The organism is Micromonospora arida (assembly GCF_042873195.1).
GTDB classification, from domain to species: Bacteria; Actinomycetota; Actinomycetes; order Mycobacteriales; family Micromonosporaceae; genus Micromonospora; species Micromonospora arida.
The window spans coordinates 111539-169209 of sequence record NZ_JBIALC010000002.1 but is presented as its reverse complement, the minus strand read 5'-3'; the positions used below and the strand labels follow the sequence as shown (position 1 = coordinate 169209).

The window sequence follows — 57671 nt, the reverse complement described above, 5'->3', positions numbered from 1 at the left end:
CGGCCATCGACGCCACCCCGGAAGACAGCGCCGACGCCTGCTTCACCGCCGCGCCGACGATCGGCGGCACCGCCCGTCGGCACCGGCAGATCATGGTGGACGCCCTCGGCGGCGCGGGGATGGTGAACTACCCGACCGAGTGGTGGCACTGGTCGTACGGCGACCGTTACTGGGCGCTGAGCACCGGGGCCCCACGCACCCGGTACGGGCCGGTGGACCTGGCCGCCGCACGATCGATACCCGTTCCGGCTGAACGGTAGGACGCTTCGATCCGTACCGGTGAGTGAAGGACACCACCGAGGACGGGAGTGACGGCGATGAAGGTGCAGCGCAGGCACGTGCTGGCAGCGAGCGTGGCGGTGCTCGCCGCGGTGGGCGTGTCGGTGGGGACCAGCTTCGGGTTCGCCGACACGGCCCCGGCACGGTCGTCGGTCTGCTCCGGCTCGGTCACCTTCTCCGCGGAGGGCGGGGCGCCGGCGGCGACCAGCGACCGGTTCCCGGTGGGTACCCGGCTGCGGGTGACGAACCTGGACAACAACCGGGCGGCCACAGTGACGGTGACCGGCCCGTCGGGCAGTTGCGTGCTGCTCAACGCGGCGGCCATGGAGCTGGTCCGCGAGCCGGGGAAGAACGTGATCCGCCGCAACGTGGTGGAACGCGTCGACGGCGCGGCCCCGCCCGCCGGCGCTCCGGCCCCCGGCACCGTCCGCCCCGGCGCCGCGTCTCCCGGCGTACCCGGCCCGGCGCCCCGATCGGCGTGCTCCGGGGCGATCACCTTCTTCGAGGAGGCGGCCGGACCGGCGGCGACCAGTGGGCAGTTCCCGGTCGGGACCCGGCTGCGGGTGACCAACCTGGACAACAACCGGGCGACCACTGTGACGGTGACCGGCCCGTCGGGCAGTTGCGTGCTGCTCAACTCCGCCGCCATGGAGCAGATCCGCGAGCCGGGCAAGAACCTGGTGCGCCGTAACACTGTCGAGGTGCTTCGCTGACATCGCCGGACGGGCCCGGCACACCGGGCCCGTCGCCGGAGGGGCCCGTGCACCGGGCCCCTCCGCCGCTCACCCGAAGGCGGCGTCGAGGAGGTCGGCACCCCGACCGAGGTGCCCGTCGGAGATCACCAGCGGGGGCAGGAAGCGCAGCACGTTTCCGTACGTGCCGCAGGTCAGGGTGAGCAGGCCGGCGGCGTGACAGGCCGCCGAGATCGCCGCGGTGGCGACCGGGTCGGGGGTCAGGGTGCCCGGCAGCACCAGCTCCACGGCGAGCATCGCCCCCCGGCCGCGTACCTCGGCGACCCGGGGATCCCGCTCGGCGATGGCCCGTAGCCGGGGGACCAGCACCGACTCGATCCGTCGGGCCGCACCGGCCAGGTCCAGCTCGTGCATGGTCTCGATGGTGGCCAGCGCGGCGGCGCAGGCGATCGGGTTGCCGCCGTACGTGCCGCCGAGCCCACCGACGTGCACCGCGTCCATCAGCTCGGCCCGACCGGTCACCGCGGCCAGCGGCAGGCCACCGGCGATGCCCTTGGCCAGGGTCACCAGGTCGGGTTCGACGCCCTCGTGCTGACAGGCGAACCAGTCGCCGGTACGGCAGAAACCGGTCTGGATCTCGTCGGCGACGAAGACCACGCCGGCCGCCGTCGCCCAGGCACGCAGCGCGGGCAGGAAACCCGGCGCGGGTACGACGAAGCCACCCTCGCCCTGGATCGGCTCGATGAGCAGCGCGGCGACGTTCTCCGCGCCGACCTGCTTCTCGATCATCTCGACGGCCCGGGCCGCCCCCTCCGCGCCGGAGAGCCCACCATCGCGCAGCGGGTACGACATCGGCACCCGGTAGATCTCCCCGGCGAACGGCCCGAACCGGTGCTTGTACGGCATGTTCTTCGCGGTCAGCGCCATGGTCAGGTTGGTCCGGCCGTGGTACGCGTGGTCGAACACCACGACCGCCGGCCGCCCGGTGGCGTGCCGGGCGACCTTGACGGCGTTCTCCACCGCTTCCGCGCCGGAGTTGAACAACGCCGAGCGTTTCGCGAACCCACCGGGCGTCAACGCGTTGAGCTGCTCGCACACCGCCACGTACGACTCGTACGGCGCGACCATGAAACAGGTGTGGGTGAACCGTTCCACCTGCGCCCGGACCGCCTCGACCACCCTCGGGGCCGAGTTGCCCACGCTGGTCACGGCGATGCCGGCGGCGAAGTCGATCCACTCCCGGCCGTCCACGTCGGTGATCGTCCCGCCGGACGCGCGGTCCACATAGGACGGAATCACACTGCCGACACCCCGGGCCACGGCATCGCCGCGCCGCTTGTGCAGCTCCTCGCTCGACGGCATGGGTCAGCTCCCCAGGTTGTGCATGACGTGCTTGATCCGGGTGTAGTCCTCCAGGCTGTAGACCGAGAGGTCCTTGCCGTGCCCGGAGTGCTTGAAGCCACCGTGCGGCATCTCCGAGACGAACGGGATGTGCGTGTTGACCCAGACGCAGCCGAAGTCCAGTCGACGGGTCATCCGCATGGCCCGGCCGTGGTCCCGCGTCCAGACCGATGCGGACAGGCCGTAGTCGACGCCGTTGGCCCAGCGCACCGCCTCGTCCTCGTCGGAGAAGCGCTGCACGGTGATGACCGGCCCGAACACCTCGTCCTGGATGATCTCGTCGGCCTGACGCAGCCCGGAGACCACTGTCGGCGCGTAGAAGTAGCCGCGTTCGCCCTGCCGGGACCCGCCGGTCTGGATCGCCGCGTGGTCCGGCAGGCGGTCCACGAAACCGCTGACCCGGGTGAGCTGGTTGGCGTTGTTCAGGGGGCCGTAGAGCACGTCGGCGTCGTCCGGGGCGCCGGTCTTCGTGTTGCGGGCCTGCTCGGCGAGCGCCGCCACGAAGTCGTCGTGGACGCCGGGGCCGGCCAGCACCCGGGTGGCCGCCGTGCAGTCCTGCCCGGCGTTGAAGTAGCCGCCCAGCGCGATGGCCTCGGCGGCCGCCGCCACGTCCGCGTCGTCGAAGATCACCACCGGGGCCTTGCCGCCCAGCTCCAGGTGGGTGCGCTTCAGGTCGGGGGCCGCCGCGGCGGCGACCTCCATGCCCGCGCGGGTCGAGCCGGTGATCGACACCAGCTGGGGGGTCGGGTGCGACACGAGGGTACGACCGGTGTCCCGGTCGCCGCAGACCACGTTGAACACCCCCGGTGGGAAGAACTCGGCGGCGATCTCGGCGAGCAGCAGCGTCGACAGCGGGGTGGTGTCCGACGGCTTGAGCACCACCGTGTTGCCGGCGGCGAGCGCGGGGGCGATCTTCCAGACCGCCATCATCAGCGGGTAGTTCCAGGGGGTGACCTGCGCGCAGACGCCGATCGGCTCACGCCGCACGTAGGAGGTGTGCCCGGCCAGGTACTCCCCGGCGGACCGCCCCTCCAACATCCGGGCGGCACCGGCGAAGAACCGGAACTGGTCGACCGCCGGCGGAAGCTCCTCCTCGGCGGTGAGCTGGCGGGGCTTGCCGGTGTTGCGGACCTCGGCGTCGACCAGCTCGGCGGCGCGCGCCTCCACGGCGTCGGCGAGCTTGAGCAGCGCTCGCTGCCGCTCGGCGGGGGTGACCTCCCGCCAGCTCTCGAACGCGGTGGCGGCGGCGCTCATCGCCGCGTCCACGTCGGCGGCCCCGGAGACCGGGGCCTGGGCGAACACCTCACCCGTGCAGGGGTCGACCAGGTCGGCGTAACCGCCATCGGACGGGTCGACGTAGGAGCCGTTGACGAAGTTGCGCAGCTGCTGCTGGTCACTCATGAGGGATCACTCCGAGGGGGCCGGGGGCGCTGTTCTGCGGCGGTTATCGCAATCTCTCTGCCATCTTCGCTACTGAATTCGCGGCAGACAAGGGTTATCGCGACTGTTTCCGTCGGCTGGTCGCTCGGCTACTCTGCTCGGCGTGGAGCCCGCAGCCTTCTTCGTCGCCTCCCGCCCCGCCACCGGCGAGGGTGAGTTGACCGTCCACCACCCGTACGACGGCCGCCCGGTGGGGCGTACCACAGTCGCCACGCCCGACCAGGTCGACGCTGCCGTCGCCGCGGCGGCCGGGGTGGCCGCGCAGGCCGCGGCCCTGCCCGCGCACGCCCGCGCGGCGGCCCTCGACCACGTGTCCCGGCGGCTCGCCGAGCGCGCGGGCGAGATCGCCGCCCTGATCACCGCGGAGAACGGCAAGCCGCTCAAGTGGGCCCGCGCCGAGGTCGGGCGTGCGGTGTCGACCTTCCGCTGGGCCGCCGAGGAGGCCCGCCGCTTCTCCGGCGAGTTGCAACGACTCGACACCGACCCCGCCGCCGGCGGGCGGATCGCCCTGGTCCGCAGGGTGCCGCGCGGGCCGGTGCTGGGCATCACGCCGTTCAACTTTCCGCTCAACCTCGTCGCCCACAAGGTGGCGCCGGCCATCGCCGTCGGCGCGCCGATCATCGTCAAGCCCGCTCCCGCGACGCCCCTGACCGCGCTGCTGCTCGGCGAACTGCTGGCCGAGACCGACCTCCCCGCCGGAATGTTCTCGGTGCTGCCGCTGCCCAACGACCGCGCCGCCGAACTGGTCACCGAACCCCGGCTACCGGTGGTGTCGTTCACCGGCTCCGGGCCGGTCGGAACTGCCATCCGCCGCGCCGCCCCGGAGAAGCACGTGACGCTGGAGTTGGGCGGCAACGCCGCCGCGGTGCTCTGTGCGGACTGGACCGCCGACGAGGACCTGGACTTCGCCGCGCAGCGCATCGCCACGTTCGCCAACTACCAGGCCGGCCAGTCGTGCATCGCCGTCCAGCGGGTGTACGTGCACCACGCTCTGCACGCCGACTTCCTGCCCCGGCTGGTGGCGGCGGTGCGGGGGCTGCGGACCGGGGACCCCGCGTCCGAGCTGACCGACGTCGGGCCGATGGTGTCCGAGGACGCGGCCCGCCGGGTCGAGACGTGGGTGGCCGAGGCCGTCGCCGCCGGCGGCACCGTCGAGGTGGGCGGCCTCCGCGACGGCGCGACCTACCCCCCGACCGTGCTCACCGGCGTGCCGGCGAACGCCAAGGTCGTGGCCGAGGAGGTGTTCGGACCGGTGCTGGTGGTCACCCCGGTCGCCGACGACCAGGCCGCGTTCACGGCGGTCAACGACTCGGCGTACGGCTTGCAGGCCGGCGTCTTCACCCGGCGCCTGGACGTGGCCTTCGCCGCCGCCCGCGCGCTGGAGGTGGGCGGGGTGATCGTCGGCGACGTGCCGTCGTACCGCGCCGACCAGATGCCCTACGGCGGGGTGAAGGGCAGCGGCGTCGGCCGGGAGGGGCTGCGCAGCGCGATGGACGACTACACCGAGCCGCGGGTCATGGTGCTGACCGGCCTCACGCTCTAACTGGGGTCGGCCTGCCAGGTGCCGTCGTCGCGGACCCGGGCGGGGGCGCGGCCGAGCAGCAGGGTGGTCAGCGCGGCGTCGATGGTGTCGCCGAGGAACCATTCGCCGGCCTGGTCGAGTGCGAAGACCCGGCCGCGTTCGTCCACCGCCAGGATGCTGTCCTGCTGTTCGGTGCCGATCGGAAAGAGGCGTACGCCGAGCACCGCGCCGAAGTCCGCGAGGGTGTCGGCGGTGTGCGCGATGGTGTGCGGGCGGATGTCGAAACGGGAGATCCACACCTGCTCGCCCCTGCCGCGCCGCGCACCGACCAGGCTGGGGAACGCGGTCAGCGCCTCCACGGCGGCGGGAAAGACCTCGTGCCGATGGTTGCGCCCCGGCACCGACGTGACGTCCCGTACGGCGGCGGCGGCCATGATCTGATCCCCGATGTGCGGCCGCCAACCGGCCGCGACCAGCGCGTTTGCGACCTCCGCCGGGAACCGCCCAGGATCGGGGTCGGTTGCCTCCGGCGCGTTCCAGGTCTCGGTGTAGGCGCGAGCCGACTGCGGCAGGACGTTCGCCCGCACCAGGAAGGCGATGCACGAGTCGCAGGGCCGCTCGGCGGGCCCACCAGCGGGATCGCCCGGCTCACGGATTCGGAAGATCTCGAAGCGGGCGCCCTCCAGCAGCGCCGCCGCCTCGGCCCGCCCCATCGGCGCTATGCCCTCGGCGGCGCGGCGGTGGTCGTACTCGTGCAGGACGTCGGAGACCACGATCAGCTCGGCGTGAGCCTCCCCGCCGCGAACCAGCTCGCCGGGAGGCAATTGGCGCAGATAGTCACTTACCAGCGGATGGTGGTTGAGCGGCACGTCGGCCTTCGTGCCCTGGGCCGTCCAGATCCGTCCGTCGATGGTCAGGTGCGCGGCGGTGTTCGGGGTGGCGCCTCGATGGATTTCCCGGACCAGCAGGCTCGACGGGTCGAGAGTGCGGGGAGCTGTCGGCCCCGCGGGCTGGCTGCGCCGGTACAGCTCCGCCACCACGGTGCTCGGCACCCGAGGCCAGGTCGTGACCTTGCCGGTCTGCTTGTCGATGACTGTCGTCGGCAGGTCACCCGGCACCGTGCGCACCTCGGTGGGCACGACGGACGTGATGACGTAACCCAGGTCGAACTCGTCGACCATCGGGGTGCACTCGTGGCCGAGGCGCTGTGAGTCACGGCGGGCCCAGGTGGCTGCGAGCTGCTCGGCCTGTTGTCGGTCGATCACGCATTGAAACTACCGGACTACACGGATCGATGGCGGCCGGTATTGTCTCGCTCTACCGACGGTGACGGGAGGGCGGCGGTGGACGAACAGGCGGACCGGGGTGTCAATCGCGAGCTACGGGCCCGATTCGACGACGTCTATGGGCAGTACCAGCAGCTCAGATCCGGTTTGGACACCCTACAGACGCGACTCGCCGCGCTGCGGGTGACCCGCCGGTCGGCCGACGGGCAGGTGTCGGCGACCGTGGGCGCGCAGGGCCAGTTGATCGAGGTCGAGCTGACGGCGGCCATCTACCGGGACCGCGACGCTGATGCGCTCGGCCGAAAGGTCACCGAAACGATCCGGGCCGCCGCGACCGCCGCCGCCGACGCCACCCGCGACCTCGTCGCCGAGAGCATGCCGGCCGGCTCCGGTGCGACGGACTTCCTCAAGACCGGCGATTACGCCACGCTGCTCGGTCGGGCCGACGCCGTACTCGGCAAGGGTGAGGCGAAGCCATGACCGACGGACAGCTCTGGCTTGATCCCTCCCGGGCCCGCCGGGGCGGCGCCGACCTGGCGCTCGCCGGCGAGGCGGTGACGGCCCGTCGTGCGGCGGAGGGGGGCGCGATCGAGGCCGCCAGCGGTGCCCGGCCCTGGGGTCGCGACGACATCGGCGCCGCCTTCGAGCGCAACTACCGCGGGTTCGAGCAGACCGTGCTGCGGGCCTGGGCCGGCGTCGGGCACCGGCTCACCGAGCTGGGCAGCGACGTGGCCGAGGCGGTCGACGCGAGCGTGCAGACCGACGGGGCCAGCGCCGCCCGGGTCGGTCGGGCCGCCGAGCGGCGCTGACGGCCGACGATTCCGATGAGCGTGCTGCCGAGCCCCATCCCGCACCCCCTGGACTACGCGCCGTGGGACGTGCCCGGCTGGATCTACGAGGCCCTCGACTGGGTGGTCGGCGTGCAGTGGCCGGAGGGCGACGAGCGGGCCGTCTGGGATGTCGCCGACCAGTGGTACGCGGTCGCCTCCGTGCTCGCCGGGCCGCACGCCGACGCCGCCGCGGCCGCCGTCGAGGTGCACAACGGGTACGGCGGCGTAGGGGCTGTCGACGCGGCGTTCGAGGCGGCCTGGCGGGGGATCGCCGAGGGCGCCGACGCCCCGCTGCCCGTGCTGCTCGCGGTCACGGCCGACCTGGGCCGACTGGTCGAGGAGTGCGGTTGCGACATTGAGGGCGCCAAGCTGGAAGTCTGGATCGAGCTGGGCATCCTGGTCATCGAGTTGCTGACCGTGGCGGTGGCGGCGGTGTTGACCGCCGGCGCGGCAACCCCGGCCGCCGGCGCGGCGATCACCGCGACGCGGCTGCTGGTCCAACAGATCTTCAAGCGGCTGATGGGCCAACTGGCCAGCAAGTCCCTCAAGCACGGGCTCAAGGAGGCCGGCGAGCGGGCCGCCAAGGAGGTCGCTCGAGGTGGTGCGCGCGGTCTCGCCAAGCGGGCCGCCCGGGGAGGGCTGGAGGAGGCCACCGAGGAGGCCGGTGTCACCCTGGCCACCCAGGCGTACCAGAACTCCACCGGGCGGGCACACGGCCTGGACCTGACCGATCTCGGTGCTTCTGCCGTCGGCGGGCTGGCCGGCGGGGCGGTGGCACCGTTGGCCGGCCTGGGCCGGCACGCGACCGGGCGAGCGGCGAAGGTCGGGGAGCACCTGGGGCGGGAGATGACCGGCGAGGTGCTCGCCGACAGCGCGGCGAGCCTGGCCACCGGTCAGGGCCTGACCTCGATGGAGGACGTGGCGCGCGCCGCCGCGTCCGGGGCCACCGGTTCGGCGACCGGGCAGACCGACCACGCGCTACGCGCCCGGCTCGATGCCCAGGCCAACGCCCTCGCCGGAGCATCGTTCACGGGTCCATCCCTGCCGTCTGTGCCGCCTGTCACGGGGGATGCGGCCTCCGCGGGGGCGTCTCCCTCCCTCGGAGTCTCGTCTGCTGCGGCCTCGGCCTCGGCGGGGGCTGTTTCTGCGGGGGCTGTCGGTGGTGTGGCCTCGGGCGGTCTGGTTACGGCTGCGGGCATTCCGGCGCAGGCGACAGAGAGCGTCGCCACCACGGCGCCGAACCAGTCGGCTGCGCCGACGTCACCGGTTGTCGAGCAGTCACGGGGAGCCGGGCTGGCGTCTCCGGTCGCGCCCGACGTGCAGACGTCGTCCCCGATGCTGGTTGGCGCGTTGTCCGACATGGACGTGGTGGACCGTTCGGTGCGCGCGTCCGAGGTGACACCCTCGACGGGCGGGTCGTTCGGCGACAGAGCGGGCGTTCCGCACCCGGCCGACCCCACGCTCTCGGCGGCGACCGTCAACCCGGCCACATCGGCGGTGGCTGTCGGTCCGGTCGCGTCGGCGTCGGCTGCCGATCCGGCCACCTCGGCGGTGGCTGATCCGAGTCAATCTGTGGTGGGTGCCGATCCGAGGCTTTCGTCGGCGTCCGCGCCCGTGGTCGGTCCCCTCGAATCGAGCAGCGGGCCGGCTGCCACCGGTGTGCCGCCGGTCCAGCCCGGCAACTCGCCGCACCCCAGCACCGCCGGGCCGACCACCTGGTCTCCGACGACCGGACCCTCCGCACCGACGATCACCCCCGGCCCGGCGGCACCGGTCACCTTCGGCGTCCCGACCACCACCAACGGGCCCCTGCCGGTCGCCTCCACCCCACCGGCGGTGGGTCGGTTCGCCGTGCCGTCGCGTGTCCCGACCCGGGAGACGCCCGCACCGGTGCGAGCGGCCGACCATCCCGCCCGGGGACGGGCGTCGATCCCCGTCGACGTGGCCGCGTTCGGCGCCCCGTCGGTGCGCGAGCCCGAGACCAACGACGCGTACGCGGCGCAGTGGGCCGCAGCGGCGGAAGCCGCCGAGCGGCGGCGCTACCAGGACCACTACGAATCGCTGCGGATCGGGTTCGAGAACAACCGCCGGCAGGCCGAGGCCGCCCGACTGCGCACCCGTGCCGTGGAGCACGATCGCCGAGCCGTCGAGTACGCCACCTACGCCCGACAACTGCACCAGGCCGGCAACCGGCAGTGGGCCGACGGCTGGCAGCGCGCCGCGAACGAGGAAGCTCGCGCGTACGCCGAATGGCGTGACGTGGCAGACGCGGTGCTGGCCGGCACCACGGCCCCGCCGGTGGTGGACATCAGCGCCACCTTCGAGCATGCCAACCGGGACGTGGGTGCTCTCGCGCTCGGCGCGGTGGAGACCTCCGGCCCGTCCAGGCTCACCGGCGACGACGATCCGCCGCCGATCGACGACTCCCGGCCGTACGGGCAGCCCGGAGGACTCCGGCCACCGCTCGCCCTGCACCAGGTCGACGTCGAACGACAGATGCCCCGTGAGCCGGACGGCACCGTCACCCGCACCGCCGACCCCCGACACGGCGGCTGGTTCGGGCTGCTCAACGACGGCGGCCCCGCGGCCGACGCCACCCGGGGCATCAACTGCCTGGACTGCACGCTGTCCCTGTTCGAGACGTGGGTGCACGGGCGACCCCGCGTGTCGGCGCCCCGAACCTTCGACGGCTACCTCGACGGTGACATCCGGCGCCCCATCCGTGGCGAGGCCGGCGGCCCAGGTCGGGTGGAGGACGTGACCGGCGGGCGCTTCCAGCAACTCCTCGCCCCGGCGTCCGGTCAACGTACGGACTCCGCGCAGGCGCGGCAGGCCGCCGACCGGGGCTACCGCAACCTGCACGACCAACTGCTGCTGGGCGGCCACGGCAGCTACTCGTTCCTGGTCACCGAGTGGGCGCACGGCGGTTCGCACGCCTGGGTGGCGCTCAACCAGAACGGCACAGTGCTCTACGTGGACCCGCAGAACGGCGTGGTCCGGGACCGGCCGCTCTACCCCAACGTGGTCGGCATCGACGCGCTGGTGCTGAGCGGAGACGGCCGACCGATGCCGCTCGGCGGACTACCCCGGGGCCGGTTCAGCGAACGGCCCGACCTGCCGCATCACCCGCCGACGCACGACGACGGCGGCCACGGCGACCCGTACATCAACCGGATGTACCTGCTCCTCGACGGCCCGGGCTCGGCGCAACACCCGGTCAGGCCAACCGGTGATCCGACCACAGCACATGACCTGGGTGATCCAGCCGATGAGTTGGCGCAACTTACCGCAGGGGAGTTGGCCGCTCTGACCGAGCTTCGGCAGCGAGCCCTCGCGGTCGCCGATCGAGTCGAAGAGGCTCTAGATCAGGTCGGGCGTAACGTGACGGAGGCCCTGGGTCTTGAAGAGCCGGTGCAGTTGCGCGACCGCGCCACGCGCGTCAAAGGGCTCGGTTCGCTGGCACGTAAGTTCGTCGATGAGACGCGGGGCCTGAACATTGGGGTCGAGGAGTTCTCGCAGACGGTGAACGACGTCCTCCGGTTCCTGTTTGAGATGCCAACCGGGGTGAACTACCTGCGGGGCGTTCAGTTGGTGCTTGCGGGCCTCACGGAAGCCGGGTTCTCCGTTCCACAGTCGGACCTCAAGAACTTCTGGCGGGCGGGTAACAGGTTCTACGGATTCAACTGCACCCTACGAACTCCCTACGGGTTCCTCGTCGAACTACAGATGCACACGCGTGACTCACGGGAAGCGTGGATGCAGACTCACGGCGACTACGAGATCCTGCGCCGGGCCTCGTGCCGGCCGGAGGAGCATGTGCACGCCTTCCTGCGGATGCTTGCGGCGAACCGTGATCACCAGATGCCGGAGTCCGTCCCGGACGGCTTGGAGGAATATTTCCCGACGAAGGACGCGAGCTTTGCCAAGTGGTTGAGCAAGAGCGGAGATGCCTGGCCGAAGTATCGGTCGTGGCTCGACCGTCAAGGGATCAGCTTCTCCCAGGTAGTGCACGAGTTGGGTTTGAAGTCTTCCGATTTTCCCATTGCAGGGGACGTCGCCATCAAGTTGGAGAAAGAAATTGTTGACGTACTACGTGATCTACCGGAATGACGAGAGGGTCGGGGGTCCTGCTGGGCTCTTCGTAATGGACGTAGGCGCAGGTAATGCCATTCTCTGGGATCACCGCAGCGGGCGCTGGGCCTTCGACCCAGCACTGGTCGTGCGCTTCGTCAACGACTATCGAAACGTCGACCGCTTCGAAACCGTTGATCGGGCGACGGCCGAGAGAGTGGCCGAGACTGTCAGCGGGGGCCGTGCGCTGCCCGACGAGGACGACATCCGAGCCATGTTCGCGCCCGACGCCAGCGCGGGCGGCCCGCAGCCATCCGGTCGGCAGTGATTGGGTGTGCCGGCGTTGCGCTCATTCGTGGGGACTGAGGGAGACGCCGCGAAATCTGATCGGTCTGGCGGTTCTGGCCGTGACCGATGGCGATCGGGAAGCTGCCCGTCAGTTGCTCGACGAGGCGGCCGAGCTCGCGGTCACAGCGGCGCGCAGGGGGTTGGCCGGTGGGTCGAGGGGGCCCGCGACGAGTTGAGGGTCGCCCTGTCGTGAACGGCTATCCGTAGGGCCTTGGCGGCGCCGAATAAGATCGACGCATGGTGAGATCTGGCACGAAGGGCATCAGGTCGACTGTCTGGGCCTGGCCGGTTGGCATCCTGGTTGGCCTGGCGATCGGCCTTGCGGTGTTCGGGGCGAAGGGTGGCGTCGCCTTCGGTGTCGCCCTCGGCATTGCCTTCGTGTTCGGCCTGGGTGCGATCAGGGGCCGGGCCGACGGCGATCCTGTCCGGGGTGGCCAGGATGGCGGGGCCGCCGGGAATGGCGCCGGTGCCTCAGGGCGAGGGTGATCGACTCCGGTTCATTGATGTCGGGGCATCCAGGGCTGCGTGACCACCCGACTTCCGTGAAGCCGAGTGGATCATGGCGCGCGTCGCGCGCGCCGCACGCGCCGGGCACGAGGGGCGCGCCGGGCACGGCGGCCACGGGGACACAAGGGCCGGGCAGTGTCGCCGAGGCGGTGGCCGTACAGGAGGAGTTGCGACCGTTGGTGGACCTGGTCGGGCCGGGGCCGAGCGCGCCCGCGACGGTGGCCGGCCTGGACGTCGCGTACGCCGAGGGTGGTGACCTGCTGGCTGCGGCCGTGACGGTCCTGGACGCCCGGACCCTGGCGGTGGTGGACTCGGCAGTCGATGTGGGGCGACCCGCGTTCGGCTATGTGCCGGGGTTGTTCGCCTTCCGTGAGTTACCCGCGTTGCTCGCTGCGCTCGACCGTCTTACCACCATCCCGGACCTGCTGGTCTGCGACGGGCACGGGCTGGCCCATCCGCGCCGGTTCGGGCTCGCCTGCCACCTGGGGGTGGTCACCGGGTTGCCCGCTATCGGGGTGGCGAAGACGCCACTGGTCGGGGTGTGGGATCAGCCGTCCGCCGAGCGGGGTTCCTGGTCGTCGTTGCGCGACGGTGGTGAGGTCCTCGGTCGGGTGCTGCGGACCCGTGACGGGGTGAAGCCGGTCTTCGTCAGCGTCGGCCATCGGGTGAGCCTGGAGAACGCGACTGCGCAGGTGCTCGCGTTGACTCCGCGCTACCGGCTGCCGGAGACCACCCGCACCGCCGACCGGCTGTGCCGTGATGCCCTCGCCGAGGCGGAGCAGGCCCGCTGATTGGCTGGTCAGTCCGCCCACCAGGAGGCCGGCGGGAGGGGCCGTAAACCGTAACGCCGCACACATGCGGGGCGCTCTATGACCGGTGGGATGGGTGGGCCGGTAGTAGCCTGACCCGCGGACCCCACCCGGGGAGAACGGCGAGGTAATCATGACAGTGCGTCGACGCGTGGCACGGCTCGCGGCGGTCTGCGGTCTTGCGGGCGGCCTGGTGATGCTCGGTGCGTCACCGGCGCTGGCCGATCAGGACTCGGTCCGGGTGGGCGCGGCCAGTAGCTTCGCCGCCGGTGGTTCCGCGCAGGGGGTGAACGTCGCGGTGCGCAAGCGCACCGACGGGTGCGTCCTGCTGCGTACCGCGCTGGGCTTCAGCCTGGAGGGTCTTCAGCCGAACCAGGTGGCGGTCGAGGTCAACGCGGGTGGGCGCTGGTTCCCGGTGGCTGTCACCGGCGGCACCGGCACCGTGTCGACCGCGCAGACGTCACCCTTGAAGCCGACGCTGTGCAAGGGCAAGGGCATCACGGTGCGGTACCGGGTGGCGTTCGCGGCGGGTTCGCCGGGCGGCCGTCTGGTGGTCACCGGCGCGGGCATCAGCGCCGCAGGCCAGACGCTGGGTCGCGCCACCGACGCGGCGCGGCTGACCGGAGCCCGGGTCACTCCGTCGCCGACTCCGTCACAGTCGAAGAAGCCGACGCCGACCCCGAGCCCGACCGAGGTCGCGACCGTCGACGAGGCGGTGAACCCGGCGGCGCAGGGTGGCGTCTCCGCGGCGCCGAACAGCACGGCGGCCGCCGCCGAGTCGTCCTTGGGAGGATCACCGGTGATGTACTTCGGCATTGTGCTGGTGGCGGTCGGACTGCTGCTCATCGTGCTGCTGTTCCGCCGCTCGCGGCAGGACCGGAAGCCGTCCGACGACGCGCCCGGCACCCTGCCGGGCAACCCCGGCGGCACCACCTACCGCGCCGGGGGTGGGTTGCCGGCCGCGCCCGGTCGCCCCGGTCAGGTGTACGGCCAGCAGCCGCCGCCCGCCGCCTGGGGTGGTGCGGTGCCGTCACCGCGTCCCGCCACCGGCGGGGTTTACGGTGCCCGGCCGGACGCCCCGGCGCCGGAGGCCACCCAGCCGATGCCGGGTCGGCCCGACGGTCGCCCGAACCCTGGTGACCCGCCCACCGACGGCGGCGGCCACACCGTGTTCATTCCCCGGCTCCCCGGCTGAGCGGAGTACGGGCCGGCCCTCCGTTAGGCTCAGGATCGGTGTCTAACCTGCGGCCAAGGAGTGGAACACGTGTCTGATCTGTCCCAGATTGTGAAGGCGTACGACGTCCGCGGGACGGTGCCGGACCAGTGGGACGAACGGGTCGCCGAGGCACTGGGCGCCGCCTTCACCCAACTGCTCAACTCCACGGACGAGCCGGGCGACTCCGTCGTCGTCGGGTACGACATGCGGGCCACCTCGCCCGGCCTGGCCGCGGCGTTCGCCGCCGGCGTACGCGCCGAGGGGCGCTCGGTGATCGAGATCGGCCTCGCCTCCACCGACCTGCTCTACTACGCGTCCGGTTCGCTCGACCTGCCCGGCGCGATGTTCACCGCCAGCCACAACCCCGCGCAGTACAACGGCATCAAGATGTGCCGCTCCGGTGCCCGCCCGATCGGCCAGGAGAGCGGCCTGGCCGAGATCCGGGAGCGGGCCCAGGCCCTCCTGGACTCGGGCGACGCTCGTCCCGCCGGTGCCCCGACCCGGCCGGCCGAGCGGCGCGACCTGCTCCCCGACTACGCCGGCTACCTGCGCAAGCTGGTCGACCTGTCGGGCATTCGGCCGTTGAAGGTGGTCGTCGACGCCGGCAACGGCATGGGTGGCTTCACCGTTCCGACCGTGCTGGGCGACGCGGCCCTGTCGCCGCTGCCGCTGGAGATCGTGCCGCTCTACTTCGAGTTGGACGGCAGTTTCCCCAACCACGAGGCCAACCCCCTTGACCCGGCGAACCTGGTCGACCTCCAGCGCGCGGTGGTCGAGCACGGGGCAGACATCGGGTTGGCCTTCGACGGTGACGCCGACCGGTGCTTCGTGGTGGACGAGCGCGGTGAACCGGTCTCACCGTCGGCGATCACCGCACTCGTGGCCGCCCGTGAGTTGGCCAAGCACCCGGGTTCCACGGTGATCCACGGCCTGATCACCTCCAGCGCCGTGGCGGAGATCATCCGGGAGCACGGTGGGCAGCCCGTCGTCGCCCGGGTCGGGCACTCCTTCATCAAGGCGGAGATGGCCCGTACCAACGCCGTCTTCGGTGGCGAGCACTCCGCGCACTACTACTTCCGGGACTTCTGGTTCGCCGACACCGGGATGCTCGCGGCGATGCACACGTTGGCCGCGTTGGGCGAGCAGTCGCTGCCGCTGTCCGTGTTGGCCGGTGAGTACGAGCGCTACATCGCCTCCGGCGAGATCAACTCGACGGTGGTCGACCAGGCGGCAGCGGTGGCCGAGGTGCGTGCCGCGTACCCCGACGCGGTGGCCGACGAGATGGACGGGCTCACCCTGCGTTTCCCCGATGGCGCCTGGTTCAACCTGCGCGCCTCCAACACCGAGCCGCTGCTACGACTCAACGTCGAGGCGCCCACCCGGGATCGGATGGTCTCGCTCCGGGACGACGTGCTCGACCGCGTTCGCCGATAAGATCGCCTGCGCCGGTCGGCACCGCCGTCGGTCAAGCCGTACACGTGGAAGGAGCCGCGCCATGGCCCTGGATCCGCAGTTGCTCGAGATCCTCGCCTGTCCGGACACGCACCACGCCCCGCTCACCTACGACGCCGAGGCGCAGACGTTGACCTGTACGGAGTGCGGCCGGATCTTCGAGGTCCGCGACGACGTGCCGGTGCTGCTGCTCGACGAGGCGCGCGGCGGCCCCGGGCAGTCCTCATGATCGACGGTACGGCCGGGGTCAGCGGGCGCCGTGACGCCGACGAGGCCCTGCTCGACAACCCGCAGGCGTTGGCCGAGGCCGACCCGGGCGGCATGCTCCGGCACACGGCGTCGGCCGGTGCGCAGGTTCGCGAGAGCGCCGCGCTGGCAGCCGAGGCGAACCTCGCGGTGCTCGCCGACGACGGGCGGCCCCGAGCCGTCGTGATCGCCGGCATCGGCACCGCCGGGCGTACCGGGGACGTGCTGGCCACGGTCGCCGGGCCACGCTGCCCGGTCCCGATCATCGGGCACCGCTCCGCCGGCGTACCCGGTTGGGTGGGCGCGGCCGACGTGGTGATCGCGGTGAGCGCGTCCGGACGTAGCCCGGAGGCGCTCGGCGCGGCCGAGGCGGCCCACCGCCGTGGTGCCCGACTCGTCGCGGTGGGTGCCCCGGACTCGCAGTTGCAGTCGATCGCCGAGCAGGCCCGGGCGCCGTTCATCCCGGTGCCCCGGCGTGCCCCGGCCCGGGCCAGCCTCTGGGCGCTCACCGTGCCGGTCCTGCTCGCCGCCCGTTCCCTCGGGCTCGTGAAGGTCAACGAGGCGGACCTCGCGGAGACCGCTGCCCGGCTCGACGCGGACGCCGACCGCTGCCGGTCCGCCGGCGAGTCCTTCGTCAACCCGGCGAAGTCACTGGCGCTGGGCCTGGCCGGCTCGATCCCGATCGTCTGGGGTTCGTCCCCGCTGGCCACGGTGGCGGCCCGCCGGTTCGGCGACACCCTGTCGGCCAATGCCCGCTACCCGGTGGTCACCGGAGCGCTGGGTGAGGCCGGGCGGGGTCGGGTCGGGCTGCTCGACGGCGTCTTCGGCGGCCTGGCCGAGGGGGAGCGGGACATCTTCGCCGACCCGGCCGAGGACGACGGCGAGGGCACCCGGCTGAGGCTGGTGCTGCTGCGCGACGGCGGGCTCAACGCCGAGGACGACACCGACGAGCCGCTCGCCGTCGAGGAGCGCCGTGCTGACGCGGTGCAGACCCTCGCGGAGCGCCGCGGCGTGCGGTGCGACGTGGTGACCGCCGAGGGCGGCTCCGCCCTGGAACGGCTGGCGTCGCTGATCGCCGTTCCGGATTTCGCCTCGATCTACCTGGCTCTGGCACACGGGTTGGACCCGATGGCCGTTCCGGCCATCACCGAGATGAAGGAGCTGTCGAACCAGTGAACGAACGTAGGGGGCGGCGCGTCATGCGCGGACCGGGCGGCTTCGTGTGGCGAAGCGGAGCGGTGGCATGAGCGCCAACGGTGGGACGAAGGCGATTGTCGCCGCCCTGCTGGCCAACATCGGCATCGCCGTCACCAAGTTCGTCGCGTTCCTGCTCTCCGGCTCGTCGTCGATGCTGGCCGAGGCGGTCCACTCGGTTGCCGACTCCGGTAACCAGGGCCTCCTGCTGCTCGGTGGCAAGCGGGCGAAGCGCGCGGCCACCCCGGAACACCCTTTCGGGTACGGCCGGGAGCGCTACATCTACGCGTTCATCGTGTCCATCGTGCTGTTCAGCATCGGTGGTCTGTTCGCGCTCTACGAGGCGTACCACAAGTGGCATCACAAGGGCGGCATCGAGTCCTGGCAATGGCTGCCGGTGGTCGTGCTGGTGTCGGCGATCATCATGGAGTCGTTCTCCTTCCGGACCGCCATCAAGGAGTCCAACCACATCCGGGGCAACCAGTCCTGGGTGCGTTTCATCCGCCGGGCCAAGGCGCCGGAGCTGCCGGTGGTGCTCCTGGAGGACTTCGGCGCGCTGGTCGGTCTGGTGTTCGCCCTGTTCGGCGTCACCATGACGCTGATCACCGGCAACGGCGAGTGGGACGCCGCCGGCACCGCGATGATCGGCATCCTGCTGGTCGTCATCGCCGTCGTGCTGGCCATCGAGACGAAGAGCCTGCTGCTCGGTGAGGGCGCCGAGGCGTCCGAGTTGGCTGCCATCGAGCGGGCCGTCACCGACGGCCCCGAGGTGGAGCGGATCATCCACATGAAGACGCTCTACCTGGGCCCGGAAGAGCTGATGGTGGCCGCCAAGATCGCCGTGCCGGAGTGGGAGAGCGCCCACGACCTGGCCCGTGGCATCAACGCCGTCGAGGCGCGGATCCGCGCCGCGGTGCCGACCGCCCGGGTGATCTATCTGGAGCCGGACGTCTACAGCGCCGCCGCCGCCGCGGCCGGCACCGGTGCCGCGGCCGACACCGCCGTGCCGCAGCCGCAGGACACGTCGGGCGAGGCGGCCGGGCGGCCCGGGGGCTGACGGGTGGAGCCACTGTACGGGCCGATCCGGGACTACGCCTGGGGCTCGCGCTCGGCCATCGCCCTCCTTCAGGGGCGATCGGTGCCGAGCGCGGGTCCGGAGGCGGAGCTGTGGTTGGGGGCCCATCCGGGTGCTCCAGCCCACGTGGATCGCGCCGGTCTGCGGGTGAGCCTCTGTGACCTGGTGCGGGACGAACCAGGTCAGTGGCTCGGCCAGCGGGTGTCCGAGCGGTTCGGCAGCCGGCTGCCGTTCCTGCTCAAGGTGCTCGCGGCCGACGCTCCGCTGAGCCTGCAGGCCCACCCGGACGCCGAGCAGGCACAGGCCGGCTACGCGGCGGAGGCGGGGCGCCCCGAGGGGCAGCGCAACTACTCCGACCCGCACCACAAGCCGGAGTTGCTGGTCGCACTCACCCCGTTCGAGGCGCTGTGCGGTTTCCGGGATCCGGCGGAGTCGGCCGAGGCGCTCGCCGCGTTCGGCGTACCGGCGTTGGCGCCGGTGGTCGCCGCGTTGCGGGCCGGGCCGGCGGGGTTGCGGACGGCGGTGCGGACGCTGCTCGGCTGGCCGGTCGCCAGGCGTCACGACCTGCTGGCCGCGGTGGTGGCAGCGCCGGCCGACGGCCCGGACGCGGAGCTGACCCGCCGGCTGGCCAGGGCGTACCCGGGGGATCCGGGTGCGCTGGTCGCGCTGCTGTTGCACCACCTGCGGCTGGAGGCGGGGGAGGCGATCTGGATGCCCGCCGGCAACCTGCACGCCTACCTGAGCGGCTGCGGCGTGGAGATCATGGCGGCCAGCGACAACGTGCTACGCGGCGGCCTGACCCCGAAGCGGGTGGACGTCGACGAGTTGCTGCGGGTGCTGCGCTTCGAGGTGCTCGACGATCCGGTGCGGGCCGCGCAGCCGGTCGGCCCGGGCGTGGACTGGTGGCCTGTGCCGGTGGACGATTTCGCGCTGCACCGGGTGCGGGTCGACGCGGCGGTGCCGTCGGTGACGCTGCCTCTGCCCGGCCCCCGGGTGGTGCTCTGCGCTGGCGGTTCGATCACCGTGGACGACGGTGCTGGCGCGTTGACGCTGGTCTCGGGCGAGGCGGCGATCGGTACGGCGTTGGGAGCGCCGCTGCGGATCGACGGCACCGGTGTGGCGTACGTGGCGACGTCCGGGCTGCGCTGACCTCTACTCGGGCAACGACACAAGTCCGACTTTCCCGGAATAGCTTGACGTCACCCTGGCCGAGTGTGACTCTATGAGTACGCAGCGTTATCGCGACGACGGTCCGAGAACGTGCGGGGGAACCAAACCGGGGGGATGCACGGGGCGGGCGGGACGTGGGCGGGTATCCGTCCATCACCGACCGCCCCGTGCGCTGTCCGCCGACCATGCCTGATGCCCGTCGGCGACGCGCGTAAGGTGGAGGGTCGGCGCAGACATCGTTCGACAGGAGCTTTCATGACCAGCACCCTCCCGGCGTCCGCCAGCGGCACGCCGTCCGAGGCCCGGCCGAGCACGCTCGCCGAAGGCGACTTCAAGGTGGCGGATCTGTCGCTCGCCGAGTTCGGGCGTAAGGAGATCCAGCTCGCCGAGCACGAGATGCCCGGCCTGATGGCGATCCGGCGCGAGTTCGCCGAGGCGCAGCCGCTCGCCGGCGCGCGGATCACCGGCTCCCTGCACATGACCATCCAGACCGCCGTCCTGATCGAGACGTTGGTCGCGCTCGGCGCGCAGGTGCGCTGGGCGTCCTGCAACATCTTCTCCACCCAGGACCACGCCGCCGCGGCGATCGTCGTCGGCCCGGACGGCACCCCCGAGGCTCCGGCCGGGGTTCCGGTGTACGCCTGGAAGGGCGAGACCCTGCCCGAGTACTGGTGGTGCACCGAGCAGGTGCTCGCCTGGCCGGACGGGCAGGGCCCCAACATGATCCTCGACGACGGCGGCGACGCCACCCTGCTCGTTCACAAGGGTGCCGAGTTCGAGCGGGCCGGGGCGGTCCCGCCGGTCGAGTCCGCCGACTCCGAGGAGTACGCGGTCATCCTCGAGCTGCTGCACCGCTCGCTCGGCGAGGACGGCCAGCGCTGGACCCGGATCTCCGCCGGCATCAAGGGCGTGACCGAGGAGACCACCACCGGCGTGCACCGGCTCTACGAGATGCACCGGGCTGGCACCCTCCTCTTCCCGGCCATCAACGTCAACGACTCGGTGACCAAGAGCAAGTTCGACAACAAGTACGGCTGCCGGCACTCGCTCATCGACGGCATCAACCGCGCCACCGACGTGCTGATCGGCGGCAAGATGGCGGTCGTCATGGGCTACGGCGACGTGGGCAAGGGTTGCGCCGAGTCGCTGCGCGGCCAGGGCGCCCGGGTCGTGGTGACCGAGGTGGACCCGATCTGCGCGTTGCAGGCCGCGATGGACGGCTACCAGGTCGCCACCCTGGACGACGTGGTCGAGCAGGCCGACATCTTCATCACCGCCACCGGCTGCTTCGACGTCATCACCAACGAGCACATGGCCCGGATGAAGCACCAGGCCATCGTCGGCAACATCGGCCACTTCGACAACGAGATCGACATGGCCGGGCTGGCCAAGCGGTCCGACGTCGAGCGGATCAACATCAAGCCGCAGGTCGACCTGTGGCGTTTCGCCGACGGGCACGCCATCATCGTGCTCTCCGAGGGTCGCCTGCTGAACCTGGGCAACGCGACCGGGCACCCGAGCTTCGTCATGTCGAACTCGTTCGCCAACCAGACGATCGCCCAGATCGAGCTCTTCACCAAGACCGAGGAGTACCCGATCGGCGTCTACGTGCTGCCCAAGCACCTGGACGAGAAGGTGGCCCGGCTGCACCTCGGCGCGCTCGGCGCCAAACTGAGCACGCTGACCAAGGAGCAGGCCGCCTACCTCGGCGTCTCCACGGAGGGTCCGTTCAAGCCGGACCACTACCGCTACTGATCGACATCTCCGGACCGGGTCGGCTGTTCGCAGCCGGCCCGGTTCGTCGTCTCCGCCCTGCCCCCTGCGCTCCCGCGATCTGCCCTGCGCTCCCGCGATCTGCCCTGCGCTCCCGCGATCTGCCCTGCGCTCCCGCGATCTGCCCTGCGCTCCCGCGATCTTGCAGTTTCGGTTGGAGATTCACGGCTTTAGGTGCGATATGTCGCAGCAGAAAGTGCAAGATCGCGGGGCGCCGGGCCGGGGCGCCAGGGTCGGGGCTTGGTTAGCTGCGGCGGGTGGGGCGGAACCAGGTCCAGATGCACCAGGCCAGCCAGCCGAGCGAGACGAGGGTGGCCAGCGCCCGTAGGCGTAGTGCGCTGAGCAGCAGCACCACGGCCAGCACCGTCAACCACGGCAGGAATCCCCTCACGGCGCGATCTTCGCACGGTGGGGTTCGCCGCAGACAGGGTGAGCTTGTCGTGAACGACTTGACGGCGGCGCTGACCAGGAGGAAGGTATGCCTGCCCTAAGTCAGCCAAGGCGTGCCTAACCTACTCGGAGCCCGGATGTTCGCCACCTACCTGATCGGCCTGCGGGAAGGGCTCGAAGCCACCCTGGTGGTCAGCATCCTGGTCGCCTTCCTGGTGAAGTCGCAGCGCCGGGACCGACTGCCGCAGGTCTGGGCTGGCGTCGGCCTGGCCGTGGCGCTCTCGGTGCTCTTCGGCTGGCTGATCGAGTACACGTCGACCTCGCTGCTGTCCCGTTCCGAGGATCGTGAGTTGTTCGAGGCGATCACTTCGGTCGCCGCCGTGGTCTTCGTGACCTGGATGATCTTCTGGATGCGCCGGGCCGCCCGGACCATCGCCGGCGAGCTGCGGGGCAGGCTCACCGAGGCGCTGGCCGTCGGGTCCCTCGCCGTCGCTGGCATGGCCTTCCTCGCGGTGATCCGCGAGGGCCTGGAGACCGCGCTGATCTTCTACTCGGCCGCCCAGGGCGCGGCCGGCGACAGTGGTCCGCTGCTCGCGTTGATCGGCGGCATCGTCACCGCCGTGGTCCTCGGCGTGCTGCTCTACGCCAGCGCCCTGCGGATCAACCTCAGCAAGTTCTTCACCTGGACCGGCGCGCTGCTGATCCTGGTCGCCGCCGGCATCCTCAAGTACGGCGTGCACGACTTCCAGGAGGCCGGCGTCCTGCCCGGCCTGAACGACCTGGCCTTCGACATCACCGGCGCGCTCGACCCGAGCACCTGGTACGCGGCCCTGCTCGCCGGCATGTTCAACGTGACTCCGGCGCCCACCGTGCTGGAGACGATCGCCTGGGTCGCGTACGCCGTACCGGTGCTCCTGCTCTTCCTGCGACCGGCCCGGCGCAAGCCGGCACCCACCGCGACCACCACCACCGTCACCGAGCGCGGGGCCGACACCGATACCGGCGCCGAGGCCGAGGCGGCGTCCACGCCGCAGCGTGCCTGACCCACGAGGAGAGACAGCCCAGATGCGTACCACCCAGTTCTTCGCGCTGGCCGCCGCCGGCGTGCTGGCGACGGCCGGTCTGGCCGCCTGCTCCGACTCCGACAAGGGTGACTCGGCCGCGTCCGGCGGACCGATCGTGGTCAAGGCCAGCGACACCGCCTGTGAGGTCGGTTCGACCGACCTGGGTGCCGGCACCGCCACCTTCAAGATCACCAATTCGGGTGCGAAGGTGACCGAGTTCTACGTGTACGCCGACGGCGACCGCGTCATGGGCGAGGTGGAGAACATCGCCCCAGGGCTGAGCCGCGAGCTGCACGTGGAGCTGCCGGCCGGCACGTACCAGACGGCCTGCAAGCCAGGGATGAGTGGCAAGGGCATCCGGGGCGCGCTCAAGGTCAGCGGGTCGGCGCAGCCTCTCACCGCGGACGCCGCGCTGGGTGACGCCACCGACAACTACCAGCGCTACGTCAAGAGCCAGACCGCCGCGCTGCTGGACAAGACCGAGGAGTTCGTCAGCGCGGTCAAGGCCGGCGATGTGGCGAAGTCCAAGGCGCTCTACCCGGTCGCCCGCACGTACTGGGAGCGGATCGAGCCGGTCGCCGAGATCTTCGGTGACCTCGACCCCAAGATCGACGGCCGCGAGGAGGTCATCGAGGAGGGGATGGAGTTCACCGGCTTCCACCGGATCGAGAAGGACCTCTGGCAGTCCGGTGACATCAGCAAGGACGGCCCGATCGCCGACCGGCTGCTGGTCGACGTCAAGGAGATCGTGGCCAAGGCGAACGCCGAGAAGCTCTCGCCGCTCCAGCTCGCCAACGGCGCGAAGGAACTGCTCGACGAGGTCGCCAGCGGCAAGATCACCGGCGAGGAGGACCGCTACTCGCACACCGACCTGTGGGACTTCGCCGCCAACCTCGACGGTTCCAAGGCCGCCGTGTCCGCCCTGCGCCCTGCGTTGCAGCAGCGCTCGCCGGAGCTGGTCACGCAGTTGGACACCGAGTTCGCCAACGTCGAGGGACTGCTCGGCAAGCACCGCGACGGCGACGGATGGAAGCTGCACACCGCGCTGAGCAAGGCCGAGCTCAAGGAGCTCTCCGACGGGATCAACGCGCTCGCCGAGCCGATCAGCAAGGTCGCCGCGGCCGTCGCGAAGTGACCACCTGGCAGAAAGAGTCGAGTCGATGAGCGGGAGCAGGTTCACCCGGCGCCGGGCCATCACCCTGGCCGGCGCCGGGGTGGCCGGGGTCGCCGGAGTGGCGGCCGGCGCGGGGGCGCTGCTGAACGGCTCCCATGGCCCGGCCGCGGCGAACGACCACCCGGCCGGGGCCGTGCCGTTCCACGGTGAGCACCAGGCCGGCATCGTCACCCCGGCGCAGGACCGGCTGCACTTCGTGGCCTTCGACGTGATCACCAAGGACCGGGCCCGACTCGTCGAACTGCTGGAGGAGTGGACGGCCGCCGCCGCCCGGATGACCGCGGGGCGCGACGCCGGGGTGCTGGGTGCGGTCGGCGGTATGCCGGAGGCCCCGCCGGACGACACCGGTGAGGCACTCGGCCTGCCTCCCTCGCAGCTCACCCTCACCATCGGCTTCGGGCCGACGCTGTTCCGCGACGCCGACGGGCGGGACCGCTTCGGCCTCGCCGACCGTCGGCCCGCCGCTCTCGCCGAGCTGCCGAAGTTCCCCGGCGACGCGTTGCAGCCGCAGCTCTCCGGCGGCGACCTCTGCGTCCAGGCCTGCTCCAACGACCCGCAGGTGGCGGTGCACGCGATCCGCAACCTGGCCCGGCTCGGCATGGGCGTGGTGAGCGTCCGCTGGTCGCAGTTGGGCTTCGGCCGCACCTCGTCGACCTCCCGGGAGCAGGCCACCGCGCGCAACCTCTTCGGGTTCAAGGACGGCACGGCCAACCTCAAGGCCGAGGACACCGACCTGCTGCGCGACCAGTTGTGGGTGCAGCCGGGCGACGGACCGGACTGGATGGCCGGAGGCTCGTACCTGGTCACCCGCAAGATCCGGATGCTCGTGGAGACCTGGGACCGGACCTCCCTCGCTGAGCAGGAGGAGATCGTCGGCCGGACCAAGGGCAGCGGCGCGCCGCTGGGTCGCAGCGACGAGTTCGACGAGCCCGACTTCGCCGCCCGTGGCGCGGACGGGAAGCCGGTGATCGCCGAGCACGCGCATGTCACGCTGGCCCACCCGAGTCGGAACGGCGGCGCTCAGCTGCTGCGCCGGGGTTACAACTTCGTCGACGGCTCGGACGGCCTCGGCCGACTCGACGCGGGCCTCTTCTTCATCGCCTACCAGCGCGATCCACGCCGTCAGTTCGTGCCGATCCAGACGCAGTTGGCCCGGCACGACGTGATGAACGAGTACCTGCGACACGTCTCCAGTGGGGTGTTCGCCTGTCCTCCCGGGGTACGCGACGGCGGGGATCACTGGGGGCGTGGGCTGTTCGGCTGACCGTCGTCCGGATGGCGACAACCGGCTCGGCTCAGCCTGCGGTGGCGCCAGGCGGCGCCAAAGGGGGATCATGGTGGCAGCCTGGCGACGGCCCGTTCGCGCGCGCCAGGCACCGCAGCCGTGGCGCCGCCGCCGCGGACCGCGGTCACCGGTTTGACGGCGGCGCGAAGCGTTACCGGCGGACGCCGGTCCCACCGAACTGAATGAGGATGCAATATTAATCCCATGAGAGCCCGCGTACTGGTGGTCGACGACGACCCCGCGCTCGCCGAGATGCTCGGCATCGTGCTGCGCAGTGAGGGTTTCCTGCCCTCGTTTGTGGCGGACGGCGAGCGGGCGTTGGCCGCCTTTCGCGACAGTCGTCCCGATATCGTGCTGCTTGACCTGATGCTTCCCGGTATGAGCGGTATCGACGTGGCCCGGTCGATCCGGGCGGAGTCCGGCGTGCCCATCGTCATGCTGACCGCAAAGAGCGACACCGTGGACGTCGTGCTCGGCCTGGAGTCCGGCGCCGACGACTACGTGGTCAAGCCGTTCAAGCCCAAGGAGCTGGTGGCCCGGATGCGGGCCCGACTGCGGCGAGGTGAGGACGTGGCCCCGGAGATGCTCACCATCGGGCCTCCGGACAACCAGATCACCATCGACGTGCCCGCGCACACCGTGAGCCGCAACGACGAGGAGGTGAAGCTGACGCCGCTGGAGTTCGACCTGCTGGTCGCGCTCGCCCGCAAGCCACGTCAGGTCTTCACCCGCGAGGTGCTGCTCGAACAGGTCTGGGGCTACCGGCACGCTGCCGACACCCGTCTGGTCAACGTGCACGTCCAGCGGTTGCGGGCCAAGATCGAGCCGGACCCGGAGCGACCGGAAATCATCCTCACCGTGCGGGGCGTGGGCTACAAGGCAGGGACCGGATAGCCTGGTCGCACTGTGTCGACCACGCCGCCCCCACCCTCCCCGAGTACGGCTGCCCGCCGGCCCAGCGCCGGCGGGGAGCTCTGGCGTGCGGTGAGCGGTCGGGTCGCCCGTGCCGTGGGTCGGGCGCACCAGACCTGGCGCCGCTCGCTCCAGGTCCGGGTCGTGACCATCACGCTGGTCGCGTCCAGCCTGCTGGTCGGCGGGTTCGCGTTCCTGATCGCTGACAAGATCACCACAATCCTGCTCGACAGCGCGCGCAGCGACGTCCGGCAGCGGGTGACCAGCGGTGCCAGCTACGCGGCCAAGCAGGTCTCCTTCTACGGGCAGCCGCAGGAGGCGCAGCTTCAGGAGACCATCGACGGCACTGTCAACTACCTGGCCGGCGGCGACCCCCAGCAGACCAGCGGGGTGGTGGTCGCGATCACCGCCGACGGCTATCCCAACGACATCCAGACGCGCACCTCCCCGTCGGCGAACGTGCAGTCGCTGATCAGCCCCGAGCTGCGGGCCGCGATCGCCGACGGCAAGGTGGCCAGCCAGATCCGCACCGGGCGACTCACCGACAAGACCACCAAATACCTGGTCTACGGCTCGCCGGTGCCCACCCGCTTCGGCCAGATCGAGCTCTACTATCTGGTCCCGCTGGGCCGGCAGGACGTCACCGCCGCCGACGCCCGCGCCACAGTGGTGGCCACCGGGGTAGCGCTGGTGATCCTGCTCGGGTTGCTTGCGGCGCTGGTCACCCGGCTGGTGGTCAACCCGGTCCGGGTCGCCGCACGAACCGCCCAGCGGCTCTCCGCGGGCCTGCTCGATCAGCGGATGGTGGTCAACGGCGAGGACGACCTGGCCCTGCTCGCCGCGTCGTTCAACCAGATGGCCACCAACCTGCAACGGCAGATCCTGCGCCTGGAAGAGATGTCCCGGTTGCAGCGCCGCTTCACCTCAGACGTCTCCCACGAACTGCGTACCCCGCTGACCACGGTCCGGATGGCCGCCGACCTGATCTTCGCTGAGCGAGACGAGTTCGACCCGGCGGTCGCCCGTAGCGCCGAGCTGCTCCAGGCCGAGCTGGATCGATTCGAGGAGCTGCTCACCGACCTGCTGGAGATCAGTCGGTTCGACGCGGGCTTCGCCATGCTGGATTCCGAGCCGACCGACCTGGTGCCGGTGGTGCACCGGGTGGTCGACCGGCTGGCTGGCCTGGCCGAGCGGGTGGGCGTACCGATCGAACTCGACCTGCCGGGCACGCCGGTGATCGCCGAGGTCGACCCGCGCCGGGTCGAGCGGGTGTTGCGCAACCTGGTCGGCAACGCCGTCGAGCACGGTGAGGCCCGCCCGGTGCTGATCACCCTCGGCATCGACGAGACCGCCGTGGCGATCACCGTCCGCGACCACGGTGTGGGGCTGAAGGTGGGCGAGGAGAAGCTGGTGTTCAACCGGTTCTGGCGGGCGGACCCGTCCCGGGCCCGGCAGACCGGGGGCACCGGGCTGGGGCTGTCGATCAGCCTGGAGGACGCACGGCTGCACGGCGGCTGGCTGGAGGCGTGGGGTGCGCCCGGGCAGGGCGCGCAGTTCCGGCTCACCCTGCCGGCCCGTGCGGGCGATCGGCTGACCACCTCACCGCTGCGGCTGGTGCCGGCCGACGCCGCCCTGCCGTTCGGCGGCCCCCGCGACGGTGGGCCACTGGCCATCGGTCCCGGCACCGGCGGTGCATTGGCGATCGGCCCGGCTCCGGCCGGAGACGGGCAGCGGACGGAGGTGCGCTCGTGAGACGGCCAACTGTGCTCGGGGCCCTCGGCGTGATGGTGCTGCTGGGCGCCGGCTGTGGCATCCCGGCGGCATCCGACGTGCGGGTGGACGGCAAGGGCGGCGCGGCGACCGAGGCCGGTGTGATCAGTCGGGGCAGTGAGCCACCGACGCGGACGGCCGGCGGCAGCGACAACGGGGCGTTCGTCCGCAACTTCCTGTCCGCCGCCGCAGGCGAGCCGGATCGAGCGTACGAGCGGGTCAAGGCGTTCATCGCCCCGGAGGACAAGACCCGGCTACAGGACAAGAAGGGCAGCGAGGTCGCGCTTAACGTGGTCCGGCTGCGCGAGGCGGTCTACACCCCCAACAGGGACCGGACCACGACCGTGAAGATCGCCGTGCAGCAGCTCGGTGTTCTGCGGACCAACGGCACCCTGGCTCCACCGGTGGCGACCGAGACGGAGTACGAGTTCGGCCTGCGCAGCGCGTCGTTCGACGGCGGCGTCGACGGTGATCGCGCCGGCCTGTACATCATCAACCCGCCCAACGTGCTGCTGCTCAGCGACACCGCCCTCCGCCAGTATTACCAGGACGAAACGATCTACTTCTGGAGCTCCGACCGCGCCCGCCTGGTGCCTGACCAGCGGTACCGACCGCTGGCGGTGCCGGTCGAGCGGCAGGTCAACGAGGTGGTGAAGTGGCTGGTCGGCGGCCCCTCCGACTGGTTGCGCCCGGGGGTCGTCGGGCTGCCGGACCGCACCGAGCTGATCAACAACGCCACCGGCGGGAACGGTCGGTGGGAGGTCAACCTGGACATGTCCGGTGACGACCAGAACGGGATCGATCAGTTGATCACGCAGATCGCCTGGTCGTTGGGCGACCTTACCGGTCAGCTGGAGTTGAAGATCCGCAACAACGCGCAGCCCGTGGTGGACCTGGGCGAGCGACGAGACTCCCGGGTGCTCTACCCGTATGTCGCCGGCCCGCAGCGGTTCGGCGTGTACGACGGCGCGATCCACCCACTCGACTTCGACGGCGAGCCCAGTGGCACCGTGCCGTTGACACCCGAGGCCAACCGTAACGTCGTCTCCGCCAGCCTCGGGCTGGCCAAGGACCGCCGGATCCTCGCCGCGATGGTGGTCACCGGCAGCGGCAAGAACCGGTACCGACTCGCGGTGGGCACGGGCGCCGACCCGGTCTCCGTGCTCAGCCGCAGCGGCGGCACCGGGTACTCCTCGATCAGCCGACCGGTCTGGCTGCGTACGGTCGACAACCGCCCCAGCCGCGGCCTGGTGGTGGCCGACGGGCAGCTCTACCGGTTCGACGAGGCGGCCCGGATGTATCCGGTGCCGCTCAACCTGCCCTCCGCCGCGGTCACCGCGGTGGCCGCCGCGTTGGACGGCCAGCGGGTGGCGCTGATTGCCGGCGGCCGTCTCTACGTCGCCGCGGTCAACCTCGACGGCGGCGGGGTCTCCATCGGCCCGCCCCGAGAGTTGGTCACCTCGCTGACCAACCCGACGGCGGTCGACTGGGGCAGGGAGGACCAGCTCGTGGTGGCGGGGTCGGTCGGCCAGCCGGCGATCTACGAGATCAGTGTCGACGGCGCCCTGGAGACGCCGCTGCGGACCGACCTCGGCGCCAAGGTCACCCACCTGACGGCGTACCCGACCAACCGCGGCGTGCGGGCGGCCAGCGGGGCCTACATGTACGAGGCGAACGGAGTGGCCTACCGCAGCAGCCCGTTCGAACGGATCGAGCCCGGCCGGGTACGCGACATCGCCCCCGTGCCGACCGGCGTCCGGCCGAGCAACCCGTCGGCGCCGTTCTTCCTCTACTGACACGGTGAGCGGGCTCTGGGCGGACCTCGCCGACCTGGTGCTGCCCGCAGACTGCGCCGGTTGTCGGGAGCGCCGACCCGGCCTGCGGCGCGGGGTCTGCCCAGCCTGTGTCGTGGCGCTGGGTGCGTTGCGACCACGGGCGGTCCGCCCTACCCCCGCCCCGCCGGGCCTGCCGTCCTGCGTCGCCCTCGGCCCGTACGCGGGTCCGCTGCGCGAGGCCCTGCTGGCGTACAAGGAACGCGGCCGACACGGCCTTGCTCGCCCGCTCGGCGCGCTGCTCGCCGAGGTCGTCGCGGCGGCCGTCGGTGGGGCCCGCCCGGTGGCGTTGGTTCCGGTCCCGGACACCGCGGCGGCGGCCCGGTCCCGTTACGGGGACCACCTCGACCGGCTTGCCCGGCACTGCGCGGCCCGGCTCAACCGGAGCGGTTGGGCGGTGCGGGTGCACCGTCCGCTGCGGGCGTCGCCCCGGCCCGACTCGGTCACCCTGGACAGCGCCGGACGCGCGGCGGCGGCCGAGGCGGCCTTCCAGCCCCGCTCGAGCGGGCCGGGCCGGGGTCGTGCCGAGGGCGCGGCGCCGGTCGTGGTGCTGCTCGACGACATCGTCACCACCGGCGTGACCCTCGCGGCCGCGAGCCGGGTGCTGACCGCGACAGGGTGGGCACCGAGTGTTGCGGCGGTGCTCGCGGCGACCGAGAAAAGACACCAGTCGTAACCGACCGTGTTTCCGTTTCACCCGTTGGTGTATGAGCTGCGAAAAATCCTTGGCCGTCTCGGCAACATGGGGTGACTGCCGGGCGAACAGGAGTTAGCGTTTCGCTGTCGGGGGTAGGAGGTCGTTCCAACCGCCCCTGGCGGTGAGAGGAGGGCGTAGCCGTACCAACCGGTCGACGCCAGCGGGTCTCCCCACGGCGCGCGGCCGGGTAACCGGATCGAAGACCGTCCGAACAAGGGAGGTCACGTGGACATCGTGGTCAAGGGCCGAAACGTCGAAGTGCCGGACCATTACCGGGTACACGTAGCCGAGAAACTCGCGAAGATCGAACGCTACGACCACAAACTTATTCGCGTCGATGTCGAGCTGTTTCACGAGCGCAATCCGCGCCAGGCCGACCACTGCCAGCGGGTGGAGATCACCTGCGTTTCCCGGGGCCCGGTGATTCGGGCCGAAGCCTGCACGAACGACTTCTACAGCGCGCTCGACGCGGCCATCGCGAAGCTCGACACCCGGCTGCGCCGCGCGGCCGACCGCCGCCGCGTACACCGGGGCCGCCACGCGCCGATCTCCGTCGCCGAGGCCACAGCGGGCCTTCCGGTCGCGGACCTGGTGCCCAACGAGCTGAGCGCGCCCAGCGACGGCGCCCGCGCCGGCACCGCGGTCGCGGAGCGGGTCGAAGAGGAGCACGACGACCAGCCGTGGCACATCGCCCGGGAGAAGGTCCACCCGGCCGAGCCGATGACCATCGACGACGCGCTGTTCGAGATGGAACTGGTCGGCCACGACTTCTACCTTTTCCAGGACAAGGAGTCCGGCCGCCCCAGCGTCGTCTACCGGCGCCACGCGTACGACTACGGCATCATTTCCCTCGCCACCTGACCGGTAGCCGATCCGCGCCGATCATGGAGTTGTGGTGGGGAAACGCCCACCACAACTCCACGATCTGTCAGCGGAGGTCGGCGGGGAGCAGCGCGAAGGTCAGGTCGTCCAGGCGGGCGCCGGCCAACCCGGGCAGCCGGCCGCGCTGAACGGACTCGCGCCGAAAACCGACCCGCTCCAGCACCCGGTGCGACGCGGTGTTGTCCGGTACCGTGCCGGCCGACAGCCGGGCGATACCGGCCGAGCCGAACGCCCAGCCCGCGAGCAACCGGACCGCCCGCGTCGCGTACCCCCGGCCGCGCCAGTCCGGCAGCAACGCGTAGCCGACCGACGCCTCACCGGCGGCCACGTCGGTGTACGACAAGCCGCAACTGCCCGCCGGCTCGCCGCTGGCCACGTCCGTGATCATCAGCCGGGCGATCTCGCCGGTCAGCCAGCCGCTCTGCGCGAGACGACAACGTCGCTCCATCGCCTCGTGCGTCGGCGGCACCGGCGGCGCCTGGTTCGCCACCACCTCGGGTCGGCTGTGCAGCCGGTACATCAGCGCCGCGTCGTCCGGCGCGAGTGGCCGCAGCGCCACCACCTCGTCGGTGAGCACCCCGCCGGGCAGGTCGGGCAGCAGCCGGGCGGCCGGGCCGGGCGGATCACCGGCGACGCGTACCCAGGCCAGCAGGTCGTGCCGGCCCGCGTCGCGGGAAGCGCCTGCCGAACGGCGCAAACCCTCGTAGCGGAAGCCGGCGGCCAGCGCGACCCGCTGGCTCGGGCCGTTCTCCGGCTCGGTGAGCAGCTCCAGTCGGGCCGCCCCGGCGGCGAACGCGTGCTCGCTCAGCGCGCGGGTCGCCGCGGTGGCCAGCCCGCGACCGCGCGCCGCCGGTCGCATCCAGTAGCCGATCTCCAGCTGACCCCGGGCGGGCACCGGGTTGTTCAACCCCACCGCGCCGAGCAGACGATCGGTCGCGGGGTCCGCGACGGCGTACGCCGTGCCGCCGCCGGTCCAGGCCGCCGGGGCGCCGACGTCGATCCACCAGCGGGCGTCGGTCTCGGTGTACGGCGTCGGCAGGTTCGACACGAACCGTTGACTCAGCGGGTCCGCGCAGCCGTCCACCACGTTGGCGCTGTCCTGCGCGCGAAACGGGCGCAGCCGCACCCCGTGCGCCTCGACGACCGGCCGCAGCTTCATCCCAGATCCTTCGCGAGAAGCGCCCCGACCCACACGTCCACCCGCTCGCCCCGGTGCTGCACGCCGCCCCGGGCGATCCCCTCGACCAGGAAGCCCGCCTTCTCCGCCGCCCGGCGGGAGGAGGTGTTGCCCACGTTCGCCTTCCACTCGATCCGCGCCAGGCCCAACGTGCTGAAGCCCCAGGCGCTGAGCGCGACCAGCGCGGCGGGCAGGTAGCCCCGGCCCCGGGCCGCCGGCGCGGTCATGAAGCCGGCGTCGGCCACCAACGGGTCGGCGGGGGAGAGCCGCAGGTCGAGCGTGCCCGCGTACCGGTCGTCGGAGTCGGCGATCACGAAGCAGGCGGCGTCCCCCCGAGCCCAGGCGTCCCGGCCGTAAGCCTGGTAGCCCTGCGCGTCGGCGCGCTCGTACGGGTCCGGCACTGTCGTCCAGCGGATGCTTTCCGGGTCCCGGCAGGTCTGCACCACGGCGTCCAGGTCCTTCTCCTCCATGGGCCGCAGACGCAGCTCGCCGGCCCCGGTCTCGGCGAACAGAACGGGCTGCGGGCGGCCGAAGACGGCGGCCCGCCGGGCGGCGAGGGTGCCCGGTCCGGCCGGCCCGGTCGACCCGACGGCCGGTACCTCGCCGGGCAGCAGCGAGCCGATCCAGCCGTCCGCGTTGCCGGGCAGCGCCGGATGGGCCAGCCGCAACCTGCCGTCGATCCGGAAACCGGCCCGGAGTGCCACCAGCCGGGAGGCGTGGTTGCCCACCTCGGCCTGCCAGATGAGCCGGCGGAGCCCGAGGGTGTCGAAGGACCAGCGGGCCACCGCCCGGGTGGCCCGGACCATCACGCCCCGACCACGCGCCCAGGGTGCCGTCCAGTAGCCGATCTCACCGGTGCCGTCCTTGTCGATCGAGATCAGCCCGCTGGAACCCAGCAGCTCCCCGGTGTCCGGGTCGCAGACCGCGAACGGTGCCCCGGTGCCCTCGGCCCAGGCCTTCCGGCTCATCTCGGTGACAAATCCGTGCGCGTGTTCCGGCCGGTACGGGCGCGGTACGGTGGTCCAACGCTGAATGTCCGGGTCCTGGCAGGCTCGGTGCACGGCCTCGGCATCCGTCTCTCGCCAGGGCCGCAGCAGCACGCCGTCCTCGATGATCTCCACGAGCTCCACTCGTGCATCCTGCCGTAGCGTTCGCCGACGGCGTAACCGGATAACGTTTGGGGCGTGTGCAGGACGCGAATTATGTCGGGTTCGGCGGGGTCGAGCACCGCCACCAGTGACCATCGCGCCGATGGAGCGCCTACGATGGTTCGAGACTGTCTAGGGGAGCGTTGATCCGTGTCGATTCTGGAAAAGGTCCTTAACGCGGGCGAGGGCCGCATGGTGCGCCGCCTCAAGGCGATCGCCAATGCCGTCAGCTCGATCGAGGACGACTACGTCAACCTCACCGACGAGGAACTGGCCGGCATGACCGAACAGTTCCGGGAGCGGCTCGACGAGGGTGAGACGCTCGACGACCTGCTGCCGGAGGCGTTCGCGGTGGCCCGCGAGGCGGCCGCCAGGGTGCTCGGCCAGCGCCCGTACGACGTCCAGGTGATGGGCGGCGCGGCGCTGCACTTCGGCAACATCGCCGAGATGAAGACCGGTGAGGGCAAGACGCTGACCTCGGTCATGGCCGTCTACCTCAACGCGCTCTCCGGCAAGGGCGTCCACGTGATCACGGTCAACGACTACCTCGCCCAGCGTGACGCGGCGTGGATGGGCCGGGTGCACGAGTTCCTCGGGCTGACCGTCGGCGTGGTGCTGCCCAACCGGCCGGCAAGTGAGCACAAGGCCGCCTACGAGTGCGACATCACCTACGGCACCAACAACGAGTTCGGCTTCGACTACCTGCGCGACAACATGGCCTGGTCGAAGGAAGAGCTGGTGCAGCGCGGGCACAACTTCGCGGTGGTGGACGAGGTCGACTCCATCCTGATCGACGAGGCCCGCACCCCGTTGATCATCTCGGGTCCGGCCGAGCACTCCGCCCGCTGGTACGGCGAATTCGCCGGCGTGGTGGCCCGGCTCCAGCCCGGCACCGACGGCGAGGGCGACTACGAGGTCGACCACTCCAAGCGCACCATCGCCGTGACCGAGCGGGGTGTCGCCAAGGTCGAGGACCGGCTCGGCATCGACAACCTGTACGAGTCGGTGAACACCCCGCTGGTCGGCTACCTCAACAACGCCATCAAGGCCAAGGAGCTCTACAAGCGCGACAAGGACTACATCGTCAGCGACGGTGAGGTCCTGATCGTCGACGAGTTCACCGGTCGCATCCTGCACGGCCGTCGCTACAACGAGGGCATGCACCAGGCGATCGAGGCCAAGGAGGGGGTGGAGATCAAGCAGGAGAACCAGACCCTGGCCACCATCACCCTCCAGAACTACTTCCGCCTCTACGAGAAGCTGTCCGGGATGACCGGTACGGCGCAGACCGAGGCGAGCGAGTTCAACAAGGTCTACAAGGTCGGCGTCGTGACCATTCCGACCCACCGCCCGATGGTTCGCGAGGACCGGCCGGACGTCATCTACAAGACGGAAAAGGCCAAGTTCAACGCCGTCATCGAGGACATCGCCGAGCGGCACCAGATGGGTCAGCCGGTGCTGGTGGGCACCGTCTCGGTGGAAAACTCCGAGATCCTCTCCCAGCTGCTGCGCCGCCGCGGCATCCCGCACAACGTGCTGAACGCCAAGTTCCACGCCCGGGAGGCCGAGATCGTCGCCCAGGCCGGGCGTAAGGGCGCGGTCACCGTCGCGACCAACATGGCCGGCCGCGGCACCGACATCCTGCTCGGTGGCAACGCCGAGTTCCTCGCCGCGAACGAGCTGCGCCAGCGCGGCCTCGACCCGCTGGAAAACGAGGAAGAGTACGCCAAGGCGATGGAGGAGGTCCTTCCCACCTGGAAGCAGGCCTGCGACGCCGAGGCGGAAGAGGTCTCGGCCGCCGGCGGCCTCTACGTGCTGGGCACCGAGCGGCACGAGTCCCGGCGGATCGACAACCAGCTGCGTGGTCGCGCCGGCCGGCAGGGCGACCCGGGCGAGTCCCGTTTCTACCTGTCCCTTCAGGACGAGCTGATGCGGCGCTTCCGGGCCGGAGCGGTCGAGGCGGTGATGGAGCGCTTCAACATCCCGGAGGACGTGCCCATCGAGTCGAAGATGGTCACCCGGCAGATCAAGAGCGCCCAGGCCCAGATCGAGGGCCAGAACGCCGAGATCCGCAAGAACGTGCTCAAGTACGACGAGGTGCTCAACAAGCAGCGCCAGGTCGTCTACGCCGAGCGGCTCCGGGTGCTCAACGGTGAAGACCTCTCTGACCAGGTCCGCAACATGATCGACGACACCGTCGAGGCGTACGTGCGGGGCGCCACCTCCGACGGCTACGGCGAAGACTGGGACCTTGAGCAGCTCTGGTCCAGCCTCAAGCAGCTCTACCCGGTCGGCGTGACGATCGAGGAGCTGGAAGAGGAGGCCGGCGGTTCCCGGGCCGGTATGGACGCCGACTTCCTGGTCGCCCGCCTCAAGGAGGACGCCAACGCCGCGTACGACCGGCGTGAGGAGCAGCTCGGCACCGAGGGGGTGCGCCAGCTCGAGCGGATGGTGCTGCTCCAGGTCATCGACCGCAAGTGGCGCGAGCACCTCTACGAGATGGACTACCTCCAGGAGGGCATCAACCTCCGGGCGTACGCCCAGCGCGACCCGGTGGTGGAATACCAGCGCGAGGGCTTCGACATGTTCGCCACCATGATGGACGGCATCAAGGAGGAGACAGTCGGTTTCCTCTACAACGTCGACGTCCAGGTGACCGAACCGGAGCCGGAGGAGGGGGCCGACGAGGTCACCCTGCTCGACAAGCCGGTGGAGATCCGGGCCAAGGGCCTCAACCAGGCACCGCGGCGGCAGGGCCTGCAATACTCCGCGCCGACCATCGACGGCGAGGCCAGCCCGGGCGCGGTCGCCGTGGAGCAGGCTGAGCAGCAGGCTCCGGCGCTCGGTGTGGGCCGACCGGCTCCGGGTGCTCCGGCGGCACCGGGGCGGAGCGCACCGTCCGCGCCGCAGCGGCCGGCATCCGGGCTGCGTGGCCCGGCAGTTCCGTCGGCCGCCGCCCGTCGGCCGGCACCGAACCAGGCCGAGGCGAGCAACGGCCCGTCCCGCAACGCGCCGTGCCCGTGTGGCTCGGGCCGTAAGTACAAGCGCTGCCACGGCGCCCCCAACGGCGGCAACTGACCAACAGCAGCTGCACCGACAGCGTCTGACCGACGGGTCCCGGCCGACCAGGCCGGGGCCCGTCGGTGTCTCTGGGCCTCGCCGACGTCCGGGGCAGGTGCGGTCAGACCACGTGTAGGGCAACGCAGAGCCAGCGACCCCGGCGATGTTCGAGGCGCAGCGCCATCGCCCAACTTCGGCCGCCCGCCCCGGTGAGGACGGCTGCCGCCTCCACCGCGGCGTCCCGGGGCTCGCAGACTCGCAGGCGTAGCAGCCGAACCAGTGGCCGGCCGCCGCGGCGTCGGGATGCCCCGGCCCGCCCGGATGCGCGGGCGAGTTCGGTCAACAGGTCGCCCGCTCGGGCCGGGTCGAGCAGCGCTCGCACCTGGGCCGGCGAGCGGTAGCCGTTGACCACCTCAAGGCAGGTGCCGACGAAGCGGTGCGCGGCTCGGGTGGTTTCCGGTGCGGTCGACGTCGGCAACGACGCGACCGGGTGGGTGGTGGTGGACCGGCTGGGCACCGGGCGCAGGGCTGCTCGCCGCTCCGGCGGCCGGACCGGGTTGGGCCGGGTGGAGGCGAACAGGTCGAGGGCGAGTTGACCGTCGGTCATCGGGGGCCAGCACGACCCGTCGGCCTCGTCAACGTACGGCGGGTCGAAGGGCGGGACGGGGCGCAACCGCACGGGTGGTCGGGAAGGACCGGGTCGCACTCCGCTCATCATGGCCCCCTCGACCTTGCGTTTGCTTTCGTTTGCCTTCGACAAGCTCGATTCTGAGCGACAGAACGGCCACGGTCAATGCCCTCGTGGCCTCCGTTGCCGACGCGGCGCATGATCCACTCGGGTTCCTTGAAATCGCGCGGTCCCAGCGACCCCGACACCCCGACTTCCGTAAAGCCGAGTGGATCATCCCCCGGACGGACGGGCGGACGGGCGGACGGGCGGACGGGCGGACGGGCGGACGGGCGGACGGACGGGCGGGCGGACGGACGAAGGGGCCAGGCCAGGCCAGGCCAGGCCAGGGCGGGGCGGGTCGGGCTGAGCGGGTCGGGCTGAGCGGGTCGGGCTGAGCGGCGCGGGCGGGTCAGGCTGGGGAACGAGTCGGGGCTTCTACTACTCGGGGTCGCGGTCGACCAGCGGGTTGCTCTGCACCCAGTCTGCTGTCTCGTCGTATTTGCGCGCGATGTACTCTTCCAGCCGGGCGCGTTCGACGCGCCACTGGCCGCGCCCGCCGATCTTGATCGCCGGCAGTTCGCCGCTGCGCACCATGTGGTAGACCTGCGAGTCCGACACGTTGAGCTCGGCGGCCACGTCGGTGAGCAGCAGGAACCTCGGCTCCACAGAAACTCCCCGGGATTGATGTCGTTTGGCTCAGTTTGCCACCGACAGCCCTCGCCGCCCAGCACGGGACCGGGTCGGGGGCGGGACCAATCACGCGGGACACACCGGCGGGGAACTTCCTCCGGCCGGAGGCGGGGTGTATGACGGTCACGGCGTGCGGCATGATCTGCGCCCGTGCCGGCGGCCGCCGGTGGAGGACGACGCGGGGAGACGACCGGTGACCGACGAGCTTGTCCGGGTTTACGTTCCGGCGACCGTACCGATGCTGGCCCGGCTGCGTGCGGAGGGCCTGGCCGCAGACCAGGCGCACGCCGTGACCCCGGCGCTGCGCGAGTGGTACGCCGAGGGTGACGAGGAGGAGTTGGAGTACGTCGCCTTCACCCGGGCCGCCCAGGACGCCCTGCACCTGCTCCGGGCCGACCCGACCGCTCCCCGCCGTCGCGTCGTCATCTCGGTCGACCTGCCGTCGGCAGCGATCGGGCGCGGCGACGGCGAGCTGGGCTCCAGCGCGGTGACGTTGACCGACGCCGTGCCGGTGGGCTCCGTCGCGGCGATCCACGTGGACGGCACGGACGCGGCCGAGGAGGTCGGCGCGGCGGCCGACGTCGTGGCCGAGGCGGCGGCTGGTGACCCGGACGCCCAGTTCACCGTGGACGGCGCCGAGGACCACGAGCTGGAGTGGTACGACGTGACGGAGCTGGACCAGCTGCTGACCGCGACCGACTGAGCCGAACACCGCCCCAACAGCAGCCGGACACCGGCACCGGCGCCGAACGCCGGCCCCGGCCGCATGCGCCGAACGCCGGCCCCGTTCGCCGGCGCCGAACGCCGGCCTCGGTGAGGCGTCAGCGAGCCGGATCCGCCTTCGCCGGGTCCGCGTCGGGCGTCTCAGCTGGGTCGCCGTCGAATGTCTCGGCCGGGTCCGCGTCGAACGCCTTGGCGTAGCCCGGCTTGTCGTCCGCCGGATCGACCTGGTCCGGGACCGGGTTCGGGCTGTGGGCCGGTTCGTCGTCGTCGCTGTGGGCCGGGCTGAGCGTGCGGCCGAATGCGATGAGCGCGGTCAGCGCCCCCACGAAGAGCACCCAGATGCCGTTGTCCACCCGCGAGGTGCCCAGCGAGGTCTGCGCCACCGCGTCCGCCTCACTCAGCGCGCTGGCCAGGTCGAGCAGCGACCGGCCACCAACCCTGATGATCACTTCGGCGAGCAGCAGGAGGAGCCCCGGCCCGGCGCCGGCGAGCAGGTACGCCGGCCAGCGCAGCGCCGGGGCCTCGGGATCGCGGCGGACGGCTCGACGCCGTGCCCAGGTCAGGTAGCCGAAGGCCAGAAGCCCGGCGAGCAGCCCGGCGACGAGCGATTCGGTACGGGACACCCACTTGGCCGCGTTGATCAACGATTCCTGGCTGTCGCCGGAGCCGAAGAGGTCGAACAGCGGGTCCCGGGCGCGGCTGAACGCGACCACGAAGATCAGCGTGCCCAGCGCGGCGGTGACCACAGCGCCGATCGCCGGGGCGGTCCGCGCGCCGGCCAGCGCGCCCCCGATGATCGCCGCGGCCGCGGTGGTGCCGGCGATCACGTTGGTGGTGGACGTGTCGAAGTAGGTGAGGTTGATGGCCACCGCGGCAGCGAGCCCGACCAGCATTCCGCCGCCGATCGCCCCGGCGAAGCGCAGCGTGGCCCAGTCCCCGTACCGGCGGGCCAGCAGGTTGCCGGCGGCCAGCGCGACGGCCGCCCCGGCCACCAGTGCGGCCGAGATCACGCCGGGCAGGGCGAACGCGGAGAGGCTGATCGCGGTGACCCCGGCCGCCGCCGAGGTGATGGCCTCCCGGGTGGACCAGAGCATGGCGGCCAGCCAACCGAGCGCCAGCAGCGCGAGCACTGCGGCGCCGGGGGCGGGCAGCGGCCGACTGCCGGCGCTGGCCGCGTCGACCGCCGGCTCGTCCGACTCAGCGGCCGGGACGCGGCCGGGCTGCTTGGTCATCGTCTCCCCTTCGAGGCGGCAGGTCACCGACCATTCAGGGTACGCGGGCCCGCTGGGCTGCCTGTCGCCCCGGGACGGCGGGACGGATCGAGACCGGTCGGTAAGGAGAGGAGGGGTGGGGCGGTCCTTGGTGCAGGGCGGTGGCGGAAGTGGGTCGCGTGGCCCGTCGTGGGAGAATCAGGGGAGGTCCCGCCGCTGCTCGGCCTCTCGTGGTGGCGTCCGGTGTCCGGCCATCCGGTCGGTCCCCGCGGGTCCGGTTTCGCCACTGCTGTCGAGATCGCCAGGAGCCTTGATGGATGCCGTGTTCTCCGTTCCCGAGCCGCGCAACGAGCCGGTTCGCAACTACGAGCCGGGCAGCCCCGACCGGGACCGGCTCCAGCGGCGGCTGACCGAGCTCGCCGCCGAGCGCATCGACCTGCCGATGACCATCGGCGGTGAGCAGCGGATGGCCAGCGGTGACCCGATCAACGTGGTGCAGCCGCACAAGCACGCCCACGTGCTGGGGGTGACCGCGCACGCCACCCACGACGACGCGCGCGCCGCGACCAAGGCGGCCAAGGACGCCGCGCCGATGTGGCGGGCTCTGCCCTTCGAGGAACGCGCCGCGATCTTCCTGCGCGCCGCCGAGCTGCTCGCCGGCCCCTGGCGGGACACGCTCAACGCCGCCACCATGCTCGGCCAGTCGAAGACCGCGATCCAGGCGGAGATCGACGCGGCGTGCGAGTTCATCGACTTCCTGCGGTTCAACGTGCACTTCGCGCGTCGCCTGCTCGAGGAGCAGCCGGCGTCCTCGCCCGGCGTCTGGAACCGCTTCGACCACCGCCCGCTGGAGGGCTTCGTCTACGCGGTCACCCCGTTCAACTTCACCGCCATCGCCGGCAACCTGCCGTCGGCGCCGGCCCTGCTGGGCAACACGGTGGTCTGGAAGCCGGGCCCGACCCAGCAGTTCGCCGCGCACTTCACCATGCGGCTGTTCGAGGCCGCCGGCCTGCCGCCCGGCGTGATCAACATGGTCACCGGCCGGGGCGATGAGGTCTCCGACGTCGTGCTCGCCGACCCGGATCTGGCCGGCATCCACTTCACCGGTTCGACAAAGGTCTTCCAGCAGTTGTGGCGGACCGTGGGCGACAACATCTCCCGTTACCGGGGCTACCCGCGCCTGGTCGGTGAGACCGGCGGCAAGGACTTCGTCGTCGCGCACACCAGCGCCGACGTGGACGCGCTGCACACCGCGCTGATCCGTGGCGCGTACGAGTACCAGGGCCAGAAGTGCTCGGCCGCCTCGCGGGCGTACGTGCCGCGCTCGATCTGGGAGGGTGGGCTGCGGGACCGGCTGGCCGCCACCACCGACTCGCTGACCTACGGTGACGTGGCCGACTTCGGCAACTTCGGCGGTGCGGTGATCGACGACAAGGCGTTCGCCCGGCACACCGCCGCGCTGGAGCTGATCGCCGGTGACGACAGCTGCCGGGTGCTGGCCGGTGGCACCGCCGACGACTCGGTCGGCTACTTCGTGCGACCGACGCTCTTCGAGTGCGGCGACGCCGCCCACGAGACCTTCACCACCGAGTACTTCGGGCCGATCCTGGGCGTGCACGTGTTCGACGACGCCCGGTTCGACGAGGTTGTCGCGCAGGCGGAGTCGATCGCCCCGTACGCGCTGACCGGCTCGGTGTTCGCCACCGACCGTCGGGTCGTCGAGTCGGTCGGCGAGCGCATGCGGTACGCGGCCGGCAACTTCTACATCAACGACAAGCCGACCGGCGCGGTGGTCGGGCAGCAGCCCTTCGGTGGCGCCCGCGCCAGCGGCACCAACGACAAGGCCGGCTCCTGGCTGAACCTGGTCCGTTGGATCTCCCCGCGGACGATCAAGGAGACCTTCGTGCCGCCGACCGACCACACGTACCCCCACATGGGCTGACCGGCGACAACCCGCCGGCGGCGCGCGTGGGCGCCGCCGGCGGACGCCCGGAATGTGCAATCCATCGATAGTCCTCAACGGACAGTCTGCCGCCGACAGTGCACTTAGGAAGTCCTGTCGGGTGGCAAACCGGCAAATCCTGGACGCCGGGTGCGCAAAGTGGCAGCGTAGTGGGCATGGCGGATTCCGGAGTCAACCCTACGGCGGCGGCCCTGCTCGGCCTCCTCCACGAGGGCCCGATGACAGGCGGTCAGTTGATGGCCGCCGCTGAGCGCCGTCTGGCGCCGTACTGGTCGATGACCCGCAGTCAGGTGTACCGCGAGTTGCCGGTGCTGGCTGAGCGGGGTTTCGTGCGGCTCGGTAAGCCGGGCCCGCGGATGAGCCAGCCCTACGCACTCACCGCCAGCGGAAAACGGACGTTTTCCCGCTGGCTCGCGGAGAACCCGGGGCGCGACACCATCCGCAACCCGATAGCGCTCCGGATGGCTTTCGGCAACCTGCACTCCGCCAGCCAGCTGAAGGGCCTGTACGCCTCGGCCAACGAATACCACACCGAGGCCCTCGCCCAGGTCCGGGAGCAGGTGAAGAACGCCAAACGGGACGGCGAGACGTACGACGCCAGCGCGCTGGAGTTCGCCGTCGCCTACCACCGGGCTGCCCTGTCGTGGCTGAAGTCCGCCCCCGTCGGGTGACCTGCGGCCAGTTCGCGCATCCACGACGAGCTGCGCAGCCTGCGGCACAGTACGCTTGTCTGTCGTGACCGCTGCCGATTACGCCGAACAGCTCAAGGAACTCGACGCGACCCTGCGAAACATCGAGGCCGTCCTCAACATCGACCGGCTCCACGAGGACAAGGCCCGCCTTGAGCAGGAGGCGTCCGCCCCCGATCTGTGGGACGACCAGGCCAAGGCCCAGCAGGTGACCTCGCAGCTGTCGTACGTCAACGGCGAGATCAGCAAGCTGGGCAGCCTGCGTTCCGGCCTCGACGACGCCCAGGTGCTGTTGGAGCTGGCCGAGGCCGAGGCCGACCCGGGTGTGCTGACCGAGGTCGAGTCGGAGATCACCGGGCTGACCAAGGCCATCCAGGAGATGGAGGTCCGCACCCTGCTCTCCGGCGAGTACGACTCCCGGGAGGCGCTGGTCGCCATCCGGGCCGGCGCGGGTGGCGTGGACGCCGCGGACTTCGCCGAGATGCTGCTGCGGATGTACCTGCGCTGGGCGGAGCGGCACGGCTACCCCACCGAGGTCTACGAGACCTCGTACGCCGAGGAGGCGGGCCTGAAGTCGGCCACCTTCGCGGTCAAGGTGCCGTACGCGTACGGCACGCTCAGCGTCGAGTCGGGCACGCACCGGCTGGTCCGGATCAGCCCGTTCGACAACCAGGGTCGTCGGCAGACCAGCTTCGCGGGCGTCGAGGTTCTGCCGGTCACGGAGCAGACCGACCACATCGACATCCCGGAGAACGAGGTTCGGGTCGACGTCTACCGCTCCTCCGGGCCGGGTGGGCAGAGCGTCAACACCACCGACTCGGCGGTGCGCCTGACGCACATCCCGACCGGCATTGTGGTGACCTGCCAGAACGAGAAGTCCCAGTTGCAGAACAAGGCCTCCGCGCTGCGGGTGCTCCAGGCCCGGCTCCTGGAGCGCAAGCGCCAGGAGGAGGAAGAGAAGATGGCCGGCCTCAAGAGCGGTGGCACGAGCTCGTGGGGCGACCAGATGCGCTCCTACGTCCTGCACCCGTATCAGATGGTGAAGGATCTCCGAACCGAGCAGGAGACCGGCAATCCGAGCGGGGTCTTCGACGGCGACCTCGACGATTTCATCGAGGCCGGCATCCGTTGGCGCAAGCAGCGTCAGCTCGCTGGCGACGGTGCGTGACGGCCTGCGGGCGGAGCGCGTCATCGATCTCCAGGTAGAGGCCTGATTCGACGACTCGTGCCGGATCGGCGGGGCGTGGGGCTTGGCTCAGTTGTTACACCGCGTAGACTCACCACCCGTGATTCAGCTTGAGCAAGTGACGAAGACGTACCCGAAGGCGTCCCGGCCTTCGCTCGACAACGTGTCCGTCTCGATCGAGAAGGGCGAGTTCGTCTTCTTCATCGGTCCATCCGGCTCCGGCAAGTCCACGATCATCAAGATGCTGCTGCACGAGGTGGCCCCCAACAAGGGGCGCGTCGTCGTCAACGGCAAGGACGTCACGTCGATGCGCTCCTGGAAGCGACCCCACTTCCGGCGTTCGATCGGCTGCGTCTTCCAGGACTTCCGGCTGCTGCCCAACCGCACCGCGTACGAGAACGTGGCGTTCGCCCTCGAGGTGATCGGCAAGACGAAGGCGGTTGCCCGCCGGGTCGTGCCGGAGGTGCTGGAGCTGGTCGGGCTCGGTGGCAAGGAGCACCGCTACCCGCACGAGCTCTCCGGTGGTGAGCAGCAGCGGGTCGCCGTCGCCCGGGCGTTCGTGAACCGTCCGCTGATCCTGCTGGCGGACGAGCCCACCGGAAACCTGGACCCGGACACCTCGATTGAGATCATGCGCCTGCTGGACCGGATCAATCGCACCGGCACGACCGTCGTGATGGTCACCCACGACTCCAACATCGTGAACCAGATGCGCCGCCGCGTCGTTGAGATTGAGAGCGGTCGCATCGTGCGTGACCAGGCCCGCGGCGTCTACGGGTGAGCCGGCGCTCCACCCCTGCGCAGCCTGACGACGAACACCTCATGCCGGAGACCCGGAGGAAATCCCGATGCGCGTGAAATACGTCCTGTCCGAGGTACTGGTCGGACTGTGGCGCAACGTGACCATGTCCATCGCGATGATCATCACGATGGCGGTCTCGCTGACCATGCTCGGCGCCAGCGGTCTCATGTACCGCCAGGTCGACGACATGAAGGACCTCTACTACAAGAACATCGAAGTCTCGATCTTCTTGACTCAGGAGGTGACCGAGCAGGAGCGCACCGACCTCCAGACCAAGCTCGACGGCGACCCCCTGGTCAAGGACGTCCTCTACGTCAACAAGGACGAGGCGTACAAGCGCTTCAAGGAGATGTACCAGGACGCGCCGGACCTGGTGAACGCGGTCAAGCCGGACCAGCTGCCCGAGGCGTTCCGGCTCAAGCTGAACAACCCGGAGCAGTACAAGAACGTCTACGACCAGTACAAGGACACCGCGGGTGTCGAGGAGATCATCGACCAGAGTCGACTGCTCGACAAGATCTTCAACATCCTCACCTCGATCCAGAACATCGCCCTGGCTGCCGCCATCGTGATGGCGATCGCCGCCCTGCTGCTGGTCGCGAACACCATTCAGGTGGCCGCGTACAGCAAGCGGCGTGAGGTGGCGGTCATGAAGCTGGTCGGCGCGTCCAACTGGTTCATTCAGGCGCCGTTCGTTCTGGAGGCGGTGGTGGCCGGCCTGATCGGTTCACTGCTCGGTCTGGTGGCCCTGGTCGCGGCGAAGTATCTGCTCTTCGACGGGTCGTTGAGCGCGTTGCAGGGTCTGCTCTCGCCGATCACCTGGGGCGACATCCTGTTCATCTTCCCGCTGATGGCTGGCGTCGGTGGTCTGGTCAGCGCGGGCACCGCCTGGATCACGCTGCGCTTCTACCTGCGGGTCTAGGCACCGTACGGGTCGTCCCGTTGTCTCCAAGGACCCTTCCGCAGCCGGAAATAAACGGCGCGGGAGGGTCCTTCTCATTCAGGTAGCATGATCGGTTGTCCGGCCGGGGTGAACCCGGCCGCGGACTCCAGGAGAGGGGGTGGCACCGATGCCACGGGAAAAGGGGCGCAAGGTGGTCGCCTCCAACAAGAAGGCGCGTCACGACTACGCCATCTTCGACACGTACGAGGCGGGCATGGCGCTGACCGGCACCGAGGTCAAGTCGCTGCGGGCCGGGCGGGCGTCACTTGTCGACGCGTTCGCGCAGGAACGGGACGGCGAGTTGTTCCTGCACGCGATGCACATCCCGGAGTACACCCAGGGCACCTGGACCAACCATGAGCCCCGGCGTACCCGCAAGTTGCTGCTCAACCGGGGCGAGATCGACAAGCTCCTCGGCAGGACCCGCGAGGGCGGTTTCACCATCGTCCCGTTGCAGGTCTACTTCTCGGACGGCTGGGCCAAGGTCGAGATCGCCCTGGCCAAGGGCAAAAAGTCGTACGACAAGCGTCAGGACCTCGCCAAGCGGGACGCGGACCGGGAGATCGCCCGGGTGTCCGGTCGACGCGGCAAGGGAATGGACGACTAGTTCATCCTGTTTGTCCGGGTCGGCGTGCCGGCCCGGGGCTCGGGATGAAAGCTGTTGCGGCAGGCGTTAGTCTTGTCAGTGCCGCCACATCGGCGGCCTGTCGAGGGGGTGACTGGTTTCGACTTCGTACGCAGCGACAGGGGAAGCGAGCCGAGGAAGCCGACGTCGTCTCGAGAATCGGTCGTCGGAAACTTATAAGCGCCAAGCAAAATCGCGCTGACTTCGCTCTCGCCGCCTGAGGCGAGTAGCTAAGTCTGTCGGCCTGGGAACGCCTTCGTCCCAGTAGCCGGCATCAGCTAGGAGGCTGGCCAATCGGACCCGGTCGCGGGGTCCGTGCGGCGAGATTAATCAGCGACTGGGCCCGTCACACCAACTTGCTCGCGTGAGCGGTGGGGCCGAGTAGAGGCACAGCGAGCTGCGCTCGGAGAAGCCCTGACAAACCGGCGAAGGACCCGGGTTCGATTCCCGGCACCTCCACCACCTCGAACGAAGCGCCCCGGCCCACCAGCCGGGGCGCTTCGTTGTTCGCGGGGTCTTACGCTGCCCCCTGTGACCAACCAGGAGCTGCGCCTGTCGGTCGGCGCGTCGCCCGGCCAGCGCGTCGTGGCGGTGGTGTTCGGCGTCCTGCTCACGGCCGTGGGCGCTGCGTTCGTGGCACTGCCTCTCGTCGCCGACGGGCTGTTGCGCCGGCTGACCGGCCCGGGTGACGCGTTCGCCTCCTATGAGGAGGCTCGGGATCTGCCACCGGGGCTGCTGCCGCCCGGGCTGAGCGACTCCGCCGACCCGAACCAGTCCGGTCCCAGCCCGTTCGTCGGCCTGTGTGGCCTGCCCTTCGTCCTGCTCGGCCTCTTCCTGGTGCTGCGGGTGCTCCGCACGGCCGCCTGGCTGTACGGCAGCCGGGTGCGGGTACGCGGTGCGCTGCGCACCCGCACCGTCGACCTCGCCACCGCCCGGATCGAGTCCGGCGCGGTGTCGTACCGCGAGGCGGACGACGACGGTCCGGCCGGCGAACCGCAGGCGCGGGCCATCCTCGCGACCGCACCGGGGAGTGCCCGGGGGGTCACCATCCCACTGCGCGGCATGGGGCTGCCCGTCCTGCCGCCGTCCGAGCTGCGGGCGCTGGCCGAGGCGATCACGACGGGTCGACCGGGCGACGAGCGGGCCGGCGACGCGCACGCCGTGGCCGACCACCTGCGCCGGCTGGCAGAGCGCCCGTCGACGGACTGAGGCGGTCGTACGTCCCAGGAGGCCCGTGCGGCGCCGGGGCCGTACCAGCGTGGCTGGTGGGGTCATTGGGCCGGACGGGGCAGATGAGACGGCTCAGGGCCCTGGACAGGGCGGGCCGAGCAGCCTCACCATCGCGGTATGGGGTAGCAGCGCCGCCGCGCGGGAGGTGCCATGGTCACCGGTCCGGTCCAGCAGCCGTCAGTCGTCGCCCGACCGCGCGTCGCGCATCCGGCGGGGCTCCCCGCCGATCCACACTCCATTGGTCTACCCGGCGCGCCGCGCCCGGCCGGCCTCACCGGTGACGTGCACGCCCTCGGCCGGGCCGTCGCCGTCGCCAACACCGAGCCGCGCTGGCGCGAAGAGGTTCTCCTTCGGCTGCGTCCGGTGCGCCAGGGCTTCGCCGAGCACGTCCGGGTCACCGAAGGTCCCACCGGCCTCTACCGGGAGTTGCTCACCCAGTCGCCGCGACTGGACCACGGCGTGCAGCTGCTGACCCGGGAGCACGTGGCGATCGTCGCCGCGATCCTGGCGGTCCAGCAGATCGCGGAGCGGCCCGAGGCGCACCCCGATGAGCTGCGACACCGGGCCGGGCACCTGCTGCGGCGGTTGGCCCGGCATCGGCGGCGCGGTGCCGACCTGCTCTGGGAGGCGTACCAGACGGATCTGGGTGGCGAGACCTGAGCCCCGGTCGGGAACCGGCTGGTCGGCGGAGGCGTCGAACCGTACATGAATCGGCCCGCACTGCTGCTCGTACTCCCGTTGCTGCTCACGGCGGGCTGTGCCGCGACCGACGCCGGTCCCCGCAGCCCGACGCGCGGCGTGGAGGCGTTCGACCAGCGAGCCGCTCAGGTCGCCGAGGCGTGGCGACCCGGCCCCGACTGGCGCACGGGCTACGTGCCGCTGGAGGGGCCGACAGTGCTCACCGGTGACCCGGGCTTCACCCCCGAGACCGAGGCGGCCTTCCGGGCCGGGTGGTACCGCGCGCAGGTCGGAATACCGCCCACCCGGGTCGGCGGCGAGATCCAGTTCCCGGACGGACGGTTGAGGCTGCCGTTGGTCAGCGCCGCCGAGGCGTACCGGCAGCTCGACCAGGGTGACCCACTGCCCTGCCCGGGGCGGCCGAAGCAGCCCGGTCGGCCCACCCCCGGCGGCCCGACTGTCGAACCGGGGCCCGACGGGTGGGGCACGAGCAGCACGCAGACCGCCTGTCTCCCGCTCACCGTCACCGCTGTCACGTTCGGCGCCGTGCCGGTACGCACGAGCCGGGGCGTGGCGCAGGTGCCGGCCTGGCTGTTCACCATCAAGGAGCTGGCCACCCCGGTGGTCCGGCTCGCCGTCGCGCCGTCGGCGGTCACCCCCGTCCCCGAGCCGACCACGCCGGCCCGGCCGCTGCCGGACGGGTTGGTGGCGGCCCAGGACCTGGCCGCCGTCGACGGCGCCCGGCTGACCGTGCGGCTCGGCGTGGGCGCGTGCGACACCGGGATCACGCCGCTGGTGTGGGAACGGCCGGACGTCGTGGTGGTCGGTGGCGGCGTCACCCGGGCCACCGGGGAGTGCATCGCCCTGCTGAAGGTGGAGCCGGTCACCGTCACCCTCGCGGCGCCGCTGGGCAGCCGGCCGGTGCTGGACGTCTTCACCGGTGCCCCGCTGTCGATCGGACCGCGCTGACTCGGTTCAGAGGATGCTGGGCACGTCGGTGCTGATCGGCACCGGCAACACCGTGGGCCGGTCGGCGCGCAGCCCGGCGGAGAGCGCCGCGCCGAGCTGATCGGGGGTTTCCACCACCTGCGTGGCACAGCCGTAGCCGGCCGCGATCGCGATGACGTCCAACCCCGGCAGGTCCAGGCCGGGCACCCCCGGAGTGTGCTTCAGCTCGGCGAACGCCTTGAGGATCGCGTACTGCTGGTTGACCGGGACGACGACCACCACCGGCAGGGCCAGGCGCGCGGCCGTCCAGAGCGCCTGCACCGAGTAGTGGAAGGAGCCGTCGCCGATCACCGCCACCACCGGGCGACCGCGCCCGGTGTCCCGCTCGGCCAGTGCGACGCCGATCGCCGCCGGCAGGCCGTAGCCGAGGCCGCCGCTGGCCATCGTGAAGTACGACGCCGGGCGGGTGATCCGCAGCTGACGACGCAGCGCGGACAGATTGGATGGTGACTCCTGGACCAGCACGCCGTCGGTCGGCCAGTGTGTGGCCAGCGCGGCGAACATGGCGTCGGCGCTCAGCGGGGTGCCGATCTCCGGCGGTGGCGGTGCGTCCGGTCGCGTGGGTGCCGGCCGGTCGCTCGGCGGCACCCCTTCGACAAGCGCGGCCAGTGCCAGCCCCGGGTCGCTGAGCAGGCTGTCACCGACCGGGGCTCGCGCGGCCTCGTCCGGGTCGTCCGTGATGTGCAGCAGCCGCGCGCCGTCGGGCAGGTGCCCGCCCGGCACGTACGGGTAGTAGCGGAACACCGGGGCGCCGACGACCAGCACCGTGTCGTGCCCGCGCAGCGCCTCGGCGAGCGGACCGATCGCGTACGGCAGCACGCCGCGATAGTGCGGGTGGTCCTCGGGGAACACCGCCCGCTCGGTGGCGGGTGCCGACCAGACCGGCGCGGCGAGCCGCTCCGCCAGCGCGACCGCGGCCGGCCAGCTTCCGGAGCGGTCCACCCCCGGCCCGTACACGAGCACCGGGTTGCGGCTGCCGGCCAGCGCCCGGACGAACTCGTCCAACCGCTGAGGGTCCGGCGCGAACCGGGAGGCCACCGTTCGCGGCGCGGGCGGCGGGTCGGCTGGCTGGGCCCAGTCGTCCATCGGCAGGGAGAGGAAGACCGGCCCGGCCGGTGGCTGCACCGCCGTCGCGTACGCCCGCAGCATCGCCGCGGGGATGTCCTGCGCCCGGGCCGGCTCGTAGGCCCACTTCACGTAGGGCTGCGGAAGCTCGGTGGGTCGGCGGCTGGCCAGCCGGGGTTCCAGGAGCAGCATCTCCCGGGTCTGCTGGCCGGCGGTGACGATCAGCGGGGTCTTGTTGTGCCAGGCGGTGACCAGGTTGCCCATGCCGTTGCCGGTGCCCGGTGCGGTGTGCAGGTTGACGTGGGCGGGCACGCCGCCGGCCTGGGCGTAGCCGTCGGCCATCGCGACGGCCGTCGCCTCGTGCAGCGCGTGGACGTAGTGGAAGTCGGCGGGGAAGTCCTGGAGGAACGGCTCCTCGGTCGAGCCGGGGTTGCCGAAGACAGTGGTCATACCGAGGGTGCGGAGCACGTCGTACGTCGCGTCCCGGACAGTTGCCATCGCCACCCGCCTCCGTGTCGCGGGCAGGGGCAACCGCGGTCGCCCTCCCGATCAGCCGAATCTATCGGGATGTGACGGACCTTTCGGGCGTTTCTCGGCCGTCGGTGGCCCCGATCGGTCGATCACCGGGAGCACCGCCGTCGGGTGCGTCAGTCCTTCGTCTCAACTGTCCGATCACCCGCCGGTCAGACCTTAGCCAGCACCCAGGACGCAGGCTATGGTGCCAGGCATGGCGTTGACAGGGCGGCTGAACCCGATGCGGCGGGCGGATTCGGTCGATGACCGGCCCCCGGCGCGGGCTCACGGTTGACGGGTGTGTGGCATGCAGGGAGAGGGCCAGGCGATCGGCGGACGAGCGATGGAGTCGATGACCGGGCGGCTGCTGGTCGCGACTCCGGCGCTCAAGGACCCCAACTTCGACCGCACGGTGGTGCTGCTGGTCGCCCACGAGCCGGGCGGAGCGCTCGGCGTGGTGCTGAACCGGGCCACCGAGGTGCCGGTGGCCGAGGTGCTCGGTGACTGGAGCGACCTGGCCCGCCACCCGGCGGTGCTCTTCGAGGGTGGCCCGGTGCAGCCCGACTCGGCCATCTGCCTCGCCCGGATGCGGCACCCGATGCGCCGGCTGAAGGGTTTCCACCAGGTTTCCGGGGCGGTCGGCACGATCGACCTCTCGGTCGACCCGGAGCGGCTGCGGGAGAGCATCGGCGGCATCCGGGTCTTCGCCGGCTACTCCGGCTGGGGCAGCGGCCAGTTGGAGCAGGAGATCGCCGACGGGTCCTGGTTCGTGCTGGACGGGCTGCCGGGGGACGCCTTCGTCGACCGGCCCGACGACCTGTGGCCGATGGTGCTGCGCCGGCAGGGCGGGATGATGGCCGCCGTGGCGCACTTCCCGCCGGACGTGGCCCTCAACTGACCCGGCCCGGCGGGGGACCCCCGCGAGATGACCATGCGGGCCGGTCTGTGTATAGTTTCCCAGTGCCCGGGCGACCGGGACGACAGCAAGGGGCCGTGGCGCAGCTGGTAGCGCACCACACTGGCAGTGTGGGGGTCAGGGGTTCGAGTCCCCTCGGCTCCACCCTTGAGAAACGCCCTGGTCGGGATAATCCGACCAGGGCGTTTTGCTGTTGCTGGCGGTTCCGCCGCGACGTCGTAGCCCTCGCTACCGGACGATCGGTGACCACTCCCGCTGACTGACGATCGTCACCCCGGGGGTCCGGTAATAGGGATCCTCGGCGACGACAGCGGCGAACGCTTCGGCGTCCGGGACGTCGAAGATCAGCAGGGCTCCGGAGTCGTCGGCGAACGGCCCGGCCATGACCAGCCGACCCTCCTGGTGCAGGGCCTGGAGACGCTCCCGGTGCGCCGGTCGGGCGGCGAGCCGGTCGGGTTCGTCGCCGAAGGACAGCTCCAAGATGAACACTGGTTCCTCCTCATCGGGGCGATCTTCGAAGCACCCTAGTCGATCCGTCGCGCCACCACCGTCTTGTCGTGGACGCCCGGCGGTGGTGGTCAGGGATCCACGATGATGTCGATCGCCGCGCTCACCTGACGTTCCAGTTCGTCGAGGTCGTCGAGGGTCGGGGCGTCGATCAGGAACGTCACCCCACGGTCACCGGATTCGCGTAGCTCACCGAGGAGTGCTCCGCGTTCCTTGAGCACGATGACGTGTCGCAGGGCGGGCGGGTCGTCGGCTTCGCCCGGTGCGATGACCGGCCACGGCTGCCCCTCCGGCACCCACTGCGGCTCCATGCCCGGCCAGCGCAGCTTCACGTCCTGCAACGTTCCCCTCGGCTGGGGCAGGTAGACCTGGCGGGCGAACCGCCGGGGTGGGGGGTGTGCCGCCGGCTCGTCGAGCGCCACTTCCATGATCGTCTGCTCGAGCGCCCGACCGGTCGCCAGGTGGTAGAGCGGCATGATGCCATCGCCCGGAGTACGGGCGGCCACCTCCATCAGGACCGGCCGGCCGTCCCGGTCGAGGCGGAGTTCGGTGTGCACGATGCCGGCGACGAGACCGAGCCGGCCCACGATGTCGCGGTTGGCGGCGAGCAACCTGTCGTGATCCGCGCCGGGAGGTGCGGGCACGGTGTGGGCCATCTCGACGAACCAGTCCGAGCCGTCCTCGGTGGTCCGCTTCTGGGTCGCCGACTCGAAGACGATCCGACCGTGTTGGACGACCGCCTCCACCGAGTACTCGGCGCCGGTGACGTACTCCTCGACCAGCAGGGTCTCCGCCGCCGGGTACTCGGTGAGCAGCGCGGGCAGGGCCTCGGGGTCGCGCACCGCCCGGACCCCGGAACTCGACCGCCGCCCCGAGGGCTTCAACACCGCCGGGAACCGCACCGGGCCCACGTCGAGCCCGGCGCGCCCCTGCGGTGGGACGACGACCAGCCGAGGGCTCCACTGCGGCAGGTAGAACCGTTGCAGGTACTTGTTGCGACACACCCGCGCCGCGCGCACGCCCGGCCCGGGCAGGCCGAGCGCATCCGCCACGATCCCGGTCTGCTCGACGAGCATCTCGCCCGCGGCGTAGACCCCGACGATGTCGTACTCCTGCTGCCAGCGCTGGACGTGGGCGACCACACCGGAGGTGAAACTGCCCTCGATGCCGACCTCGCCGGTGACGAAGGCCGCGTCCGTGAGGTACGTCCCGGGACCCTCGCCCCGGGCCATGGCGGCCGTCGTTTCGGCCCGCCACTGTTCCGAGGTGATCAGCAGGATCCGCAGCCCTCGACCGGCGAGGTCGGCGAGGAAGCCCCAGTTGCGGGCGATGACCCGGTAACCGCCGAGCAGCAGGAAGGCGTGGGCCTCACTCATAGCCGTACTGCTCCAGGATGTCGCCGAACAGCTCGGTGAAACGGGCCTCGTTGCGTTTGGTGAACCGCTCCCGCCAGGTGCCGGTGGTGCCCCGGAAGAAACTCCAGGAACTCTGGTCGTAGACCTTGCCGGCGACCTCCTCGGCGTCCGCGGTGGACCCGACGTGCTTCAGCAACCGGTCCACGGCCTCGAGTTGGCGTTGCCGGGACCCGCCGCCGCGCTCTCCGACCAGATCCTCGTAGCTGACCTTGCACACGTCGGGGTGGCGCAGCAGCCACAGCCCTCGCTCGAACTGGTCTCGCCCGAGGAAGGACGTGTCCCGCATCGCGTAGTCGAGCTTGTCCTCCCAGGTCGGCAGGGAGGTCAGGATGCGGTGGAAGATGTCGAACTCGTAGAAGTTGCCGTACCCCTCGCGGGTCCGCCCCTCCAGAAAGTTGACCATGGACACCAGTGCGTCGCGGGGGTCGCGGTAGTTGTAGACCAGCGGCGGGGTGGCGGTCTCCACCCACTCGGCGAAGAAGGACCCGTCCACCTTGCTGATGTCCAGCTCATGGAAGATCCAGCAGAGCCCGGCCGGGGTGTCCGCGAACCGCGAGTACGGCAGGTGCGGGTTGGTGATCACCGAGTCGGCGAAGTCGAAGCGGGTCTGCCCGTACCGGTTGACGACGTGCTGGCCCAGTCGGCGTTGCCAGTGCCAGCCCAGGGCGGACCAGGCCTCCTGGGTGCGGAGCAGGTACTCCTCCGTGCCCTCCAGCTCCAGCAGTTCGTCGTAGTCGGACTTCGACAGGGTGAGCGCGGCGATCTGACGTCGCTGCGCGTCGGTGAAGTCCGGGGTGTTGCGGGGGGTCGGCCGGGGCACCCCGGCCATCTTGTACCCCAGGTTGGTCATCAGACCCTGCATGAGGTGGGTGCCGGTCTTCTGCAGCGAGATCACCATGGCACGAGGGGCCAGCGGCATGTCGGTCTCCCGGTGGTCGTGCGTCGGATGCGACGCGGAGTGAAGGGGAATCAGCGGACGTAGGCAGCCAGGTGGCCGGTGGTGCGCTCGTCGAGGAAGCGGAGGAGCCGGGCGAACGACTCCCGCTGTCGCTCATCGGGTGTCCACAGCCACAGCTCACGTTTGGCGACCTGGGCGCCTCGGCGGAACTTCGGAGCGAACGCCTCGAACCCGAGGCGGTACCGGGGCACGCCGGCCCGGATGCACGACTCGACGGGCTGCCCGAACACCAGGTGGTGGTAGGCGACGCTGGTACCGGTGACGTCGTAGTCGCTGCCGTAGCCGAGGGTGCAGCAGCCGTGCCGGCCGTACATCTGCACCGTGCAGGCGAGGACTTCGGCGTCGGACCGGCCGGCCACGGCAACGCGGATCGCCCCGGGGAGCACCGCAGCCAGGTACGCGCGGGCCGCCCGCAGCTGGGGCCGGTTCGGTGCCGCGCCGTTGCGCTCGCCGGTGCGTGCCTCAAGGTCCACGATCCGGTCGACGTGCTCGGCCAGCGGCACCTCGCGGACCTGGAGCCCGGCCCGGGTCACCTCGCGCTCGGCCAGTCGGTAGTTGCGGCGCGTCTCGGCGTTCTGCCCGTCGAGGAACGCCTGGTAGGTGGGGTAGCCCTCCAGGTGCAGGGCGGACGCGGCGGTGACCGAGCCCCGGACGAAGCCGGCGGCCTCCAGCAGGCCACGCAGCAGCTCGTCGTCGACGGCCACGTACGGCAGGACCACCGCTGCGGCGCGGCCCTGCCGGACCAGGTCCTGGAGGGTCGCCACGACCTCCCGGCCGGCCTGCCGCCGCCGGGTGATGTCGACGTCGGGGGCGGTGAACAGCGGACTGCGGTCGTACGTGCGGACGACGAGCGGCTCTCCGACGGTGGTGGTGAGCCAGTCCGCGAGATCACCCGACTTCGGTGCGTCCGGGCCGAGCGCGCCGAGCAGGGCCCGGTGCTCGGCGCGGATCCGGGTCGCGTCGTCGTCCTGGGTGAGCCGGAGGAACTGTTCCTCGGTGAGGAGTTTCCACGGGTGGCTGAACAGGCCCGTCCCGGCCACGGCGGTGACCGCGTGGATCGCGGCAACCGGCCCCCGGTCGTCGTCGGCGGTGACCAGCAGCGCGGTGCCCGGCTCCAGCCGTTCGCGGAACAGCAGGTAGCCGTGGGCCGCGTCGGGTTCGGCGTCGGCGGCCAGCCGGGCCCAGGTCTCCTCGTCGACGGCGCCGATGCCGTCGGTCACGTCAGTCGCCATGCCGGATGGACCGTTCCTTCCGAGTTGTCGTGCCCGCGAGGGCCCGCACCTCGGACAGTTGGGCCGCCCTGCGCAGCGGAGAGGCGTACAGCAGCAGCGAGGAGACGGTGAGCGAGACGGCCACCACCCACACCGCCGTGGTCGCCCCGGCCAGGTCGGCCAACACCCCGCCGAGCAGCGCCCCGACCGGCAGCGAGCCGAAGGCCGCGATGCGGTAGCTCGCGGTCACCGCGCCGAGCAGGACGGGAGGGGGGACCTGCTGCCGTACGGTGACCGCCAGGACGTTGTAGACCGCCAGAGCCGCCCCGTTGATGACGAAGCCCGCGCCGAGCAGCACGGTCGCCGTGCCGGCCGCGGCGAGCCCGGGCACCAGCAGCAACCCGAGCGCGGCGACCGTGATCGAGACGGTCAGCGCCCGGCCGAGGTGCAGTCGGGCCCCGACCCGCCCGGCGACCAGGGAGCCGACCAGCGCCCCGACGCTGCCGAGCCCGATGACCAGGCCGATCAGGCCACCGGAGAGCCCGAGGGTGCGCACGCCGTATACCAGGAAGACCGTCGCGAAGGCCTGCTCGTGCAGGTTGAAGAGGGCCGACTGCACGCACAGGTCCCGGATCGGTCGGCTCCGCCAGACGTAGGCCAGCCCGGCCCGGATCGTCGGCGCGTCGCCCCGGTCGGTCGCCGGCCGCAGCGCCCGAGCGGGGAGGGTCGCCATCGCCATCGCCGCCGCGCAGAACAGTGCCCCGGTGACCACCGCGGCCCAGGAGGCGCCGGCGGACTGCACGATGAAACCCGCCGCCGCCGGCCCGGCCATCTGGGTCACCGACGTGGTGGCCTGCAACAGACCGTTGCCGGCGACCAGCCGGTCGCCGTCGAGCAACCGGGGTGCGGTGACCTGGGACCCGATGTCGTGCAGCACCGCCGCCGAGCCGATGAGGAACGCGCCCACCAAAAGCGTCGTGAAGACCAGGCGGTCGGTGGCGGCCAGGGCCCCGATGCCGAACAGCACGACGCCGCGTGCCGCGTTGCCGGTGACCAGGATCCAGCGCAGCGAGGAACGGGCGGTCCAGGTGCCCACCAGCAGGGAGAACGCCAGCACCGGCACGAACTGTGCCGCGCCGACCAACCCCACCTGGGTGCCGCTGCCGGCCAGCAACGTCACGACCAGCAGGGGCAACCCGAAGGCGGTGATCTGGTGTGCCGACCGGGCGGCCAGGTCGCCCAGCCAGAGGGTACGGAACGCCGGCTCCCGCAGCGGGGGGCGCGGTGGCGCGCCGACGTCCGTACCCTCCGGCGGACGCCGGATGTCAGCTGACACCGGTGCCGGTGACGCTCGCTGACGCGTCCGACGAGGTGACTCTGCGGTACAGCGCGTTCTCGCTCCAGATGAGGTCGACCTGGCCCCACTCCATCGCCGACACCACGTCGGGGAAGAAGCTGCGGCCGTTGTAGTTCGCGCTGGTGTTGCAGAGCACCGGGATCCCGCTCCACTTGTGGTACTCGCGCAGGACGGCCGCGAGCATCGGGTTGTCCTCGGCGCTGACCGTCTGCAACCGGGCGGTCCCGTCGAGGTGGATCGCCGCCGGGATCCGGTCCACCCAGTCGGGGCGCACCCGGTGGTCGAAGAGCATGTACGGGTCCGGGGTGCCCGGGTCGAAGACCGTCGGAGCGTGGTCGGTCAGGCAGATCGGTGCGACCGGCCGGAAGCTCTCCCGACGCTTCATCCGGTTGAGCTCGTCCTTCATCGCCGGGTCCACCGCCGGGGCGAGGATGCTGCGCGCCCCGAGTGCGCGAGGGCCCAACTCGGCACGGCCGTGCAGGACCACCACCGGCTTACCGGTGCGGTGCAGCAGCCGGGCCAGCTCCTCCGGGCGACATGGCGCCACCGTCCAGCCCGCCGGAACGTGCGAGTTGTGCACGAGGTCGGGGCCGGCGAAGACGTTCCACG

51 protein-coding genes, 1 tRNA gene and 1 other RNA gene (2 of these 53 running past the window's edge) are annotated in these 57671 nt (G+C 71.3%); 37 read left to right on the top strand and 16 right to left on the bottom strand.

Features of this window, described 5'->3' with window-relative positions:
- Both ACFYP0_RS07430 and ACFYP0_RS07425 read left to right on the top strand, forming a co-directional pair.
- Nucleotides 1-260: the 3' end of a M15 family metallopeptidase gene (locus ACFYP0_RS07430; protein ID WP_124856993.1), read on the top strand. Its footprint begins 418 nt before the window's first position; only the last 260 of its 678 coding nucleotides appear in the window; its start codon lies beyond the left edge, outside the window; the stop codon is at nt 258-260.
- Between the two features lie 57 nt (nt 261-317).
- Nucleotides 318-992: a hypothetical protein gene (locus tag ACFYP0_RS07425; RefSeq protein ID WP_124856991.1), complete on the top strand. Its 675-nt coding sequence runs from the start codon at nt 318-320 to the stop codon at nt 990-992.
- A 69-nt stretch (nt 993-1061) separates the two neighbouring features.
- On the opposite strand, the gene gabT is transcribed toward ACFYP0_RS07425, so the two are convergent.
- Nucleotides 1062-2333 carry a 4-aminobutyrate--2-oxoglutarate transaminase gene (gene gabT, locus ACFYP0_RS07420; RefSeq protein ID WP_355494401.1) on the bottom strand — a complete coding sequence of 424 codons (1272 nt, stop codon included), beginning with the start codon at nt 2331-2333 and terminating at the stop codon, nt 1062-1064.
- Nucleotides 2334-2336: 3 nt separating this feature from the next.
- On the bottom strand, nt 2337-3773 hold the full coding sequence (locus ACFYP0_RS07415; protein ID WP_386995008.1) for a gamma-aminobutyraldehyde dehydrogenase: 1437 nt from the start codon (nt 3771-3773) through the stop codon (nt 2337-2339).
- Between the two features lie 142 nt (nt 3774-3915).
- Between ACFYP0_RS07415 and ACFYP0_RS07410 the strand changes: the two genes are divergently transcribed.
- A complete protein-coding gene (locus ACFYP0_RS07410; protein ID WP_386995006.1) occupies nt 3916-5355 on the top strand; it encodes an aldehyde dehydrogenase family protein in 1440 nt (479 codons plus the stop codon).
- Here the strand turns inward: ACFYP0_RS07410 and ACFYP0_RS07405 are convergent.
- Nucleotides 5352-6599, bottom strand: a complete 1248-nt coding sequence (locus ACFYP0_RS07405; protein ID WP_355494399.1) for an SUKH-3 domain-containing protein — start codon at nt 6597-6599, stop codon at nt 5352-5354. The genes ACFYP0_RS07410 and ACFYP0_RS07405 overlap by 4 nt on opposite strands.
- 78 nt (nt 6600-6677) lie before the next feature.
- Here ACFYP0_RS07405 and ACFYP0_RS07400 point away from each other — a divergent pair, with 78 nt between their 5' ends.
- The 12 genes from ACFYP0_RS07400 to ahcY all read left to right on the top strand — a co-directional run bounded on the left by ACFYP0_RS07400 (nt 6678) and on the right by ahcY (nt 21293).
- The gene (locus ACFYP0_RS07400; protein WP_124856981.1) at nt 6678-7100 is read left to right on the top strand and encodes a YbaB/EbfC family nucleoid-associated protein; all 423 of its coding nucleotides are present in this window, start codon (nt 6678-6680) and stop codon (nt 7098-7100) included.
- A complete protein-coding gene (locus ACFYP0_RS07395) occupies nt 7097-7429 on the top strand; it encodes a hypothetical protein (RefSeq protein ID WP_355494398.1) in 333 nt (110 codons plus the stop codon). Before ACFYP0_RS07400 ends, ACFYP0_RS07395 begins: the two co-directional genes overlap by 4 nt.
- A 15-nt stretch (nt 7430-7444) precedes the next feature.
- A complete protein-coding gene (locus tag ACFYP0_RS07390; protein ID WP_356975926.1) occupies nt 7445-11560 on the top strand; it encodes a toxin glutamine deamidase domain-containing protein in 4116 nt (1371 codons plus the stop codon).
- Between the two features lie 34 nt (nt 11561-11594).
- The gene (locus ACFYP0_RS07385) at nt 11595-11849 is read left to right on the top strand and encodes a hypothetical protein (protein WP_356975928.1); all 255 of its coding nucleotides are present in this window, start codon (nt 11595-11597) and stop codon (nt 11847-11849) included.
- A 676-nt stretch (nt 11850-12525) separates the two neighbouring features.
- Nucleotides 12526-13167 carry a deoxyribonuclease V gene (gene nfi / locus ACFYP0_RS07380; RefSeq protein WP_124857011.1) on the top strand — a complete coding sequence of 214 codons (642 nt, stop codon included), beginning with the start codon at nt 12526-12528 and terminating at the stop codon, nt 13165-13167.
- A gap of 151 nt (nt 13168-13318) precedes the next feature.
- Nucleotides 13319-14380: a hypothetical protein gene (locus ACFYP0_RS07375; RefSeq protein ID WP_355494393.1), complete on the top strand. Its 1062-nt coding sequence runs from the start codon at nt 13319-13321 to the stop codon at nt 14378-14380.
- Between the two features lie 69 nt (nt 14381-14449).
- Nucleotides 14450-15835, top strand: a complete 1386-nt coding sequence (locus ACFYP0_RS07370) for a phosphomannomutase/phosphoglucomutase (RefSeq protein WP_355494392.1) — start codon at nt 14450-14452, stop codon at nt 15833-15835.
- A gap of 61 nt (nt 15836-15896) precedes the next feature.
- Complete coding sequence (locus tag ACFYP0_RS07365; protein ID WP_091394023.1) at nt 15897-16082, top strand: Trm112 family protein; 186 nt, start codon at nt 15897-15899, stop codon at nt 16080-16082.
- Nucleotides 16079-17275, top strand: a complete 1197-nt coding sequence (locus tag ACFYP0_RS07360; protein WP_124856967.1) for an SIS domain-containing protein — start codon at nt 16079-16081, stop codon at nt 17273-17275. The genes ACFYP0_RS07365 and ACFYP0_RS07360 overlap by 4 nt, the downstream gene beginning before the upstream one ends.
- 67 nt (nt 17276-17342) lie before the next feature.
- Entirely contained in the window at nt 17343-18350 is a 1008-nt protein-coding gene (locus ACFYP0_RS07355) for a cation diffusion facilitator family transporter (protein ID WP_355494391.1), read from the top strand.
- Nucleotides 18351-18353: 3 nt separating this feature from the next.
- A complete protein-coding gene (gene manA, locus ACFYP0_RS07350; protein ID WP_355494390.1) occupies nt 18354-19517 on the top strand; it encodes a mannose-6-phosphate isomerase, class I in 1164 nt (387 codons plus the stop codon).
- A gap of 276 nt (nt 19518-19793) precedes the next feature.
- The gene (gene ahcY, locus ACFYP0_RS07345) at nt 19794-21293 is read left to right on the top strand and encodes an adenosylhomocysteinase (protein ID WP_355494389.1); all 1500 of its coding nucleotides are present in this window, start codon (nt 19794-19796) and stop codon (nt 21291-21293) included.
- 262 nt (nt 21294-21555) lie between these two features.
- Here ahcY and ACFYP0_RS07340 read toward each other — a convergent pair whose 3' ends face one another.
- Entirely contained in the window at nt 21556-21702 is a 147-nt protein-coding gene (locus tag ACFYP0_RS07340; RefSeq protein ID WP_334497919.1) for a hypothetical protein, read from the bottom strand.
- 136 nt (nt 21703-21838) lie between these two features.
- On the opposite strand from ACFYP0_RS07340, the gene efeU reads away from it, so the two are divergent.
- From efeU to hpf, 8 genes are all read left to right on the top strand, one after another.
- On the top strand, nt 21839-22744 hold the full coding sequence (efeU, locus tag ACFYP0_RS07335) for an iron uptake transporter permease EfeU (RefSeq protein ID WP_355494388.1): 906 nt from the start codon (nt 21839-21841) through the stop codon (nt 22742-22744).
- 22 nt (nt 22745-22766) lie between these two features.
- Complete coding sequence (gene efeO / locus ACFYP0_RS07330) at nt 22767-23900, top strand: iron uptake system protein EfeO (RefSeq protein WP_124862804.1); 1134 nt, start codon at nt 22767-22769, stop codon at nt 23898-23900.
- A gap of 25 nt (nt 23901-23925) precedes the next feature.
- On the top strand, nt 23926-25203 hold the full coding sequence (efeB, locus tag ACFYP0_RS07325; protein ID WP_355494387.1) for an iron uptake transporter deferrochelatase/peroxidase subunit: 1278 nt from the start codon (nt 23926-23928) through the stop codon (nt 25201-25203).
- 225 nt (nt 25204-25428) lie between these two features.
- Nucleotides 25429-26118: an MtrAB system response regulator MtrA gene (gene mtrA / locus ACFYP0_RS07320; RefSeq protein ID WP_030331519.1), complete on the top strand. Its 690-nt coding sequence runs from the start codon at nt 25429-25431 to the stop codon at nt 26116-26118.
- 12 nt (nt 26119-26130) lie between these two features.
- Nucleotides 26131-27888, top strand: a complete 1758-nt coding sequence (gene mtrB / locus ACFYP0_RS07315) for an MtrAB system histidine kinase MtrB (RefSeq protein ID WP_355494386.1) — start codon at nt 26131-26133, stop codon at nt 27886-27888.
- 32 nt (nt 27889-27920) lie between these two features.
- Nucleotides 27921-29702: an LpqB family beta-propeller domain-containing protein gene (locus ACFYP0_RS07310; protein ID WP_356976332.1), complete on the top strand. Its 1782-nt coding sequence runs from the start codon at nt 27921-27923 to the stop codon at nt 29700-29702.
- A 37-nt stretch (nt 29703-29739) separates the two neighbouring features.
- Nucleotides 29740-30414 (top strand): ComF family protein, encoded by a 675-nt coding sequence (locus ACFYP0_RS07305; protein ID WP_356976334.1) that lies wholly within the window; start codon nt 29740-29742, stop codon nt 30412-30414.
- A gap of 246 nt (nt 30415-30660) precedes the next feature.
- On the top strand, nt 30661-31296 hold the full coding sequence (gene hpf, locus ACFYP0_RS07300; protein WP_356975934.1) for a ribosome hibernation-promoting factor, HPF/YfiA family: 636 nt from the start codon (nt 30661-30663) through the stop codon (nt 31294-31296).
- A 67-nt stretch (nt 31297-31363) separates the two neighbouring features.
- Here hpf and ACFYP0_RS07295 read toward each other — a convergent pair whose 3' ends face one another.
- Nucleotides 31364-32476, bottom strand: coding sequence for a GNAT family N-acetyltransferase (locus tag ACFYP0_RS07295; protein WP_124862795.1), 1113 nt, complete (start codon nt 32474-32476; stop codon nt 31364-31366).
- Complete coding sequence (locus tag ACFYP0_RS07290; protein WP_124862792.1) at nt 32473-33624, bottom strand: GNAT family N-acetyltransferase; 1152 nt, start codon at nt 33622-33624, stop codon at nt 32473-32475. The genes ACFYP0_RS07295 and ACFYP0_RS07290 overlap by 4 nt, the downstream gene beginning before the upstream one ends.
- Nucleotides 33625-33792: 168 nt before the next feature.
- Between ACFYP0_RS07290 and secA the strand changes: the two genes are divergently transcribed.
- Nucleotides 33793-36720 carry a preprotein translocase subunit SecA gene (secA, locus tag ACFYP0_RS07285; RefSeq protein ID WP_124862789.1) on the top strand — a complete coding sequence of 976 codons (2928 nt, stop codon included), beginning with the start codon at nt 33793-33795 and terminating at the stop codon, nt 36718-36720.
- A 103-nt stretch (nt 36721-36823) separates the two neighbouring features.
- Here the strand turns inward: secA and ACFYP0_RS07280 are convergent, their stop codons facing one another.
- Nucleotides 36824-37417, bottom strand: a complete 594-nt coding sequence (locus tag ACFYP0_RS07280; protein WP_386994992.1) for an Rv3235 family protein — start codon at nt 37415-37417, stop codon at nt 36824-36826.
- Between the two features lie 393 nt (nt 37418-37810).
- On the bottom strand, nt 37811-38038 hold the full coding sequence (locus ACFYP0_RS07275) for a helix-turn-helix domain-containing protein (RefSeq protein WP_124854045.1): 228 nt from the start codon (nt 38036-38038) through the stop codon (nt 37811-37813).
- A gap of 217 nt (nt 38039-38255) precedes the next feature.
- Here ACFYP0_RS07275 and ACFYP0_RS07270 point away from each other — a divergent pair, with 217 nt between their 5' ends.
- Nucleotides 38256-38765 (top strand): DUF6912 family protein, encoded by a 510-nt coding sequence (locus ACFYP0_RS07270; RefSeq protein WP_356975937.1) that lies wholly within the window; start codon nt 38256-38258, stop codon nt 38763-38765.
- Nucleotides 38766-38883: 118 nt separating this feature from the next.
- Here the strand turns inward: ACFYP0_RS07270 and ACFYP0_RS07265 are convergent, their stop codons facing one another.
- Complete coding sequence (locus tag ACFYP0_RS07265; RefSeq protein ID WP_356975939.1) at nt 38884-40017, bottom strand: hypothetical protein; 1134 nt, start codon at nt 40015-40017, stop codon at nt 38884-38886.
- Between the two features lie 292 nt (nt 40018-40309).
- On the opposite strand from ACFYP0_RS07265, the gene pruA reads away from it, so the two are divergent.
- The 10 genes from pruA to ACFYP0_RS07215 all read left to right on the top strand — a co-directional run bounded on the left by pruA (nt 40310) and on the right by ACFYP0_RS07215 (nt 49081).
- Complete coding sequence (gene pruA / locus ACFYP0_RS07260) at nt 40310-41938, top strand: L-glutamate gamma-semialdehyde dehydrogenase (RefSeq protein ID WP_386994988.1); 1629 nt, start codon at nt 40310-40312, stop codon at nt 41936-41938.
- Between the two features lie 176 nt (nt 41939-42114).
- Nucleotides 42115-42630 (top strand): PadR family transcriptional regulator, encoded by a 516-nt coding sequence (locus tag ACFYP0_RS07255; RefSeq protein ID WP_091393967.1) that lies wholly within the window; start codon nt 42115-42117, stop codon nt 42628-42630.
- Between the two features lie 64 nt (nt 42631-42694).
- Nucleotides 42695-43816, top strand: coding sequence for a peptide chain release factor 2 (gene prfB, locus ACFYP0_RS07250; protein ID WP_124854048.1), 1122 nt, complete (start codon nt 42695-42697; stop codon nt 43814-43816).
- A gap of 118 nt (nt 43817-43934) precedes the next feature.
- Complete coding sequence (ftsE, locus tag ACFYP0_RS07245) at nt 43935-44615, top strand: cell division ATP-binding protein FtsE (protein ID WP_030331491.1); 681 nt, start codon at nt 43935-43937, stop codon at nt 44613-44615.
- A gap of 67 nt (nt 44616-44682) precedes the next feature.
- Entirely contained in the window at nt 44683-45558 is an 876-nt protein-coding gene (gene ftsX / locus ACFYP0_RS07240) for a permease-like cell division protein FtsX (RefSeq protein WP_124854049.1), read from the top strand.
- A gap of 148 nt (nt 45559-45706) precedes the next feature.
- Entirely contained in the window at nt 45707-46186 is a 480-nt protein-coding gene (smpB, locus tag ACFYP0_RS07235) for an SsrA-binding protein SmpB (RefSeq protein WP_124854050.1), read from the top strand.
- Between the two features lie 104 nt (nt 46187-46290).
- Nucleotides 46291-46666, top strand: a transfer-messenger RNA (tmRNA) gene (gene ssrA, locus ACFYP0_RS07230).
- A gap of 69 nt (nt 46667-46735) precedes the next feature.
- Complete coding sequence (locus tag ACFYP0_RS07225) at nt 46736-47413, top strand: hypothetical protein (RefSeq protein WP_356975945.1); 678 nt, start codon at nt 46736-46738, stop codon at nt 47411-47413.
- Between the two features lie 171 nt (nt 47414-47584).
- The gene (locus tag ACFYP0_RS07220; protein WP_356975947.1) at nt 47585-48094 is read left to right on the top strand and encodes a hypothetical protein; all 510 of its coding nucleotides are present in this window, start codon (nt 47585-47587) and stop codon (nt 48092-48094) included.
- A 45-nt stretch (nt 48095-48139) separates the two neighbouring features.
- Nucleotides 48140-49081 carry a hypothetical protein gene (locus tag ACFYP0_RS07215; protein WP_356975949.1) on the top strand — a complete coding sequence of 314 codons (942 nt, stop codon included), beginning with the start codon at nt 48140-48142 and terminating at the stop codon, nt 49079-49081.
- A gap of 6 nt (nt 49082-49087) precedes the next feature.
- Here ACFYP0_RS07215 and mdlC read toward each other — a convergent pair whose 3' ends face one another.
- Entirely contained in the window at nt 49088-50683 is a 1596-nt protein-coding gene (gene mdlC, locus ACFYP0_RS07210; RefSeq protein ID WP_356975951.1) for a benzoylformate decarboxylase, read from the bottom strand.
- A 322-nt stretch (nt 50684-51005) separates the two neighbouring features.
- Between mdlC and ACFYP0_RS07205 the strand changes: the two genes are divergently transcribed.
- Both ACFYP0_RS07205 and ACFYP0_RS07200 read left to right on the top strand, forming a co-directional pair.
- Nucleotides 51006-51596, top strand: a complete 591-nt coding sequence (locus ACFYP0_RS07205; RefSeq protein WP_030490862.1) for a YqgE/AlgH family protein — start codon at nt 51006-51008, stop codon at nt 51594-51596.
- Between the two features lie 89 nt (nt 51597-51685).
- Nucleotides 51686-51758: transfer RNA gene (locus tag ACFYP0_RS07200), tRNA-Ala, on the top strand.
- Nucleotides 51759-51842: 84 nt separating this feature from the next.
- Here the strand turns inward: ACFYP0_RS07200 and ACFYP0_RS07195 are convergent.
- From ACFYP0_RS07195 to ACFYP0_RS07170, 6 genes are all read right to left on the bottom strand, one after another.
- Nucleotides 51843-52103: a YciI family protein gene (locus tag ACFYP0_RS07195; protein ID WP_124854055.1), complete on the bottom strand. Its 261-nt coding sequence runs from the start codon at nt 52101-52103 to the stop codon at nt 51843-51845.
- Nucleotides 52104-52192: 89 nt separating this feature from the next.
- Entirely contained in the window at nt 52193-53497 is a 1305-nt protein-coding gene (locus ACFYP0_RS07190) for an ATP-grasp domain-containing protein (protein WP_356975954.1), read from the bottom strand.
- Nucleotides 53490-54455 carry a hypothetical protein gene (locus ACFYP0_RS07185; RefSeq protein ID WP_124854057.1) on the bottom strand — a complete coding sequence of 322 codons (966 nt, stop codon included), beginning with the start codon at nt 54453-54455 and terminating at the stop codon, nt 53490-53492. Before ACFYP0_RS07185 ends, ACFYP0_RS07190 begins: the two co-directional genes overlap by 8 nt.
- Nucleotides 54456-54505: 50 nt before the next feature.
- On the bottom strand, nt 54506-55726 hold the full coding sequence (locus ACFYP0_RS07180; protein ID WP_356975957.1) for a hypothetical protein: 1221 nt from the start codon (nt 55724-55726) through the stop codon (nt 54506-54508).
- On the bottom strand, nt 55716-57041 hold the full coding sequence (locus ACFYP0_RS07175; RefSeq protein ID WP_356975959.1) for an MFS transporter: 1326 nt from the start codon (nt 57039-57041) through the stop codon (nt 55716-55718). Before ACFYP0_RS07175 ends, ACFYP0_RS07180 begins: the two co-directional genes overlap by 11 nt.
- Nucleotides 57031-57671, bottom strand: partial view of a carbamoyltransferase N-terminal domain-containing protein gene (locus ACFYP0_RS07170; RefSeq protein WP_124854060.1) — the end only. Its footprint extends 1108 nt past the window's final position; only the last 641 of its 1749 coding nucleotides appear in the window; its start codon lies beyond the right edge, outside the window; the stop codon is at nt 57031-57033. The genes ACFYP0_RS07175 and ACFYP0_RS07170 overlap by 11 nt, the downstream gene beginning before the upstream one ends.

Bases quoted from the DNA above. Each gene is read 5' to 3' on its own strand.
- efeU (WP_355494388.1), top strand. From the start codon at position 21,839: ATGTTCGCCACCTACCTGATCGGCCTGCGGGAAGGGCTCGAAGCCACC.
- gabT (WP_355494401.1), bottom strand. From the start codon at position 2,333: ATGCCGTCGAGCGAGGAGCTGCACAAGCGGCGCGGCGATGCCGTGGCC.
- ACFYP0_RS07255 (WP_091393967.1), top strand. From the start codon at position 42,115: ATGGCGGATTCCGGAGTCAACCCTACGGCGGCGGCCCTGCTCGGCCTC.
- ACFYP0_RS07185 (WP_124854057.1), bottom strand. From the start codon at position 54,455: ATGCCGCTGGCCCCTCGTGCCATGGTGATCTCGCTGCAGAAGACCGGC.
- smpB (WP_124854050.1), top strand. From the start codon at position 45,707: ATGCCACGGGAAAAGGGGCGCAAGGTGGTCGCCTCCAACAAGAAGGCG.
- mtrA (WP_030331519.1), top strand. From the start codon at position 25,429: ATGAGAGCCCGCGTACTGGTGGTCGACGACGACCCCGCGCTCGCCGAG.
- ahcY (WP_355494389.1), top strand. From the start codon at position 19,794: ATGACCAGCACCCTCCCGGCGTCCGCCAGCGGCACGCCGTCCGAGGCC.
- ACFYP0_RS07365 (WP_091394023.1), top strand. From the start codon at position 15,897: ATGGCCCTGGATCCGCAGTTGCTCGAGATCCTCGCCTGTCCGGACACG.
- ACFYP0_RS07385 (WP_356975928.1), top strand. From the start codon at position 11,595: ATGGACGTAGGCGCAGGTAATGCCATTCTCTGGGATCACCGCAGCGGG.
- ACFYP0_RS07390 (WP_356975926.1), top strand. From the start codon at position 7,445: ATGAGCGTGCTGCCGAGCCCCATCCCGCACCCCCTGGACTACGCGCCG.
- ACFYP0_RS07395 (WP_355494398.1), top strand. From the start codon at position 7,097: ATGACCGACGGACAGCTCTGGCTTGATCCCTCCCGGGCCCGCCGGGGC.
- ACFYP0_RS07280 (WP_386994992.1), bottom strand. From the start codon at position 37,417: ATGAGCGGAGTGCGACCCGGTCCTTCCCGACCACCCGTGCGGTTGCGC.
- ACFYP0_RS07415 (WP_386995008.1), bottom strand. From the start codon at position 3,773: ATGAGTGACCAGCAGCAGCTGCGCAACTTCGTCAACGGCTCCTACGTC.
- ACFYP0_RS07205 (WP_030490862.1), top strand. From the start codon at position 51,006: ATGCAGGGAGAGGGCCAGGCGATCGGCGGACGAGCGATGGAGTCGATG.
- mdlC (WP_356975951.1), bottom strand. From the start codon at position 50,683: ATGGCAACTGTCCGGGACGCGACGTACGACGTGCTCCGCACCCTCGGT.
- ACFYP0_RS07375 (WP_355494393.1), top strand. From the start codon at position 13,319: ATGACAGTGCGTCGACGCGTGGCACGGCTCGCGGCGGTCTGCGGTCTT.
- ACFYP0_RS07265 (WP_356975939.1), bottom strand. From the start codon at position 40,017: ATGACCAAGCAGCCCGGCCGCGTCCCGGCCGCTGAGTCGGACGAGCCG.
- efeO (WP_124862804.1), top strand. From the start codon at position 22,767: ATGCGTACCACCCAGTTCTTCGCGCTGGCCGCCGCCGGCGTGCTGGCG.
- ACFYP0_RS07220 (WP_356975947.1), top strand. From the start codon at position 47,585: ATGGTCACCGGTCCGGTCCAGCAGCCGTCAGTCGTCGCCCGACCGCGC.
- ACFYP0_RS07360 (WP_124856967.1), top strand. From the start codon at position 16,079: ATGATCGACGGTACGGCCGGGGTCAGCGGGCGCCGTGACGCCGACGAG.
- ACFYP0_RS07355 (WP_355494391.1), top strand. From the start codon at position 17,343: ATGAGCGCCAACGGTGGGACGAAGGCGATTGTCGCCGCCCTGCTGGCC.
- ACFYP0_RS07425 (WP_124856991.1), top strand. From the start codon at position 318: ATGAAGGTGCAGCGCAGGCACGTGCTGGCAGCGAGCGTGGCGGTGCTC.
- efeB (WP_355494387.1), top strand. From the start codon at position 23,926: ATGAGCGGGAGCAGGTTCACCCGGCGCCGGGCCATCACCCTGGCCGGC.
- ACFYP0_RS07295 (WP_124862795.1), bottom strand. From the start codon at position 32,476: ATGAAGCTGCGGCCGGTCGTCGAGGCGCACGGGGTGCGGCTGCGCCCG.
- pruA (WP_386994988.1), top strand. From the start codon at position 40,310: ATGGATGCCGTGTTCTCCGTTCCCGAGCCGCGCAACGAGCCGGTTCGC.
- ACFYP0_RS07180 (WP_356975957.1), bottom strand. From the start codon at position 55,726: ATGGCGACTGACGTGACCGACGGCATCGGCGCCGTCGACGAGGAGACC.
- ACFYP0_RS07215 (WP_356975949.1), top strand. From the start codon at position 48,140: ATGAATCGGCCCGCACTGCTGCTCGTACTCCCGTTGCTGCTCACGGCG.
- ACFYP0_RS07310 (WP_356976332.1), top strand. From the start codon at position 27,921: ATGGTGCTGCTGGGCGCCGGCTGTGGCATCCCGGCGGCATCCGACGTG.
- ftsX (WP_124854049.1), top strand. From the start codon at position 44,683: ATGCGCGTGAAATACGTCCTGTCCGAGGTACTGGTCGGACTGTGGCGC.
- ACFYP0_RS07190 (WP_356975954.1), bottom strand. From the start codon at position 53,497: ATGAGTGAGGCCCACGCCTTCCTGCTGCTCGGCGGTTACCGGGTCATC.